Origin of the sequence: Leptospira ryugenii (assembly GCF_003114855.1) — a bacterium.
Classification (GTDB): domain Bacteria; phylum Spirochaetota; class Leptospiria; order Leptospirales; family Leptospiraceae; genus Leptospira_A; species Leptospira_A ryugenii.
Map to the genome: position 1 here is coordinate 1 of NZ_BFBB01000002.1, position 57,671 is coordinate 57,671.

Sequence of the window (57,671 nt, forward strand, 5' to 3'; positions counted from 1 at the left end):
GTCTGTCACGCTACGTTGTATTTTGTAAATGATGTCTTTTCCGAACCCTTCGATACGCTTCGCTACTCAGGGTTCGGGGAACGATCATAGAGAACCTCGCCAGTATTTGGTGGGGTTTTTTTGTTTTATCTGGTCTTTCTGGATAGGCCAATGTATCGATTTCAAATGGAATTGACTAATTTTAAAATTTCGAATCAATTATAATCCATCCGAGGTTATTTTATGGGTTTGGTTTATGCAAATATAAAGTTATCTAATCCTGTATTGCCCCTCCAGGCAAAAATCGAATGTTCGGCGTTAGTAGACAGTGGAGCTTTGCGCTTGTGCATTCCTGAACATTTAGCAATTCAATTGGATCTCAAAACCTTAGAAAACAGGGAAGTTACACTAGCGGATGGAAAACGGCATTTAGTTCCCTATGCGGGACCAGTCAGAATCGAATTTGAAAATCGCAATGCGTTTTTTGGAGCTATGATACTCGGTGATGAAGTTCTTCTTGGTGCGATACCAATGGGGGATATGGACGTAGTCATTCACCCAGCGACTCGGTCTCTTCGAGTGAACCCGGACAGTCCCAATATTGCAATGGCTAAGATTAAGTGATCACCAACCACTTAGGAACTTAATAAGAGTTTTTCCAATACCAAGTCTCCCTATCCAGAAAAGATTCCTGAAATTCGTGACAGATTCGCCATTATAGGAAGCCAGTCGGCTTAAAGGCGAATATATTTATTTCAAGAAACTGTTAAAATGGGAACAGATCATTCCATGCCAATTGCCTGCATCTTTAATTCTGAAGAATTGAAATCAAGGAAAGAGAATGAATTAAGAACAATCAGAAAAAACGTTGAGGAAGTAATAGAATTGAAGAATGGTTACTCCTTTTCCTTTATAAATCCCGAAATTCATTCAAATTTTCCAATCGTTTTTAATTTGAAATCTCTCTCGTGATCAATAAAGAGAGAGATAGGTTCAATAGTTATTTGTTTAAAACTTTTTCATTTGCATTCTAATCGAATTCAAAATAGCTAGAAATGCAACTCCTACATCTGCAAAAACAGCCTCCCACATTGTCGCCAATCCTCCTGCACCAAGTATCAGAACAATTGCCTTAACAAGAAATGCTAAACAAATATTCTGCCACACTATTCCTCTAGTAGTCCGACCAATTCTGATTGCCATAGGTATTTTACTCGGCTTATCGTCTTGTATTACTAGATCAGCAGTTTCAATTGTCGCATCACTTCCTAAACCACCCATTGCAATACCCACGTCACTTAACGCCACTACAGGTGCGTCATTAATACCATCTCCTACAAAAGCGACAGATTCATTTCTAGATTTAATCAATCTAACTTTTTCCACTTTTTCTTCTGGCAAAAGGTCTCCATAAAATTCATCTATTCCGATTCTGGTTGCAACAAAACCAACAACGGATGATTTATCACCGCTTAACATAAGCGTTTTTACATTCAGTTTGTGCAATTCCTGTATTGTAGCTGCTGAATCTTCTTTGATTTTGTCCGAAATAGAAATATAACCAACGAACTTTTGTTCTATAGCGATGGCAATAATTGTAGAATTAAAATTGGCAGTATCTACATCATAGTTAATTTTGTATTTATCTAATAATCTGAAGTTCCCAACTAGAATTTCTTTGTTATCAATGTTGGCATGCATACCAAAACCTGGAATTTCTTCTATATCCTTCAATCCAAGACTATCATTGATCTTACCTACAAAGTTACGAATTGCCATTGCTACGGGATGAGTGGATTTACTTTCTATAGCATTCACATAATTTAAAATTTTTTCTCTTTCAAAATTAGGTTCAATCTTCACTTCCTGAACTTCAAATACTCCTTCCGTCAAAGTTCCAGTTTTATCCATAACGACATTCTGGATGGAAGCCATAGCATCCAAATAATTTGATCCTTTTATTAAGATTCCGTTTTTCGATGCGGCACCAATTCCACCAAAATAACCTAATGGAATAGATATAACCAAAGCACATGGACAAGAAATAACCAAAAATATCAATGATCTATAAAACCATTGATTAAAAATATATTCTTCTACTAAAAAGTAAGGTATTATGCAAATAGCTACAGCAAGAAATACAACCACGGGAGTGTATATCTTTGCAAATTTACGAATGAATTTTTCAGTGGGAGCTTTTTTGTTTACAGCTTCTTCCACCAATTCTAAGATTTTTGAAAGTTTACTATCTTTGAAACTGGCTGTAACTTTAATATTCGATAGGTTTCCAAGATTAATCATCCCTGCGAACACTGCTTCGCCTTCTCTTTTCGTATCTGGCTTACTTTCCCCAGTCAAAGCAGAAGTATTAAAACTTGCTACCTCGGAAATCAGAATTCCATCTAGAGCCAATTTCTCACCAGCTTTGAGTTGAATTATTTCTCCGATAGAAACTTCAAAGGCTTTCTTTTCCGTAATATCAGAGCCGACAATTACATTTACGATATCTGGTCTTTGATCCAAAAGATGTTTGATATTCAATTTTGCTTTTTTAACGGCAAGTGTTTGAAATATCTCCCCAACGGAATAAAACAACATGACCGCTACCCCTTCAGGATATTCCGAAAGATAAAATGCCCCCATAGTGGCAATACTCATCAAAAAGAATTCGGTAAATAGATCGCCTTTTAAAACTGACTCTACGGCTTCTTTCAGAACAGGAAAGCCAACGGGAAGATAAGCAAGTATGTACCAAAGAAACCTAACCCAACCTGAGAACCATTTAGAAAAATGATAATCTAAGATGATTCCCACACCCAAAAAGAAAAGTGATCCGATCACTGGAAAAAACATTCGGTAATTTGAACTATCCGAAGAATCCTTTTCTTTATAAGAAGACTCACTACTTACGCAATCTGATTCATCAGAGCAACATGAGTTTTCTTTTTTTGTTTCAAAATCAGGCAACTTTTTCATTTTGATTAATCCTTTTTATAATATAATAACATCGACTGTCGAATCGAAAATAATCCAAACAAACTCATCATTCTTTTTCCAACCAATAGTAAAATACGGGTAAGATGATCAAGGTAAGAATCGTCGATGAAATGATTCCTCCGATGACAACTGTCGCTAAAGGTTTTTGAACTTCTGAACCAAGCCCCGATCCGATTGCCATAGGCAAAAAACCGAATGAGGCAACGAGTGCGGTCATAACAACAGGTCTGATTCGACTAGTTGCACCTTCCAAGGTTGCTTCTTTCACAGATATTTTTTTTTCATTACGAATCCTATGAATGGTGTCCAATTTAACGAGACCGTTTAATACAGCAATTCCCGACAAGGCAATAAAACCTACAAAAGCTGATACGCTTAAATCCATCCCTCTCAAGTAAAGTAGCCAAATTCCACCTGTTAACGCAAATGGAACACAGAAAAAAACAAGAAGTGCCTGCTTAAAAGATTGGAGTCCTATATATAATACAACAAAGATCATAAAAAGAGTTGATGGAATGATGATAGATAATTTTTCTTTTGCTCTTGATAAATTTTCGATCTGCCCTCCCCAAAAAACGGAATATCCTTCTGGAATTTTTAGAGAATTAACTTTCAGTTTTGCTTCTTCATAAAATCCTTCTAAATCCCTACCTCGAAGATTGACAGAGACTGCAACAAAACGCCTGGAACGATTTCTTGATATCGTCATTACCTTTTCATTTCTTTCTATGGAAGACATAAGCTTTATAGGTATCATTCCTCCGTCATCCGTTCCGATATTGATATTGGCAATCTCCGATTCTTTATTGCGAAATTCTTCAGAAAGCCACATTTTTATAGGAAATCTTACTTCCTCCTCATAATAACTTCCTACCTCAAAACCACTCATAGCAGCTTCAACTGTAGTATTAAAAGACGTTAGTGGAATATTATAGTAATTTAGTTTTGTTAAATCAGGCACCAAATCAATTACTTGGGCTTTTCTAAGGGCCATGATCGGATCAAGCTCAACCTCTTCTGCTCCATCTATTTTTTCCAGGGTATTCTTTAATGATTCCTGTAATTGAAACAAGGTATTCAAATCTTTACCCAAAATTCTTACGCTAATATCTGCTCTACTTCCTTCCAATAATTCATTAAATCTTGCTTCTAATGGTTGGCTAAGAGTAAGTTCCGAGTTAGGATATTTCTTTCGAACGGTAGAATGAATTTTATCTAAAAACTTTTCCCAATTTTCTGTTTTTAATAATTCAGGAAGAATCTCTTTCTTTAAAATGATAAATGTATCCGCATTGAATGGACCCATAGGATCATTCGCAACCGAGCTTGTTCCAATCCTTGAAAAAATACTTTCAATTTCAGGAAGTTCACCAAGCAGTCTCTCTACATCTTTTTGTTCAAAAATACTTTCCTCCAAACCTATATCACCTTCACGAACGATAACCAACATTAGATCACCTTCCGTAAGTTTTGGCAAAAAGACAGTTCCAAGTCGGAAATAAACGATACTCGTAAGAATAAAAAAAACTACGGAACTAATAATGAGTGTTTTAGGTCTTTCTATTATCTTAGGTAAAAAGCTCCGATACCACTCTATAACTTTACTTTCTTTTACTGAATGGTTGGCTTTAAGATTTTGTGTGATAAAAAAATACAATAGAGGGGGAAGAAAAAATATGGCTAAAAAAAGACTGAATACTAAAGCTAAAATCACAGTTTCCGCCATCGGTCGGAACATTTTTCCAGGTATTCCATCCATGCTTAAAATGGGAAGATACACTAGTATAATTACAATCACACCGAATGAAACTGGCTTTAAAACCTCTATGGAGGATTTTAAAATGACATTTCTTTTTTGCTCCTTGGAAGTATAAACTTCTTTTTCAAATCTAGATAAAACACTTTCGGTAATTACTATGGATGCATCCACCAAGAGACCAAAGTCGATTGCTCCCAAACTCATTAAGTTTGCAGAAATTCCAAAGTAATTCATACAAAGGGAAGCAAGTAACATTGATCCTGGAATTATAGATGCAACAATCAATGACGCTCTCCAATTCCAAAGAATAAAGAAGAGTGTAACGATAACAAGTATCGCCCCTTCAATTAGGTTTTTTAATACTGTATGGATCGTTGAATTGATCAAAAAGGATCGTTCTAAAAGAACTTTGACCACTACGTCTTCAGGTAGATCAAGTCTACTTATCGCTTGATTCAGTTCTTCGTTTACTTTATAACTATTTTCTCCCCTTAACATAAGAGCTGTTCCAAGAACTATTTCCTTTCCTCCCGAAGAAGCTCCTCCTAGTCGGAACGTTCCGTGTTCATTCACTTTTGAAATATCGGAGATAGTAATGGATTCACCAAAGGATGTTCTTCTGACTGGAATTTTGGATATTTCCGTTAAATTCTTTTTCAAACCGTAAGTTCTTACAATGGCAATCTTACCATTTTCTTCGATGACTCCTCCTCCGAAATTTTCACCTAACGTTGATAGTGTTTCAGTCAACTGATTAATCGTGATTCCCCTCTGATTCATTTTTGACGGAATCAAATCAATATGTATCTCCTTTTCATAACCTCCATTTGAATCCACTTCGACAATACCTGGAACTAAAGCTTTTAATTGAGGACGAACCGTATAATCCTGAACCGTCCGAAGGTATAACAATCTATCTTTATCTGCAAACTGTTCTAATTTAGAACCTGGCTTTGCTTCTACAGAGTAAAAGAAGATTTCACCAAGTCCCGTAGCATTCGGAGTAATTTCAGGAGAAAGTCCATTTGGTAACCGATCTTTCGCACTAGATATTCTTTCAGACACCATATTGCGAGCTAGATAAATATCAGTGCCTTCTTTAAAGATCAAAGAAATATTGGAAAGACCGAATTTTGAAACAGAACGAACATCAATCAAATTAGGCAGACCCAACAACTCGGTTTCAAGTGGAAAAGTAACAAGCTTTTCCACCTGCTCAGGATCAAGTGATCTAGTGTTGGTAGTTACTATAACTTGAACATTCGTAATATCAGGAACCGCATCGATAGAAATTTCTTTTAAACCAAAAAATGCATAAACAAAAAGAAATAAAATGATGCCTAAATATAAAAAGGCATTATTTAAAATTGTATTCAAAAGTCTGGTTAACATTCTTTAATACTCCTACGATATCTTTTTCATTCGTTATATATAAAAGATTTAAAAAAGCTTCTATATGAGTTAGTTGGGCATCTAAAATAGCATGATGCGTCTCATGAAGTTGATTTTCTAATTCCAAGTAGCTGATTAGCTGAACACGAGCTTTGGTAAACTCCAGATCAGCAAAATTCAAATCTCTTTCAATTTCATCCAATTTGGATAAATTAAATAATCTAAGATTTAATTTCGCTTGTTCATAATCAAGATATGCTTGGTTAAAAGTCATGCGAATCAAATCTTCCTGGTAGGAAAGTTTCTTGGCTTTAGCTTCCAAGTTAGTTTCCGCCGAACCGACCTTATTCTGATATTGATCCCACAGAGGGACTCTGAATTTCAATCCAAGATCAAAGAAACGGTTGGATACTCCCGAACGGTCTTCTCCTATTTGGCTGACTAGTGCATAATCTGGGTATTTTTCCAAATTTGCTATCCGAAGCTCTGTTTTTGCTTTTTCAATTTCCCCTTTTGCCGCAAGAATCATAGGATTTTGATTCATAGATTTTTTAAGAAGTTCAGCTTGATCAAACTTGATACCGTCGTTAAAAAATGGTAGAAATAGAATAGGAGCTGATTCCATTCGTAAAAAGAAATTCATTGATTCAAAATTTTTGGAAGCATCCAATTCCAAATCGTTAAAATGCTTTTTCAAACCTAATAGTCTTCTTTCTATTATGAATAAATCTGTCTTAGCTTGAGGGGTGATAAATGGTCTTGCCTTTATATAAGTTTCCATCTTGGAAAGTCTTCGAATTCTTTCTTTAACATGATTTCTTTTTTTATCTGCAATAAAATAACGATACGCAAACTTAATTGAATTCAAGCGAATAGAATTATTAGCTTCCTCAAATTGAACTTCCTTTATCTTTGCATCATTATCAACAAGCAACTGTTTGAGTTCCTTTCTGCCAGGATAATAGATCGGTTGTTCAAATTGAAAGGAGTATTCCGATCCAGATTCGTTTGCAGCTCTCCTTTGTCCATAGTCAATGGTAACGGAAGGATTCTGAGTCATACCTTCCTGTTTTTTTCGATAATACAATGATTCCAAATCAGAATTCATGGACATAAGCAAAGGTGAATTCTTCTCTGCCAAAATTAAAATTTCACTTAAACTTATCTCTTTTTTGTTCGATTCACCGTAGATCAAAGAGTAAGCGACGAGAAATACGAATGTTATCCGTATAGAAATGTTTTTTATAGAAAAAGAATTCCATCTAAGAAAATATGAGTACATACAAAAAACCTCCGAGTACCAAAAGAATTCACTCTAATAACGGAGGTTAAATGATGATACGGATGGAGTTGATACTTGTGATAGTATCCGAGGGGATATGGAAAAATACTTTAAAGCAAACGAACGCAGGGAAACCTTTTCTCTGGTTAATATCCTGTTTAATAAAAGATACAGTATAGTATTGAAGTAATGAGAAGAAGATTGAAAAATTTTTGAATTTATCTTTTTGAGTTAAATCCAGTGTGCCAGAATCCCATTCACAACTTTTTGAGTCATCAGCTCCTTCAGAGTTATGACATGGCTCTACATCTAATTGCAATGAAGTTGCAATCTTATCAAGATAATTCAACTCGCAAAATAAGTTGCAGCTAGATGCCAACATAGTAGCAGATATTAAAGAAAAAACCACTAGTATTTTGGCACTTACCGAACCCATATTTACATCTTCTTTCTGGCAAAAAATTGTAAAGTAAAAATTTAAATGATATCAAAAGCTCATGAAAAGGAAAGATGCAATTCAATTGTATTTATATAAATTATAGTAAAGGTTTTTTAATTATTGTCTTAATTACTTTTGAATTGCTTGATTTGAGTTTTTTCTCAGTGTATATATAAATAAACAATATTATTTTTTATTCAATTACATTCAGAAGGAAATCAAATGAGTCACGAACATTCACACGATCAGGATACGGCCGGAAAAAATATTGCAATCGGATTCGTCTTAAACTTGTTATTTGCAGGTATTGAACTTATTGGCGGACTATATACCAACAGTGTAGCAATTCTTTCTGATGCACTTCATGATTTTGGCGATGCTTTGTCTTTGGCGGTCTCATGGTATTTACAAAAGGTCTCAAAAAAACCTCGGGATATTAAATACTCATACGGTTACAAGAGATTCTCCCTTTTAGGGTCTTTGGTTATATCTATCGTCCTTACTATCGGTTCCATCATTATGATTACAGAATCGGTAAAAAGATTAATTGAACCTCAATCAACAAATGCGCAAGGCATGTTCTATCTTGCCATCTTGGGAATTACGATTAACGGTATCGCGGCGATGCGTATGAAGAGAGGCAATAGTTTAAACGAAAGAGCAGTATTCTTGCATTTCATGGAAGATGTGTTAGGTTGGGTTGCCGTTTTAATCGGCAGTATACTCATGCTATTTTTTCCAGTAGTGTGGTTTGACCCTTTGATTTCTATAGGGATTGCAATTTGGGTTCTGATTAACGTTTTTAAGAATCTAAACAAAGTTAGTCGTATTTTTTTACAAGAAACACCTGAAAATTTGGATATTAACAAATTGCAGGCTGAATTAGAAAAAGTAACAACGCTCTCCTCCTTACATGACTTGCATATCTGGAGTCTTGACGGACAGCATCATATTATGACGCTCCATGCAGTTGTTGCAAAAGAGTCAACGCCTGCAGAACGAATTAAAATTAAAAAATCTCTGCGAGCCGTGGCACAAAGTTACAATATCGAACATACCACTATAGAAATCGAAATTGAAAACGAAGTTTGTGATGTAGGAGGAGGAGATTATGAATAAATTATTGAAATCCGCATTTGATGCTGAAATGCAGATCGCGAAAAATCTGTTCAATACTGCCGATTTCAAAATGTGTTTCCACCACCTAGAACGAGCACATATACTTGGTCAGCGCAATGCGATCCCACACACAGTCAATCATTGGTGGATGCTAAAAGTTGGTCTCAAACTCCATGACTCACACGAAGTTCGGGGACAGCTTCTTCGGATTTTAGTTGCGGGCATTGGATCAATTTTTGGTCGTGTACCTATCGGAAATACTGGTGGAGCGAACATTGGTATCATGCAAACAATGCCGATTCCACCTGATTTGCAGGAAATTTTTATAAGGCTGAATCGGTAAGCTCATATGATAATAAATGTTGAATCGAAATTTAACTCGTCTTTTGCTAAGATAGTAAGCTATGTTAAACTTTCAAATACTCTAAAATTCATTGCCCACCCGCTTTTAATTTTTGAACCTATTGAACCCGAAAAATATCCAAAAGTTTGGCGCAATGGTGAGTATCTCGTAAAATTGCGAATTTTCGGGGTAATACCTTTCGGCACGCAATCCATACGCATTGAGCTCATTAAAGTCAACACTCCAGATGAATTCATTCTGCGTGATAATGGACAAGGACAGGTTGCAAAGATTTGGGATCACTGGATTATCATTCAGTCAACGCCAGATGCAAACTTAACAAGATTTATAGATCGGATTGAAATTAAAGCCGGCTGGATGACAATTCCTGTCTGTCTTTTTGCTGCAATATTCTATCGTTGGCGGCAATTTCGCTGGAAGAAATTAATTCGAAATAACTTTGGAGAGATTTCACTTCCTATTGAATCAAAGTCAATATCAAAAAAAAGGAGCACATGAAAATATTCGGCAAAGATACGCACGCCCATTTGCGCTGGCCTACAAAAAGTCAATTTTGGATTACCGGAATTGGACTTATAATCGCAAGTATAGCTCATTATATGAGTTTTCTATTTTTGGATATATTTTCTCAAGCAGTCACTTTGCGTCTATATTATGTTATTGTAATTTATGGTGCATCAACATCTGGGCTCGCCTTAGGTTTTATTTCTGGAGGGTTCGCAGCCCTATTGCACTATTTCATCATGCAATTTCCTGTAGGTCATGGCACTGAAGTAGCGATACATATTGAACATCATGTAGAAATTCCATTTTTATTTCTCTTGGGAATTATCACAGGCGCAATCCGGGATCATGAAATACATGAACGCGAACAAAAGAATGAAATTAATCAACATTTCGGCAGTTATGTTTCGACAGAGGTGCGCGATGATATTTTAAAAGGAAATTCGGGTTTGGGTGGGGATGAAGTTGAGGTCACAATCCTCTTCGCTGATATTAGAAATTTTACATCTCTTTCGGAGAAACACACTCCAACAGAAGTTGTCACAATGCTGAATCAATATTTCAGTGAAATGGTGCGATGTATAAATGAGCATGGAGGCACCGTGAATAAATTCATTGGTGATGGAATTATGGCGGTATTTGGAGCCCCTAGATCTCTCGAAAATCATGCTTTAAGTGCTGTGCTCGCTGCTCATAAGATGTTTACAAGACTTCAAGCCCATAACAACTTGAAAGTTGCTAACGGGGAACCGACCTTTGCAATAGGGATTGGATTACATAGTGGCCCAGTAATCATCGGAAATATTGGCAGTGATACTCGTAAAGAATATACTGTGATTGGTGATACAGTAAACATAGCATCTCGAGTTGAAGGTATGACCAAAGTATATTCGAAATCCCTAATTCTCACAGAAGGAGTTAAAAATTTATTACCAAGCAATCTAGAAGTGAGAGAAATAGATACCGTAACTTTAAAGGGTCGCTCAACTCCTTGTATTCTTTATGAGCCAATTATCTAAGCATAAGTTTGAAAAGAATTAAATCTTAAAAATTTACCGAATTGGAACATAGTAAGAGTCTTTCCAAGACACTGTTCTAAACAGATCTTCCAAACTTCGTGGCGCAAAGCCCGCGATCTAAAGATAGTCGGCCTAAAGGCGAATATCTTTGATAGGGAGGGATTTTCGCTTCCGATTCCTGGCGCGAGGAAAGATTAGATTTAAAAATTTTTATCTTTTTAAACATTCCCACCGATTCTCATCTAAACTAAGTTTGTCTATTTTTTGCCATGTATTTGTTTTTCCGATAAATGGTAACATACAAAGATTTCCTCGAAGTTCTAATTGTTTCCCTTCATTTGTAAGAGTCATTTTCCCACAGTATGTCTTTCCGTCCCGAGGATTATAAATAGTACCATTTCTAAAAATACCTCTACCTACAGACTCAAAATTTTCTATAAAAACAATCCCGAGTTTTTTACGAGAACGTAATGATGGATTTTCATTCTTTGAATCTAATAGCGGTGTTCCAGGTAGTCCATCTTCATTTTCTTTATAGAAATTATCTCTGATACAAATGGTTCTACCACAAATTTTTCCTTCACAAGGATAAAGCTCTATTACTCGATCTTTTTCAGGAGGAAAATAATTTCCAAATAATAAATTTCCATCCTGTGCGAATAACGAATTTGAATGAAGTATAAATATAATAACAATTGTTTTGATCATTTTAATTTTTAAATCCTTCTATTAATAAATAACAGTAGTTAAAATAAAACCGATGCTGAACAAAAACAATGTAACCAAGAAGCCGACATACATTGGTTTAGCTCCGACTTGAAATACTTTTTTTAGGTTTGTCTCTAATCCCAAAGCTGCCATAGAAACCAACATCAAATTCATGCTAATTTCACTTAATCTTCCATTTATGTTAGTTGGTATTTGGCAAAATGAATTTATCGAAGAGATCATAATAAAAAACAAAACAAACCATGGAAATTTAATTTGTTCTGTTTTGTTCAATTTAAATTCTGATTTTTTTGCTATATAAAAACTTAAAATAAATAAAAAGGGGGCCAGTAACATAACTCTTGCTAATTTTACTAGTATGGCCGTATTTCCTGAAATTGTCGAAACGGCAAATCCTGCTGATATCACTTGTCCTATTTCATGAATCGAAGCGCCCACAAAAATGCCCATGCTGATCTCATCAAATCCAGGTAGGAATCCAAATTGAAAGAGAAGTGGATAGGAAAACATAGACATTGTCCCAAAAATTGTCACGAGTGCCACTGCGATTGTATTATTATGATTCTGAGATTTTAAGATTGGAGCCGTGGCGAGAATGGCCGATGCGCCACATATAGAAGAACCCGCAGCAATCAAATAAGCCAATTCCCGATCTAATTTAAAAACTTTTAATGACAACCACATCGCGAAAAAAAAAGTAAGTATGACAATTAACAAATCAATGACGATTCCTGCTAGACCAATTTCGATAATTTCTTGAAAAGTGATCCTAAATCCCAATAATATTACCGCTAAACGAAGGATATTTCTCAGTGAAAAAAGTATCCCTGCTTGCATTATATTCGGAATCTTGAAAATATTTCCCAATATAATGCCTATTAATATTGAAATCGTCATCGTAGGTAAAACATTTCCTATTAATTGATAAAATGAACTCGCCACCCATGCGACGGAAGCGGTCAGAATGATACCAGGTATTAACAATTGTATGTTTTTGAATAGAATCATATTACAACTAAATTGATAATTTCACTTAAGGCCTGCTAAACCTGTACGACTAGTATCTGCATTGGCGAGTAATCCCAAAAGATCTTCTGGAATAGCCTTTCGTGCAAGGATTGGCATATTAGCACTTCCAGTATTCCCGATTGGGACACGATTCATAAGGCTCCCAAACCATCCGACTAACAGTCGCAATACTTGGCCTACAATCTCTTTTGTTTCCCAATTTTTCAGAGCATAAACTAACATACGAAAATGTATCCCTGTATGAGGAACTGGATGGTATTGACCAATGATATGCGCTCTTTCTAAATAAAGCCATGCATCCTCTTTCCGATTTTCATTCAGCGCAGTTTTATACTTATCTAGTTCTGCAAAGTAAGCCTTTTTGAAATTTGCTGGCATTTTAAAATTCATATGAATCTCCTTTTTCTTACTCATTTTTAAATTAATTATAATAGTATAACTGATTCTTTCATTTAGTCTTGAATGTTTGGGCTATATGTATCCATTTTCCAACAAGGATAGTATGAAACTTTTGTCCGAAGGTTTCCTTAAATTTGGTAATCACTTCATCGCTACTATCATGGCCACCAAGACCAATGGCTCCCAAATTTAATTCTTTCAATGAATTAATTTCAGAATCTATTTCTTCGGATGATATAGGTTTAAATGGATCTGACCCTGAAGCAAATAAAAGTTGGGCATTTAAACCAAGAATATTTAACCTTCCACTTGGTACAGGGTAATGTAAGTCCCCTATGATTCCATATATCGGTTCAGAAAAGGATTCTTTCACCCTTTGTAAAATTTTTGGCAGTGTTTGGTGACCACATCCTGAAATAATCACCAGACCTTTATTCTTTACATTGATGACTAACGCCTGCTCATCGATTCTACCAATAAATAGTTTTCTTGGAATAGGCCCTAGACTTGCGGCACCCTCAAATAGCCGGGAAGGTTCTTGAATTTCTTTCACGACAGCACCTGGGTATTGAAGTGCAGATGATGCAAAAATCAATTTATTACTTAAGTCTCTTTGATGATTGCCAAAAGAGAATGAGTTTTCTTTTTCCCATCTTCTGCCTCCCACGTGATCAAAATGTCCATGTGATATAAAAATTGAATCAATATCATTCTGATCTATTTTAAGTAATCTCATATTACGTTCAAGGGGGGAAGGATCCTCTTCCAATTTATTCTGACCTAAATCAAAGAGTATATTGTGATTATCTATTTTAATTAAGTAAGAAACTCCCAACTCCATTTTCAAATCAGAGTTAGAGCCATGCCAATTGATGAGAGGTAATATTGACAGAGTCTCTGTTGTTCCTATTTGTAAAGGAATTGGAATTTTTCGCAAATTCCACTCCTTCTCAACTAACTCTGATTTGTTTTTATGATCAAAATAAAAAACACCGAGTAATAAAAAGCAAATAATGAGGAATAGACCGAAACCTAAAAATATTTTTTTGAAAATTGTTTTAATACAAAATGGATTCTTGGATTTACTCATGACCCATCATAACAAAAATTTAAATACAGTTCTTGAAGGAAAAGGCTATTCTTTAAAAATTTTAATCGAAAAAGATTTATTTTTTTGGAACTCGCTCGGATTTAATCCGAAGGATCTGCGAAAAATTCGACTAAAATGTGCCTGATCAGAAAAACCTCCTTCGTATGCGGCTTCTATTAATTTTTGATTCTCAATGAGATATAAAATGGCCTTTCTCGTTTTTAACCAAAGTTGATACGCAGATAGAGGAATTCCTGTTTCCTCTTTAAAAAGATGACGGAATCGACTTGTGGATATATTTGCTTTTTTAGCAAGTTCGGTTAGCGTTAGTCGATCTAAAGAAACATAAAGCTTTTTTATACTCTCTACAATACGTTTATCAGTAGAAAAATTCTTCCCCATTCCTTTCTTGCCCAATAAATTGATCAACTTAGAACGAAAATTTTCTGGTTCACTCAGATAAATATTATAATATTCATTTATATCTGAAGATAAAATAAATTTAGATAAATCACAGGCAGGCTCACCATCTTTGAGAGATACCTCAGAAAATAAATGGAGACCGAATGTTAATGGATCAATAAGAAGAATTATAAATTTTGTATCAGAACTTATCGTTTCGTGACTTGTTCCCGAAGGAATATAAGCACTTTGATAGGTATACCATTTTTCATCTTTTCCTTTAAGCCGAAAAGGGCCATCAATGCCTAAACATATTTGATGAAAAAAATGACTATGACGGCGTGTAGAGAAAGATGAACCCGCATACGCTGCAAAGTCTTTCCAAATTAAAATTGAATTCAGATTGAATACCTATTTTTACAAATAATTATTTAAGGTAGCCTTTATGAATTGTAAATAAAATTTAGAAATAAAATAAATTTTACCACATAGGACTTTGGTGAGGGTTTTTCCAGTAACCAGTCCCCAAATCCAGAACAGCTGTTTCGTCTGCGCGACACAATGCCAATTATGGGAAGCCTGGTGGCTTAAAGGCGATTATATTTTCGCGAAAAAATCGAGGAAATGCGACATAATTTTCAATGAGATAAATAGAGACCAAGCCATCAGATTCTGGCTTTTTTTTGGGCTATAAAGGCTGAGGCGAAGAGATCGGACGGCTAGGTTCCTCTAGAATGCTTCTGGAGGATCTCGAGTTCGTTTTTGGTAAAAATATCCATCGATCAAAGCGTATTTCTTTTTCAGCTCCTTCTCTTTGTTTGATGCCTGGAAGGAATAGATGACTTTTGAAGTCATTGCATTCTTACAAACTGGACAGGCGAGTGGATCTTTTATCTCAAACGAAGATTTGATGGCTTCTGCCCAGGAAGATTTCTTAGCCAGAGATTCGAGTTTGATCTTCTTTGCCGGTCTCACGTAAATGCCATAGTAACGAACTGACTTTTCATGCTTGTTAGGGAGAAAGAAAAGCATGCGGGCGAGAAATTCATCGATAGGCATCGTTAGACTTTCGTAAGTTTTCTCTTTTGTGATGGATTCAACATTGCTTTTGTAACGAAATGTTAATGTTTGTTGATTGGAATCTACCTTTTGGATTTGACTATTGTGAAAGAGTCCGAACGCGATGTATTGGGCGATCCGATAAATCGAATCGCTTTCCTCTATGTTGATCTTCTCAAAGTAAACATGAAATCCCCTTGACCACATAGGAAATTGGTATGGGTTTTTCCAATAACCAGTCCCCAAATACAGAATGGTTGTTCCATATTCGTGACACAATGCCCAGTATGGGAATCCAGTCGGCTTAAAGACGACTATATTTACCACATAGGAAATTGGTATGGGTTTTTCCAATAACCAGTCCCCAAATACAGAATGGTTGTTCCATATTCGTGACACAATGCCCAGTATGGGAATCCAGTCGGCTTAAAGACGACTATATTTACTAGATAGGAAAGTCTTTCGCCTTTTGTTAACGTCCAGTCTCTGAAGAAAGAGAGAAAGACATAAATTCTAGAAAAAGCCTCATTACTTACTGTCAGATAGTTGAACTTGCCAACCGATTTAAAGTCTTTAACTTGAAATATTTATTGAAAAGATGAATTTAATTTTGTATTTGATTACGATCTCTGCGACCTAATCCAACTACAGATGCATACTCTCATTTGCCAATTGCACCGTTTGTATAGTAGAAGGTTAGATTTTTACAAACCTGTCATGCTCAAGTGATTTATTTTTTATCTGGTTCGCTTGAGGTACGAATAGTTAGCATTTTTGAGCAATAGTCAGTAGTAACTCTGCAGAGATCAGCTACTAAAGTGGAATCGCCCGAAGTTGGACCAGTCCAAGCCCTTTTCTACCTTTACCTTCTCAAATGGGTAAAAATCCTTATTCAATTTTCGATTTTGGATCGATACTAATAGGAGAGAGAAATTTCAAATTTCTTATGCAGAGATCCGTCCTACTACTCACTTTTATTTGTTTCAGTAACTGCCTACCAAACCTGAACAATAAATCTACGATGTATGGGGATTTGTTTTTTATATTAGGTTCTCTTTCTCTCCAATTGTCTTATTCAAACGATATCATCACGATGAATAAGGATCAAACTGTTCGAGTTGTACCCACCGTTTTAAACCGATCTTTTTTCTGTCGAACTGAGAGTGCATTTCCTCCTGGCTTGTCATTTGATGGAATTTCTTGTTCTATCTTTGGTGTTCCAACCAAGAAACAAAATAGTTCTCCAGTCACTATTACCGCGCAAAATTTTACCACGGCTGTCTCTTCCCAAGCCAATCTTGTCGTCTTTAGTACTGCCATTGGTGATAAAGAATGGACACGGCAATTGGGAGTGGCCGGCAGCTTCCAGACTTTCAGCCAAGGGATCCATGCCGATCGATTTGGAAATGTATATGTCGGTGGACACACCACAGGTGCCTTGGATGGTCAGGGAAAGGCAAATGACTCTGGAAACAATGATGCAGTTCTAGTAAAGTTCAATGCAGAGGGAACAAAACAATGGACTCGGCAGTTCGGGTCATCAGGAAATAATTTTACTTTAGCTCTGGGAGTAGTGACTGCTTCTCTAGGAAATACTTATTTAGTAGGTAGAACGACCGGTGCGCTTGAAAGTGAGACAAAAATTAGCAATGCGATGACCAATACTGATGGCTTTCTCACTAAGTATGATTCACTCGGAAATCGACTTTGGACGAGGTTATTCGGTGTGAGCGGAGCATTCAATACGGAGGCAAGAGGAGTCGCCACCGATAGTTTAGAAAATGCTTACGTAGTGGGATATACAAACGGATCTCTTAATGGGCAAACCAAAACAAGTTCAGCTGCGTCATTTGATGGTTTTTTTGTAAAATATGATAGCAATGGAAACTTGGTCTATACTAAACAAACGGGTGTAAGTGGATCAAATTCTACCTTTGCCATTGGAATTGCTGTGGATCTTTTGGGTAATGTTTATATTACAGGGAATACTGCCGGAAGTTTAGATGGGCAAACAAAAACGAGTGATATCGGTAAAACGGACGCCTTCCTCGCCAAATATGATAATAATGGAAATCGACTATGGACACGGCAATTTGGTTCTCTTGGTAACAATTCTACTGATGTTCGGATGGTGAGAACAGACTCTGATAATAACATTTATCTTGTAGGTTACACAGAAGGTACTTTAGATAGCCAAACTAAAATTAGTGGAGCTGGTTATTATGATGGGTTTCTCATGAAATTTGATAGCGATGGCAATCGAAAATGGACTCGCCAAGTAGGCGGGAATGGTTCTACGCATACCTATGGAAGAGGAGTATCGATTGATAGTGCGGGCAATGTATATGCATCTGGTGAAACCTATGGACAAATCGGCGATGATGCTAAAGTTTCCTCTCAGAATGATGCCTATTTGATTAAATATGATAAAAATGGAAGTCGCCTATGGGTGCGGCAATTGGGAACGGCTGGTGCTTTCTTTACATTGAGTATTGGTGTAATCGTTGATCCTTCAGGAAATGTGTATTCCTCCGGCTCAGCAACAGGTTCTTTAGATGGCCAAACAAAGGTAAGCAGTAGCACATTCAATGAGCTCTTTGTGACCAAGTACCAGTGACAATGTATGCAAAGCTCGGAACATAAATCTACTTCCTTCACAAGTTATTCACTTAAGTTCGAATTTGCTATTCTTAAATCCCTTTTGAATTGGAGTTTGCGCTTTAGAAGGAAAAATTCGATTCATAGGAATAACCTTCCTTTTTCATTTTCTACATACCTTCAAATATGCTATTGTTAACCTTTTTTCGAGAATAGGCATCTCCTCTTGTTGCAGTCACAGAGGTATTTTACATCACTAAGCCTATTCAAAGGTCAGATACTGAGACATATAACTTCATAAATTGTGATGGGTTTTGATTTTCCTTTTACAATGACGGTGTCAATCTCTCGGATCACAAAACCCTCACTTGCTGAAAATTTTCCGTTTACTTTTTCGTAGGTTGCTTCGGATATCAAAATGTTACATTGGTAGTGTTTAGTTAATCCTTCAATACGAGAAGCCAAATTCACGGTGTCACCTATGACTGTATAGTCGAGCCTTCTTTCAGATCCTATGTTACCAACAATTGCTTCTCCAGTATGGATTCCGATCCCAACTTGTAATCTCTCCTGGGGGAGATTTAGTTTTTGGTTCAGCAATTCCAAATCACGAATCATTGCAACAGCAGTTTTGACAGCTCGGAGGGCATCGTCCTCTCTTTTGAAAGGTGCACCAAAGATTGTCATGATCGCATCACCGATAAATTTATCGATAGTTCCATTGAATCTAAAGATAACTTCTGTCATTCGTGACAAATATTCATTAAGAAATAAAACGACATCTTCTGCAGACCTTTGTTCGGAAAATTTTGTAAAGGATCGGATATCTGAGAATAGAATGCTAACCTCTTTCCTTTCTCCACCTGGTTCTAGTTGTGCTTTGTTTTTATAAAACTCGCTGACTAGCTGAGAGGGGAGAAATCTCTCCATCATTTGTTTTGTATTTGCTTCCCTGACCATTTCTATATTAGAAACTGTTGTTACGTAACCTGTAGCAAGTATCACAGCCAAGCCAAATATCATTGGTAAAAAATCGACAGGGTAGCCTCCACCTAATTGCAGAGAAAGAAATATAAAAAAAATAAAAGCGAGTGATGCAGCATAGAGTGTCCCGATCCTGGAATGCCTAAGAAGGTTGAGTTGGTAGATAAAGATTGCCGCAAGAAGGGCCTGGAAATATATAAATCCATTTCCCTTTGGGATGGTTGGGTCCATATACATCATAAGTCCAATGATCAAGTAATCTAAACTAATGGTAAAAAATTTAAGATATGCTTGGTAGGGAAAATGATGGAGGACAAAGAGTACGATTCCAGCAAAACCCAAAAAAGTAAAATCCAAATATACAGTAACTACACTAGGAGCAATGTTGGTGTAGTCTATCCAACCCTGATAGGATAGACAATCTATGAATGAAGCTATTGAAAAAATCGCAAATCGTACGAGGGCGACCGTTTTTTCATTCTTCTTTTCTCTTGAAATGAGGATTTCATCTAGAAGGGATGTTTTCATCTTCTGTACCCGTAGTTCAAAGTGAAGAAAAAAATTGAGCCATGTGAGCTATCAAATAACATATTTTAAACAAAGTAGTTCTCAGAATGGATTCAAAATACCTAAATTTGATTTAAGAAAAGCCCAAAGTTCCCAAAGGTATAAGATAAAAAAGAGGAACTTCATTTTTTACGGACTTAGCAGGAAGTCCAGGATAGCTTCGCTTTGTCTTTAGGATACAAAGTTACCAGGCTTTGGAAAGAGAACAAAAAAGAAAAATGATCTCTGCTTGTGCATCTACTATGGGCTGTCTTTGCGCAAGGTAACCTAGAGGCTAGGCATCGGAGTATGAATCGGAAACGGATACAGATAATTGTTCCTAAATGCAGGTAATTTTATTTAGAATGATTGTTCGAAAAAAACTTTGCTTGACCCAGTTTTTGAAAGGTGGTTCTATTCTCCATCTATATGGGCCGTTTCTTCGATCGCATTTTTAAGTTCATATTCCGCAATGTATCCTATACATTCGCGATAGTTGCCTTTTCTTTACAAGGTGCCTTCTTTGGCGCTATTTATGCCTATTTTTTTGGCTCTGCCTTGATACCACATTTCAGCTATGAAAATCACAAAATCGTAGTTATTGTCTTTTTAATCGCAACAGCGATCTCCGCAGTTCTGCATAGTGTAGAGTACGGTTTGTTACAAAGAATAGGCTTTGCAGGCTACACGGGTGAAATCCGAAAGGTGAATCGTTGGATTAAACAAAGCCAAACCTTACGCCACTTGGACACACTCACCTTAGAAAATCTACTCAATTCTCTCATCCGATTGCCCCAAAGAAATATGGTTTCAGCTCTTCGTTATGCGACCTTCATTTTTATTTCGGTGTCTATCACTTATATTGTGGCAAAGTATCCTTTATTTGAATTAGGCATTGTATTTGTAGGTTGGCTTGCAGCCGCATTTGTCTATGGTGGATTTACATACATCATTTCTGATTATTTCACAGGTGGTAAGAGAGTAGAGATCAAAAAGATACTCGCCTTCCAAGATATAAGTATCCATAAAAATACAGGATTATTGAGTTTAAAAGGCAAGTTTGGCTTCTTGCTATTTTTGATTTTACTTTCTTTGAGCGTACTTGCCGTCTTTATCTCTTTCGGAAATGTCAATCTTTGGAAAATTGCATCCTTTATTTTTATGACCTTTCTTGAGGTTTCGATCTTAATTTTTATGTTCTTTCAATCTATCAATTTGACTCTGGAGCAGATCAATGAATCGGCAAATAGCCTGGCTTCAGGAGGCAGCGGATCCTTACCTATTCTATCTATTGACAAAGAATTTATACAATTTGCTGAAAATTTTGAAAGAGCAACTCGCGAAGTGGGAAGAATTCGGGAGAATTTACAGGAGTTAGTGGAAGCAAAGACGAGTGAGTTGAGATCAAGCTTACAAATTGTCGAAACTCTAAAAAAACAACAAGATGGTGATTATTTTTTAACATCTTTACTTATTAAACCATTAAGTTTGAATAGAACCTTCGGTAGAACAGTAAAGACAGATTTTCTCATAAAACAAAAGAAAACATTTACTTTTCATGGGAAAGAGAACGAAATTGGCGGAGATATTTGCATAGCCAGGACTATCCAATTAAGAGACAGAGATTTTACTTTCTTTTTGAATGCGGATGCCATGGGAAAATCTCTACAGGGAGCTGGTGGTGTTCTAGTATTGGGAGCTGCTGTTCAATCCATCCTAGAAAGAACCGCAGTGGTAGACTCCGTAAAACAATTGTATGCTGAGAGGTGGATGAAAAGTGCATATGAAGAGCTCCACCATATTTTCGAGAGTTTTGATTGTTCTATGCTTGTCTCTATGGTCATGGGATTAATAGATGACTCTACTGGATTGGTTTACTATGTCAATGCGGAACATCCCTGGTCTGTTTTGTATCGTGATGGAAAAGCAGAGTTTATTAAAAACAATTCAGAGTTAAGAAAATTGGGAACTCCTTTCAACGAGAGTGCGCTTGAGATTTCAACCCTTCAACTAATCCACGGTGACATTCTGATTTTAGGTTCTGATGGGCGAGATGATATTGAATTCGGAACTACCGAGAGCAAACGAAAGATCAACCATGATGAAGAGTTATTTTTACACCACGTAGAACGAGGAAATGGTGATCTAAAGTCGATTTATGACTCCATATTGGAATTGGGTGAACTTACAGATGACTTGAGCCTTATGCGATTGGGATTCAAAGAAGAGGAGAATACACCAACTCGTTCAATCCGAAAAGATGCATATGATAATATGCGAAAGGCGCGTAGCTATCTCAAACAAGGTGATCCAGAGTCTGCATTGCAAGCATTACTTGCGGCACATGAGAAACATCCTGAAAACCAGGAAATCCTTCGTGCCTATTTACGACTTTTGATTCGAACCAAACGTTGGAAAGAGGCATCTCCTATACTATCTGAATACATTGAAAACAATCCAGGAGATACAGATCTCATTTATTTAGGTTCTTATACATTCAAACAAACGGGAGAGTATGGGAAAGCAATTGATATGGGTGAGCGAATCCGATTGAGAAATCCAGGCCATTTGGCCAATCTTTTGCGTCTTTCTCAACTCTATCTATCAACGAACCAATTGGCAAAAGCAGAAAAAATCCTAAATCTTGCCTCTTTTTTAACACAAGATTCCAAACGTTTAGAAGCACTTCGAGGAGAAATAGAATCCAAAAAAAAAGGGAATGACCTAACATCTTAGAAGAGGACCTCAGATTTATCGTATGAAAAAATGATTTCCAAATAAATTCATTTATCCTCTTCCCATATCAATTTCTGTTGAAGGAAAGAAAGAATTTAACTGTTTGTTACACTCTGTATCATTTGTAGAAGAGTATCCTCGACGAACGGTTTTTTGGCGAGTTTTATATTAGATAATTTTTCTAGTTGGTCAAATGTTTCCTGGTCTGTTAAGGCACTCATAAAAATAACAGGAACTTGTGTAAAGGCTCTGATCATACGAACGATATCGATCCCGTTGATCTCGTCATCTAGCATAATATCCATCAAAATAAGGTCTGGAATCCTTGATTCAATGAAAGAAATAGCTTCAAGGCCTTTTGCAAATTTACCCACAACTTTGTAACCGTTGATTTCTAAAAACATTCTGAGGTGGATAGCAACGATCGCATTGTCTTCTACAATTAGAATATCTTTCATTCGATTTCAAACTCAATAATGTAAAATAATCCATTGGTAGTATCTATGGTAAGCCTTGCGTTCAGTTGATCAGAAAAAATTTGAATCAATTGTGTTCCATATGATTTAGATGCTTTCGAAAAATCTAATTTTCCTTTGCCCTTGTCCCCTATGGAAAAGGAACACCTGCTTCCATTTCGCAAACATTTGAAAAAAATGTCTCCATTCGGTTGGTTTGGATAGGCGTGTTTATAGATGTTGGAAATGATTTCATTTGTGATTAAACCAAGGTAGACAATTTTATCAGTTGATAACTCAAATCGCTCCACATCAAAGTGCAATTTATAATCTTTATTTGGTTCCTTATAGGAGGCCATAATGTTCTGTATCAAGGAGCTAAAATATTGGTTGATATCAAGTTTGTTGATACTTTTTAATTTTAAAAGTTGTTCGTGGAGTAAAGAAATCGAAAGAATTCTATTTTTTGTATCCTGGATAAAATTAATTAAATTTGGGTCTTTTGTATTTAATGATTTTATGTAGAGTAGGCTCAAAATCATTTGGAGATTGTTTTTAATCCTGTGATGAATTTCTTTGAAGAGGTTTTCTTTTTCCTCTAAAAGTTTTAATAGCTGATCGTTTTGTTCTTTTAACTCTTCCGTTGTGGCATTTAATTCTTCGATCGTAGCTGCTAGCTCTTCTTTCTTTTCTTGGATATTCATTTCGTATTGTTTTACATTAGAAATGTCTAAAACAATTGTAAATATACTGCTTTTGCCTTCGTGGAATACTAATTGCAAATGCACTTCTACAGGATAAAAAGACCCATCGGATCTTTTGTTGATAGTTTCAAATACAATCGTTTCAGTTTGTCTATCTAATACAGGTTTGATCCAGGATTTGAATGTTTCTTCTTTTATATTTGTTTTGATATCGAAGATGGTTTTTTGTTTTACTTCCTCAAAATTATATTTCAAGTTTTTAAGGCCAGCATCATTTACATATTCAATTTTAAAAGTCTCAGGGTCGAATATGTAAATTTCATTGATACTTTTTTGGATGACATTTTTAAGCTTTACGTGTTCTGCCTCTAATCTTTTAAATTCTGTAATGTCCTGCGAAGTTAAAATGAAAGCTTCTACTTTCCCTTCTGCGTTTACAATTGGTTTGTAGGCATTTAGGAAGTGGGAGTTTCGCGTGCTTACTTCATGGACTACTGACTCGCCAGATAAAACTTTTGGTAGGTTAGCTTTGATTGGTGTGTATACTTCAGGTTGTAAAACTTCAAAAATACTCTTTCGAAGGAAGCTCGAGGGATCGATTCCAAATTTTTTGAAACCACTTCCATTTGTATAAATAAAGTGTAGATTCTGGTCAATAAGGCTAATAGAACCATTTGGATAGTTTTCGCCAACCATCTGTAAAAGGAAATGTGAATCTGAAATGCCATCCATAATCTAGTAAACCTCCGATCCATAAATATAATAAATATATGAAATTTTAATTAAAATAATTCTAAAAAGCAAGAAAATATAGTTTATTAAGGGGAAAAATGTTAGGCGTTGCTTATCAGAATTTCATAATTTATTCAAATTAAAATGTGATTCTTGTGACTGAATTGCATTTAACAAGCGGTAGGATAATGTTTGAGGCTTTTGAGGGAAGGTGGAAATTTTGCTGAATTTGGAAGCATTTTTTGGAATCGCTTGTAAAGAATGAGAAATCAATGAAAACGTTTGGGCAAACCCAGAGAAGTCCGATGGTGCACTCCGAGAAACGCAAAGACTGAAAGACCAGAAATAAGTGATGTTTGTAAGGTGCTATTCTCCTTTGTAAAAAAGTGCAGGAAGCGAATAAGGAGGGAGAAGGATACTTTCATCCTCGTATCAGATTCTCGGTGGATTTTTTTTTAGATTCTAAATTGACTCAATACTTTATCTAGACCCCAGAGAAACTCCTCTTCTAAGATAGAGGCGATGGATCTCTTTTTTGTCTTTTCCAAAAAATCCGAAAAGAATCCAGTGAAATAAGGAAATCTTTCCTTTAACTCGTGGTTTGGGATCCCTTCAACGGGAAAAAGAGGTGAAGCATTTCCCTTTGGTAGTTGAGTAAAATTCCAATGGCTTTCTTGGATCACAAATCCATAGATATAACTTTCTAACGAAAGAAGGATACGGTAAGTCTCGGTGGGGCCTAGCCCAGTCTTTCGAAGAATCGAAAACTGTCGCTCTAAGAAATTGAGCCGTGTTAAACTAAATTGTGTTCTACTATCTAAGACGTTAAGTGCCCAAGGATGAGATTGGAATAGATTTCGTTTGCTAATGGAAAGTTGTCTAAGCTGTTCTTTGGGTTTAAGGCTCTCTTTAGGAAATTGGATTTTTTCCAAAATACGATCAGAAAGTCCGTCCAAAATGTCCTCTTTATTTTTTACATGTTTATACAGAGACATGGCTTCTACGCCCAATAATCTGGCGAGAGTTCTCATAGAGAGTCTTTCCCATCCAAAACGATCTGCATATGCAAACCCAGCATCAATGATTCTTTGCCGATTTAAAGGTTCTCTTTCTCTTTTCTGTTTCATCATTTTTCGACTTATTAGGCTTACGCTGTAATCTTTTTCTAGACAAGAAACAAGTAAATATTATTTTCAGTTGTAAATAGCTTACATTGTAAGCTAAGAGGAAATAATGAAAGTAATTTATTGCGAAACATATGGCCCCCCGGAAGTGTTAAGGCTTGTTGAGATCTCCAAACCTCAGCCCAAAAATAATGAAATATTAGTGAAAATTCAAGCAACAACAGTTAATTCTGGAGATGTCCGAGTGAGAGGTTTTGTAGTCTCTGGTTTAAAAAAATTGCTAATGCGTTTGGTTTTGGGTTGGTCTCGGCCCCGAAATCCTGTCTTAGGTTTGGTTTTTTCAGGCATTATAGAAGAGGTGGGGAGAGACGTAACTAAATTTCAAGTAGGTGACGAGATCTTTGGAATGACTGGCTTTCGAATGGGCACATATGCAGAATACATTTGCCTAAAGGAAAGTTCTGTTCAGGCCAAAAAACCAGCACAGTCTTCTTTTGGAGAGATAGCTGCTTTAGTGTTTGGTGGAACGACTGCTCTTTATTTCTTAAAAAAGGCGGGAATACATAAAGCAAAGAAATCTGTATTGGTTATCGGTGGAACAGGCTCTGTAGGTGTAGCAAGTATACAATATGCACTTTCTTGTGGAGCCGAGGTAAGTGCCGTTTGCGGTCCAAGTGGTATGGCTCTCGTAAAAAAACTGGGAGTAGAAAAGGTATATGATTATAGCAAAGGCAATTTAGATGCACAGTTGGATACGTACGATGTCATTTTTGATACTGTTGGTAAATATTCAAAAAAGGATTTTATAAAAAATCTATCCCCGAAGGGCATTTACCTTACTGTTGAGTCTTGGGATGTCGCAACCGAATCAATTGAGATGTTAGAAGAAATTGTGTCCCTCCTGAAAGCTGGTAAAATGCCCGCCGTGATCGATAGAACTTTCTCGCTCGAACAAATCGTCGACGCGCACCGCTATGTGGATTCAGGTAGAAAGAAAGGGAATGTCGTCATCCAAGTCGTTTGAGGAGTTCTTGAATCCTTAAAGGATACGATCTATTTCTTCCGCTAAGTTTCTGTCCTTATCTGTGACAGTATTGTTCGCTTCGTGCGTACTAAGCTTTATGTAGACTTTATTCCATACATTTCTCCAATCGGGGTGGTGGTCATTCTTCTCGGAAAGAATGGCTACCTTTGTCATAAAAGCGAATGCCTCAAGAAAATTTGCGAAGACAAACTCTCTTTCCAAAAAAGACTCAGTCTGGGATTCTTGGTAAAACCATTCTGACATAAAATACCTCAACCAATGGATTTTCTCTGATGCTATCACCATTACTAAGTATGGCAAGTGAATTTAATATGGACCTATTGTTTGCGTTTCTATGTTAACAAACATCAAGATAAAAACTTTCGATGGGAATTCCATATGTTAAGTATATCTTTGGTTATATCGATGTTAGTTTTACGGGCAAAAAAGGGAAAGTAAGGTGATCAAAGATTTAGAACCAGATGAATCTCTACTCAATCCCACATTCCAAGCATTAGCTGATCCTACACGCAGGAAAATCCTAAATATTTTGTCAAAAGGAAATGCAACTGTCATCGAGCTGGCTAAGCCATTTCAGATGACTTTACCAGCGATTTCAAAACATTTGCGTGTCTTGGAGAAGGCTGGTTTGATCGAGCGGCAGAAGTATGCTCAATTTCGTCCTTGTCAATTAAATGTAAAGTCTTTACAGATCGCGAATCTTTGGTTGGAGCTTAAACGAATGTTATGGGAAGAGAGATTGAATCGATTAGATTCTTACTTAATAAATTTAGAAAGTACGAATAAAAAGACTAGAAAAAAAGTTAAGAAAAATAGCTGATTACTTAACGAACAGTTGGTTCGGGAAATTAGGAGAGCAAAATGAGTGTCTCATTGTGGAAAGAATTAAAGGATGCACTTGCCGGTTCGGAGGCTGATTATACGGAAGTAAATTTAAAGAGAGCCTTGTTCTTGTTGTCTGTTCCAATGGTATTAGAACTAGTGCTTGAATCAGTATTTGCCGTCGCCGATATTTATTTTGTCGGTGCTTTAGGATCCTCCGCTGTGGCAACTGTCGGACTCACCGAGACCTATTTATTTTTGCTTTATTCTGTTGCTATGGGTCTTTCCTTTTCCGTGACAGCCATTGTGGCTCGGCGAATTGGAGAAAAAGAAAAAGAACAAGCCGCCTTGGCCGCTGTGCAATCTCTTTGGATTGGAATCTTTGCGTCTATACCATTTGCGATCGCTGGTATTTTCTATGCGAAAGATTTACTCCGATTTATGGGAGCGGATGATTGGGCGCTGACAGAAGGATACCACTATATGCAATGGCTATTAGGTGGCAATCTTGTCGTAATTCTATTATTTTTAATCAATGCCGTATTTCGTGGAGCAGGGGATGCGGCTATTTCCATGCGAGTTTTATGGATTGCAAATGGTCTGAACATCCTCTTGGACCCAATTTTTATTTTCGGATGGGGACCTATACCCGCACTAGGGATAACGGGGGCTGCCATTGCGACGAATGTAGGACGTGGCATCGGAGTTATTTACCAGATTTATCGCTTGTTTGGTGGGGGCAAGCATATCCAAATCAAACTGCCTGATCTACGCCTTGATTTTTCTTTAGTGATCCAAATCCTTAAAACATCCGTAGGTGGAATCGGGCAGATGATTGTAGGTATGACCTCTTGGATTTTTATTATGAGGATATTAGCTCAATTTGGGAGTGCTTCAGTAGCTGGTGCAACCATTGCCTTACGAACCATGATGTTTACCATGATGCCATCTTGGGGGATGTCAAATGCAGTCGCAACTCTTGTCGGGCAAAATTTAGGCGCGGGAAAACCAGACCGAGCAGAACAATCTGTATGGTTTACGGGCATTTGCAATATGGCTTACTTAATCATAGTTTCATTAGTATATTATTTTTATGCAGAGAACTTAATTGCCATATTTACGAGTGATGCCGAGGTAATTCAAGTGGGAGCCAGTTGGCTTAGAATCGTATCTTATTCTTATTTTATTTATGCGTGGTGGATGGCCGCAGGACAGGCCTTCAATGGAGCTGGTGATACTATGACACCTACAAAAATCAATTTTGTATTTTTTTGGATCATCCAGATTCCTTTAGCATATTATTTGGGGAAACAATTTGGAAGTACTGGTGTTTTTTGGGCCATTATGATTTCGGAATCATCTGTGGGTCTCTTTACTCTTTGGCTTTTCACTCGGGGAAACTGGAAGAAAGTCCAAGTGTAAAAATCGTATCACCTTGGAAGCAGAGTCGATCGAGACATCAAGTCGAGTAGAATCGAAGATGTGTTGAAGAACTCTATTTTGTCTCTAATTCTCCTTGGGGGCTTTGTTTCTTGTTCGAACCAAGCTCTGTCTGAACAAGCTTGCGATCCGAACGGTAAAACATTTCGTAATATTCTGAGCCTTCTCACGGTAACTGAAAACAGCCAATCGTATTGTGGTGTAAAAGCAGTTCTTCGTAAAGCCTGTGATTTGACCCCCTTTGAGTTGATTCAGCCGGAAAGATGGAAACTCGTACAAGAAGAACTCAAGCTGCAGATATCAAAAACAAAGGGAACTCCTAGTTTTACCATCTCGGAAGGTCCCGTGCCTGCTTCTGGTATGGTTACCGCACGCTGGTTAGGTGCCGTGTTGGCAACGAATGGCCAAGTCTATGGGATGCCCTTCAATCAACCAAACCTTTTGTCATACGATCCGAATTCATCCAATTTCGAACTCATCTCTGTTGGCGATAGTAGCTCATCTAAGTGGGAAGGAGGGGTACTGGGTCCTGATGGAAAGATCTACGGAATTCCCAGAAACGCAAATGCAGTAATCGTCTTTGACCCAATCTCAAAATCTCTTTCTTATCTAAATACTCCTATCACGGGATCAGGAAAGTGGCGGGGTGGAATTCTTGCACCCAATGGTACCATATATGCAATGCCCATATCGGTATCTTCGATACTTGCCATTGACACGAAAACACAATCCTTGCGTACAATTAGTACGAATTCAACTGAGACCAACCAATGGGAAGGTGCCGTCTTAGGAGCCGATGGAAAGATCTATGCGGTTCCCGTGGACGCCACAAAACTTTTGGTCTTGAATCCAACTACTGAAGAGGTGCGGCTATTGCCGATTGAAATTTCGGGGACTGGGAAATTTAGGCAAGGTGTTCTTCTGCCATCCGGAAAGATTTTATTGGTTCCCTCAACTTCGGATTCCATTCTAATTTTTGATCCGTCTACAGAAATGTTTTCAAGAATTGTTACATCCATTTCTGGAAATTCAAAATGGAGGGGAGCAGTCCTTGCTGCTGATGGAAATGTCTATTTCATACCTATGGAACAATCAAAGATACTCGTCTTAAATAGTACCGACTTTAGCCAAAGCATAATCGATACAAACGAATCAGCCCTGAACCAATGGGGGGATGGAGCCCTCTTACAATCAGGAGAGATTTTCTTTTTACCGCATACAAACAGTCGTTACTTAAGGCTGAATCCAAATGCTGAAGGGCGATTTTGTGATTCCATCCTCCTGAGCGGGTATTATAATAAATACTAGTAGGTATTAGACGCTAGGAAACTCTTCTCTTCCATCTGCATGTCGTGCAAAACGTCCCGCATTGGTTCCGTGTACAGGTTCATGAGATTTCCAGGGCCAACCACCAAAGCCTGTCTTTTGGAAATCTTGGAAGGCATCTTGGATCTCCTCTCTTGTATTCATCACAAAGGGACCGTATTGCACCACTGGTTCTTGGATAGGTTTGGATTCCAACAGCAAGATTTCAATCCGATTGTCGCTCAGATTTTCTAATTCGATATTTTCATCTGAGATCAATTGAACTTGGTGGTAGTCAGGTATCGTTTGCCCATCCAAGGTGAGTTGAGTCCCTCTGTAAAAGTACAACATCCTACCCAAGTTTTTGTTATGCGCTGGAATTTGCCATTTTGCTTTTGCTTCGAGTTGTATGATCCATACTTGTACGGAATGTTCAGGATTGCTTGCCCAAGAATCAGGGGGAGGGTTTTGGGCCTTCTCTCCGCCCAACTGTCCTGCAATCAATTCGACATGAGTCTTTCTTCCATTTTCATCTAGAAAGCTGAGTTTGGGGATAGATTCAGCCCATAACATCGTAAAGTGTGGCCTTACAAATTTGCTTTTTTTGGGAAGGTTAAGCCAGATTTGAAATAACTCCAAACGATTGTCTTTGTGTTGGTCTAAGAGTGGAAACATCTCTGAATGTTGGATACCAGCACCAGCCGTCATCCATTGCACGTCTCCTGCGGAATAACGCCCCACGGCCCCCATGCTATCGGAATGGTCTACAAATCCTGAACGAACAACAGTTATGGTTTCAAAACCTCTGTGTGGATGGCTTGGAAATCCAGGTATTGATTCGCCATGGTACATTCTCCATCCATCTTTTCCTGCAAAGTCTTGTCCAATCTCCCGACCAACAAGCGATGCATCAGGTCCAAAGTTCCCATTGCTTTTCGGATAAAAATCTTCATGGTGCACACAGAATAGGAATGGGTCGACGGTTTGCCACTGGAAACCCATCTTTGCCATTCCCAGGATTGTATTGGAAGATGTTGCCATGTTGGAAAGTTCTCCTTTTTTGTGTGAACGAAAGTACGAAAAGAAATGTTGGGAGACAAAGAGACCAAATCCCGTGAGCCCCAAAATCCCTAAAAATCTCTTTCTATCCATCCTAAATTAGACTGCCACTCAGACCAAATCGAATGCCAGAACTTTTACAGTTGAAGATTTTCCTCGGATGTTTAGGGCCTCTTCTGAAATTTTACGGATGGACTTGATATCCGTATAACTTGGATCAAATGTTGATTCCGTCATTAAAATCGGGCTACCAAACTCTTTTGTCGCCGACTCCAATCGACTTGCAAGATTTACAATATCACCGATCACAGTCATTTCCCGTCTATTTTCAGAGCCGATGTTGCCTCGAATTACAGGTCCAGATGCCATACCAATCCCAATCCGAATGGGAGGGAATCCTAGCTCCGCAATCTCCGCATTTGTAGTATCTAGCTCTTTTAAGATCTCAGCTGCGGCGCGCAAAGCACTGATTCTATGTGCTCCACTTGTAAGTTCTTCGTCAAAAACCGCCATGACAGCATCACCAATAAATTTATCCACAAATCCATTGTTTTTGCTTACGATCTCCACAATTCTTCCGAAATGAATATTTAATAGCCGGACAATCCGTTCGGGAGGAAAAGTTTCAGATAGACTTGTGAAGGAACGAATGTCCGAGAAAAGAATGACGGCTTCTATCCGATCACCATCCGTATTTACTTTTCCTCCCAAAATGAGGTCTCGAACAGCGGGAGATACATAGTGTCCAAAAACAGTTTTTATAATTTCTTTTTCTTCAAGTGCCTCACCCATATGGTTAACAGCAACTTCTAAGACGCCTAGAGCATCATCACTATGAACAGGTATCCTTTCCGTAAATCTTCCTTCTGCATAGTGGTCTAGAGCAGTATGCATGCTCTGTATCGGGATGAGAAAGGTTTTACTGTTTAAGATGGTCAGAAGGGCACCTAAAGACCAAAATATGCCACCAATGATCGTTGTGACAGTTAAGAGTCTTTCCAAAAGTCCGACTTCATTTTGTCCATAAACAGTAGACAGGTATAAGATTCCTATGATGGAAATGATGGGCAAAATCCCGCTAATCAAAAAACTATCACCAAACCTTAAGAAGAGGCTTGGAGCTTTGATTTTCCATCGAACTTTTATCTTCCCATCGGGAAACCAATGTGGGATCAATAAAAATCGGTTTAAAAATTCAGTAGAATAATAGATCAAAATGGCGGAGACAATTGTCGAAAGGGTCGCTACAAATACATAAGCAAACTTGTGTTCAAAATTGGGTTCCATGATTAAAAAAAAGCCATGTTGAAAAAATCCTAAAACCCAAACAGAAAGGATAAGAAAACCGGGAAAGTTGTAGATCCTTGTCTTGGCACGAAAGAGATCAGAAGTACTTGCCTTCATATCGAGAACCTTTCGTTTTAAGGTAGGCCAGAGAAATACCACACCCAAACTTAAGTAAGAGATTTCAATAGAACTTAGGATGAGTGCTTCATAATCTGCCTGTCCGAAATTGAGATCATCCTCACGAAAGAGATAATCTGCGATTAAAACCTTTCCAGAAAAGAAGGTAATCCCTGCGATCACCTCTGCAAGTAAACAGGGCAGCAAGATAAGAAAAAAAGGGTGGTATTTCAAAAAGAATGATTTCAAGGAAAAGACCTCATTACTTCAATTTCTATGCGATGGCATCCGATTTACGAGAAAAAAACACGCATGTGCGAAGTAGGTAAATGAAAAGTTTTCTTGCATTATGTGTTGATACTTTATAGTTTTCCTAGATGATTTTCCTTGAATCACAAACTTTATGAAAACAAAAGAAAAGATTTTAGAGAGTTCATTTGCCTTGTTCCGAGAAAAGGGTTTCCAGGCCACCGCTATCTCAGAAATATTAGAAAACGCAAATGCGTACAAAAAATCGCTATACGATCACTTTGATTCGAAAGAAGAGATAGGCTTTGCCTATTTAGAACATCTTTCCAGGCAACAAGGCATCGTAATGAGGAAGGTCTTAGAAAAATCCAAAGACATGGATGATTTTATAGATAAGTGGATCAACTTCATCATACGAGACCAAAGAAATACCACCCGAAAGGATTGTCCTATCGCACTATTCTCGGGAGAAATTTCACACCTGCCACAATTTGAGCCTTACAGAAATCAGGCGATTCAATATGTTTTACAGACTACGGAGTCCTGTATTGAACACTTTCGCAATGATCTACGAACAGACACCTTACACCAAATCGCCATCGAATTGTATATAGCATACCTAGGTGGTCTACGCCTCTATTCTCTGACAAAAGATAGAAAGGTCATAGAAAGAATGAAAGACCAAATGAAACACACTGCCCGAAAGAAAAACAAAGATTTTTTTTGATTCATCCTTTAGGCTAGTTCACAAATATGGAAGCGGAACCTCAAAAAAATCTCTCCTTTGAAAGTTTTGTCATAAATCTCTCCTATTCCTTTTCTCAGTTTATTGAAGGAAATTTTCAAATCTTTTTATCCAACCAATTGAACCTCTTAGCAAAGTTCTTACATGCGACGCGAGCTGAAATTCAATTTACCAACCAAAGATTTCCGAGCATCAGTGTTGGACAATTCATTGAAACTCCAAACTCACTCTTTCGCATAGTAGAAGAAATCAAGATAAAAGATAAGTTAGTGGGTGAGATCATCGTCTTTTTTCAAAAAGAAAAAGACAATTTCCAAGAAGAACACAGGGCGATGAGGGCTCTTGCAGAGATGACTTCCATCCAGATCGTCAGACGGGATATCAAACAAGAATTAAGAGACGAAAGAGATCTTCTGAATTCCATTATGGAATCAAGCCCCGCTGCCATCACTGTACTCGATCCAAGCGGAAATATAATTTATGCAAACAAAGCCTCAGAGTCAATACTAGGTATCTCAACTGATTTAATCACAAAACGCAAATATAATGCCCCACAATGGCGGCATACTGCTATTGATGGAGGACCATGGCCAGAGGAGAAACATCCATTTGTGATTGTTTCCAAGACAAAAGCACCAGTATCGGATATTCGGCATGCTATCATTGATGCAAAGGGAGTAGTTCGCTATTTATCTGTTAGTGGATCTCCAATTTTAGATGATAAAAAAGAAATCAAATACCTCGTTTTTATCGTAACAGAAATTTCAGAGAGTATCCGGCGAGATAAAGAACTAGCTGAAAGTGAATTCAAATACCGAACCATCGCCGAAAACACTCAATCCATCATCTACGATATCAGTCTAGTCACAGGAGAGGTACATTGGGAAGGCCCCATAGAAGAAGTGCTTGGGTACAGCCAAGGAGAGTATTCTGCCTTCAACTTAGATGCAGCTTATCAATTTGTCCATCCAGAGGATAGAGATAGGGTCGTTCATTATTATGAAAATGCCATCTATTCACAAAAACAAAGCCAATTGCAGATCGAGTACCGTTATCGCACAAAATCTGGCAATTATCTACATATGGAAGATAGCTCCATTATCATCTACAATATCAATGGAGAAGCGATACGAGCCATTGGTGCGATGGTCAATAGAACAGAAAAGATCCAACAAGAACAGAAGATTCTAGAAAGAGAACGAAACTTACGTTTGGCGATGGATGTTTCTCGCTTGGGGTTTTGGAAATGGGATGTACATAAAAACCATATCGAATGGAGCCCAAGGGTATATGAGATATATGATCTATCCGAAGAAGAGTTCCAGGGCAGTATAGATGTGATGCTTTCCCGAATCCATCCTGAAGATCGTGAATCTGCTTATGCACCTATTGAAGAGATGTTGAAATCTAAGACAAATAACAGGGATTATTTCTTTCAATACAGAATCTTTGACCGTCAAAATCGAATTCGATGGGTCGAGGGAATGGGACAATTTGAATTTGGACCGGACAATTCTCCCATCTCTTTATTAGGAATGGTGGGAGACATCACAGAAAGGAAACGATCTGAAGAGGCTTTGCTTGCATCCGAAAAAAGATTCCAATCCTTTTATCAGTTCACCAAAGAAGCTATTTTAATTTTTAGAGAGCGTGATTTGAAAGTTGTAGATGTAAACCAAGCCTTCTTACATCTATTTCAGTATGAAAAACAAGATATCTTTTCCATCCACTTCAGGCGATTGATATCTATTCGTTCTTTTTCAGAGATCCAATCTCTCGCTTTAGATGAAGAGGGTAAAAAGTCCCTAGAAGTAGTAGCTTTAAAAAAAGGTGGTAGCCCATTTTCTGCCCAAGTCACCGCAAAACGTTACCGAGACCAGGATGAGAACTTTATTGTATTTAATATCATTGATCTCTCTTTTTTACGAGAAGTTGAAGAACTTAAAAAAATCAATGAAGAGATTCTTTCCAGAAATCGGATCATTGAAAATCAAAAAATGGAGTTACAACACGCTTTCGATGATTTGAAAAAAACACAGTCACAGTTGATTCAATCTGAAAAGATGGCTTTGCTCGGACAACTTTTGGCGGGTATAGCTCATGAAATCAATAATCCGATAGGAGCAATAAAGGCTTCCAATTTAAATCTTAAAGAATGGAAATACAAATACCAAAAATGTTTTGAAGAGTTCCTGAAATTAAAACCTCAATTGACTGAAGAAGAATTGAATGTTTTTTCAAATTTAAGGGAAGAAGCAGTTCTCTTTGGTGATTTTTTTACAGGTTTACTAGATGCAAAACTTAAGAAACAAAATCTTGAGTACCTTTTATCGCAAGGCATCCCTCAAAATATGGCGAAGCGAATTTCATTTGATTTTGTGGAAATGGGACTAAGTGATGTATCTAAATTTCCTATCGATTTCTTCAAAAGCAAACATATAATAAGTCTCATGGATTTTATCATGTGGGAGGTAATTTACCAAAGAAACACCAAAACCATTAGTACGGCAATAGATCGAGTTTCAAAGATACTCTATGCACTCAAAAATTATTCTCATTTTGAAAAGTCGGAACGAAAGGAATTGATTTCCATACATGACAATTTGGAGATCGTTTTTACAATTTACCAAAACCATTTTAAAAAGGGAGTTGAACTAGTTAAAAATTACCAAGAAATACCTCCTATCTGGTGTTATCCGGATGATCTTTTGCACATTTGGTCAAATCTTATTTTTAACTCTTTTCAAGCGATGAAATTTTCTGGGAGTATTCAAGTCTCTACCTTTGTAAACAATGGCTATGTGTTTGTTTCTATCATAGACAATGGTCCAGGCATCCTGCCTGAACATCTACCAAAGATATTTGATCCTTTTTTTACCACTAAGAAGTTAGGTGAGGGGACTGGGCTTGGTTTAGACATTGTTCGCAAAGTTGTAGAAAAGCACAAGGGTCGTATCCAAGTTTTTTCTGAGCCTGGGAGAACCGAATTTCAGATTTCCCTACCCATTTCAGATCAAGTTTGATCTTTTTGGTCTATCGCACCTTTGATGATTTCAACAATTTGAAGTTCGTCCCAGGGTTTTTTTACAAAAGTAAAATGAGAGATCTCTTTTTCTAAATCTCGTACAGAGCTTTCTTCTGCTTGTCCACTTAGAATGATTTTTGGAATCTTTGGAAATTTTTGGTGCACTAACTTTAGAAACTCCCCTCCATTCATCCCAGGCATTGACCAATCTGAAACTACTCCAATGAGTTCTGTGTCCTTTTCTTCTTCCAGTTCATTTAGAATCTCGAGGGCTTCCCGTGGATTTTGGGCAGTTAAATAGCGAATCTCATCACCAAAGTAACGTTTGCATTGCATACTCATACTCAGTAGAATGAGAAGTTCATCATCTACAAAGAGAATCGCTTTTTCTAAGACTGCATTTACCGACATTTGTATCTTCCCATTCTAAGTTTGGTGCCAGGTAGTATGCAAGACTTTTCAGCAATTCCCTGAAAGAATAGACGAATGGAATCACCAAAAAAGACATTCGGATTTCAAAAATAGAAATTTCTGAACAAGGTAAGTTTTTATTGGGTATAGGATGCAAACAGACTCCCTTGCGAAGTGAGAATCTACTAGATCCCTCTTTTAAAGCCTAACAGAGATATTGCTGGAGATTCGTAGGCTTGAAGATTTTGCCACAATACCATCGTTTTCTACTCGTTATATTTAGATTCTTAGGAGGAGTACGAGTGTAACGGATTGGTGGGAGCGAGGAAGGCCTAAGAAGAGACATTCTTTTGTATCTGCACGCCAAAGGGAGGGATTCCATCCCACAAAGGAACATAAACCGAGCCAGGCTCTCCTTTCTGCTCAAGATTTTGGCCTCTAGAACAAAATGATACGCACAGTATGTACTGTTTTATTCGTACAAAGCACAAGCCAGGCAATGCCCGAATGAAAAGAAGCCTCTAAGCAATTTAAAAGTCGAAAGAGTGTGTTAAGTTGAAATTTATTGATACGATTCAGGTTCTCTCAGTGATTCTACGTCTACTCGAGGATGGTACAGCTTTTGGCATTGTAACACAAAGTTTCTTGTTTGAGATAGATTCCTCTTGACGATCCACCAAATGCGTATCAAATGATGGGGTGAGCTGGCGGACCTCTGAATTTTGGATGAACACTTCACCGAGGGAACTTTTGGATTTTTTCCAAAAACTCCACCAAGAGGAAGAAGTGCACCATTTGATGGAAAAGATGGAAGGAAATGATGCCTTTGCCGATTTAGTTTTCGAATACATTTGGCTCTGCAGATCGGATGCCCAAACGATCAATTTATTGAACTCTCCGCAGTTCACGCCCTCTCTTTTAGTGAAATTTATTTATTTTGGATTTGGAAAACAATTCTTGATAGGAAATTTTGATTCCTCGCGTTATTTTAACGAGATCAAATCTTTACTCAATTCTGAACAAAGTTTACGGGTTCTTTCGGAGGCCGAGTCGATGGAGAAAGACCCTACATTAAAGATCCACCTCTTGGCAAATTTAGATCCTAAAACTTGGGAAGCTTATTTTGATATCCTCGACCAAAACTCAATGACCTTAGATGCTCTTTTGGGAATCTTTTCCAATCTAAGAGACAATGAAATCAAAAAGATCCTCCTCCACAGCCCAACCCTATATTACTATTTACAAATGATGATTCTTTCGGAATCTGTGGAAGTATCGGGGATGGGGAAAGAACAAAAACATGATTTAAAGCAAATTTTAGATGCTGTTCACATCTGGGATCAATTTTGTAGCAAAATCAAAGAGAACTACCAACTAACTCTTGAAAGAGGCCTGTCTCCCAGAGAAAGAGATTCAAGTCGCATCTCCGCTATCTTACGGGAGATCATTTCTGTTCCAGAAGAAGAAAGAGAGGATATACTTGCCTATCTGAAAGGAAACGGAATCTTGTTGGATGAGGTAGAAGAGAGTACATTATCCTTTTTATTAAAGAATTATAAAGAGAAAGGCAGCTTTTTATAGTTTGGTAGAATTCTATTCAACGACCGGTTTTTTTACTTCCAATCATATTTATTCTTTGTATCGTATCTCGAAACTATGAGAGATCAGAGTATTGATATCCTACGTGGATTGTTTGTCTTTCTTATGATACTTGTTAACCTTCCTGGTTCCTGGGGGGCGATGTACACTCCACTCCAACATGCCGAAAAGACAGGAATCCACTTAGCAGATTTAGTATTTCCTGGATTTTTATATGTCCTCGGTTTTAGTTATTACCTGCAAATAGCAAATGAGAATTCCATTCGCTCCTGGAAAAAAGCTGTGTTTCGCGTTTTCCTTATCTTTCTATTAGGTATTTTTTTATCCTTATTCCCAAAATGGAATTGGGAAGAGTTTCGTTTGATGGGAGTTCTACAGAGGATTGCACTCGTTTATGCTATCATCTATTTACTTTTACCCAAGGCAAAGCTCGGACCTTCTTTTTGGCTAAGCTTTTTCTTTTTGTCCCTTCTAAGTCTTGGCAATGAATTTTGGAACCAGAGGCTAGGTGGGTTTCAGTGGGAAAGTTTTGAGACCAAAGAAAGTTTATCAGCGTATTTGGACCGCTTCCTTCTTGGTAAACATATCTGGAAACCTGACTATGATCCCGAAGGAGTATTAACAACTATCATTTCTGTACAAAGTGCACTTTTAGGTTTTTTATCCGCTTGGTTTCGACAAAACAAAAAAGATACCCTTATCCAATTGGCATTTGTATTTCTCTTGTTTGCTCTTGTCATCACAATCCCAAGACCGCCCAGTAAACTCTTCTGGAATCTATCCTTTGTTTTTTGGAATGCCTGTTTTTGTACTCTTTTCTTAGATTTGATCCAAAGAGGGCAAAGGGTTTCCATCGGCTTTCAGGTAGCGTATTGGATGTTTTCACCCTTCGGGAGGCATGCACTTCTCCTGTTCTTTTTGATGGGGTTTTTGGCTCGATTGGAAATCTACCGAACAAGTATAAAGATTGGATTTGGATTTTTGGCTAAGGTAAGTAAGGATCCCAAACTTTCGAGCCTACTAATTTCTTTTGCATTGTATTTGTGTTTTCTCTTCTTACTATTTCTTTATGATTCTCTAAGCAGACAACCAAGAAGAAACGAGAGCTCAATGCAATAAACTCTCGATCTTTCCTGTGACTGTTTTTCGGTGTTCCTCAAATTCCTTGAGATTGTCTACATTCCCCGTATCGATATAAGCAACTAAAGATTTACCCTGTTTGACGAGCGAACGATACGTACTCATAATCTCTGACAAAATTTTCTTATCTTCTTGGCTCAAGTTTCCATCCCGAAACAATTTTTCCAATTGTTGCAAGCTTGTTTCGGTGATGGAAATATAGGACTCCATTACTCCTTTCGTTGTTTCTGCATCATAACTTTGTGCAACAAATCCATCCGAAAGGCTGCCCATTGCCATATAGGTGAGGTAAAGGGACTGCATGGAAACTGTCCCCAAAACTTCCAAGACCAAACTAGAAGAAGGCTGTGTTGTTTGTTTTTTTCCCTTCTCTGCCTGGAGAGGGGAGGTGCAGCAAGTTTTGAAGAACACAAAAAACAAAAGAGCGGAACTTGTGAATAAAGAACGCATGGATGTGCATTGTATCCAATAAGACATAGTCTAGGTCAAACTCCTTTTTATACCCAAAGGTAGTCTTTAGCTCCTCGATTTGCCTCCCGGTTGGGAATGCTTACACTTTTTGTTCCTTTTTTAGGGATATGGTGAGGAAAAATCTTGACACTGGTTCAAAAATGAATAAAAATGCAACAAATAGCGTAAATGTGTTAAAAATGTTTCGTTCAGAGGACAAAATGAAAAAAATCGGAATATTCGGAGCTCTTCTGGCTCTTTGGCTCGCCTCTCCTTTGGCAGCCCAAAGCCAGACTGAGATGTTCAGTCGGGTGGGGGTCGTGGGCGACTCGCTAAGCCATGGTTTCTTTGGTGTAACAGTGGAAAAGAAAACGCAAGACTGGGCCTATCCCGTTTTAGTCTCCAAACAAGCAGGTGCTTCCGTATCTTATAACGTATTAAAAGGACCTTATGTCAATTTAGAGGACGTTCTCAAGTGGGATTGTGGAGTATTTTGCATCGCTGGTGCAATTATTGGTGGCAATCAAACGACGGTTAGTCTACCTAGCCATGCTGGGATTACTGGCGCCGAATATACAACACTTCTTAGAACTTCTGGAAAATGTGAAGATGTCACTGCCACCAAACAAGAGAAACAATGGTATTGGAGAACATGGTATCATTTTACATACAGATGGGTGACTGTTGCTGATTGCAAAGAGCCTGATAAATTCCACCAATTTGGCTTACGTAGTTCTGGAACCCAGACAGAAATTATGGAAAAAGTGAAGCCTACATTTCTATTCGGAACTGCTGGCGCCAACCATGTACTCTGTACTGCCTTGCATACCAGCTTGGACTGCTTAGATGAAGCCAGATTTAAACGAGATATCCGCGAATTTTTCCGCCGAATGTCTGCTATGGGCTCTTTGAAGGGCGGAGTATTATTTACAATCCCTAACGTAACCGCAATTGCTTTCTTAGAACGATACCAAGACCCTCAAGGCCGTGCTAATTATTCTGGATTGAAGGCTTTTTTCCGTAACTCTGTTTCTGACCCTAACCAAGTGTTAGATGCAACAGAAATCAACACAATCTCAAACTTTTTAACAATGTTGAACAATGAAATCAAAGCCCAAGGTGCAACTATGAGATTTGCTGTTGCTGACTTAAAGGTTATCTTTGATGACCTAAAAGAGAACGGTAGACCCATCCGAAGCTCCTCTGGATATTCTCCAGGAAATGCAAGAGCCAATTGGCCATTGCCAAACCAACCTGGTGTCTTTGGTCTAGATGGAGTGCACCCAAATATGTTTGGTCACGCAGTATTTGCAAATGAACTCATAAAGGCCATTAACACACGTTACGGATTTTCAATCCCTCAGGTGAGTGAATACACAGCCTGGTATTATGATTCTTTGAATCGAAATCCTGTGGACTTAAAAAAGTTCTTAACAGAAAATATATTCGGCCAAGCTATCTCTTGGGTCGTTTCTATCTTCGCATAAGGAATTTATATGAACGAACGAAACAAATGGATATGGGGAGGGCTAGCTGTTATAGCAGTTGGCCTATTCGCTTATTTACTCTTTGATGCAAATTCAGAAAAAAATGGGCAAAAATTTAGTTCTAAACAATGGGAGAAAGACTCTTCGGATTCCATTTCCGCAAATTCATTGTTTGATGAGCCAGAGTTTTCAGATGCTCCTAGACCAGATGATGATGAGCTAGGCCAAGCCGAAACTCTATGGCCTTTTGCTTTGGAGAAAAAACCAAATCGCAAAGAACAAGTTAAAGAGGAATGGAGAGAGTTTGCGGCAAAATACCCCAACAATTTCTATATCCCAAGAGAGATGAGACCCAGCCTAACCGCGGAGCAAGAAAAGGAAAACCAAGTTTTGTTAGAAGACTTCACCGCTGTCGATGCGAGCATCGCTGCTGAATTGTCACGAGGAAAATGGTCTGAGCCAGGTTCCAATCCGAGCGCGGAACCAAGTTCTCGGCCCACAGCTTCCAAACAAAAGGCCTACTTTGATTTCAAGATCCATGAATTGGAGTCCCGCATCCAAATGATCGAATATTGGATGGAGAAACAACCAAGTTTAGGAGCTGAAAAGGCAACTGCAGAAAGAGACCTAAAACTTTGGAGACAGGAACTATCTTCCCTACAAGAGGTGAGAAATTCCGTTCCAAAAACATAATGCCAAAGGGAAAGTGTAGGGGTTTTCTCCCTTACACTTTCTTTCGAAATCCTATTGATTATTTCTTTTGAATCTGTCTCAGTATTGACTACACATGAAAGCAAAGAAGATAGCCTTCGCCCTTGTATTTTGCACATCAATTTTATTTTGTAAACCCTCTATAAGCCAAGAGGCACAAACGATGGAAGAAACTGTCGAATCAGAAATTCCCAACGAAGTATTGTTAGAGGACTTAAAATCACCCGATATTTGGAAACGTTCCCAGGCAGTGGTTGCTTTAGGATCTAGAAAGGAAAAAAAAGCAATCCCAGCGTTTCTTCAATTCTTGAAGAGTCCCGAACCAGGCATCCGGGCAGGTTCAGCTATTGCTCTCGGAGAGATGCAAGTAAAAGAAGCACTTCCTGGCATTCTCAAGTTATTAGAATCAGATTCAGAAAATCCGAAAGATGTGTATCTAGACGCGATTGCAAGGATGGCAAGACCCGAGGCAGGACCTAAGGTTCTTCCTTTACTCAATTCGGATGACCACACTCTAAGATTACAAACTGTGGATACCTTGGTGCGCATACAAGCATTTCGGCAAGGTCCACAAATTTTGGAACTAGCCAAACAAAACAAGGATCGAGAAAAGGACAAAACGTACGCAATGGCACTAGGAAAATTGAAAGTAACCAGTGCGGAATCCTATTTAATCAAAGTGGCCAGCATTAAAGATAGTTCACCCACACTTGCGGCAGCCTATTTAGCATTGGGAAGGGTCCGGAGCAAAAAGGCAGTTCCACATTTGGTGCAAGCCATAGGTGAGGAATACTCAAAAGGGAAAGAAAATGCCTCTCTTGCCTTGATTGAAATCGGTGATACCCAAGCTATCTCCACATTGTTTCCTTATCTCAAGGCAAAAGAGGAAGAAACACGTTATTACGCAACCGAGGTTTTAGCTTTCATACCTTCCCAAGAGTCGGGTAAAAGAGCCTTAGAAATCTTATTCAGCCAAGATAGAGTGGCATGGGGATCAGCGGCAAAGATCATAGGTAGACAAAAGTATAAGGAAGGAAGGGAAACCATCGAACGACTTTTAGTAGACCCGGCTACACCTGACCGAGATTTATTTGCTGAAAGTTTAGGTTGGTTAGGCGATTTGAAATCACTACCAGTTTTAATCCAAGTACTCAATTCTAAAGGTAGTGAGGGTCGATACGGCGCTTGTTGGTCATTGGGTATTCTCGGCGATCGGTCTGCTTTACCCCATTTAGAAAAGGCTGTCCGTGATTCTGATGCAAAACTTGTCGTTCTAGCGATTGAAGCCATTGCCTCTATAGCGGATCCCAGTTCCTTACAAACCCTTAAACAAATGTTACAGGATAGACCCAAACTTGCGCCTCAGCTCCTTTTGGCAATAGGGCGTATACCTGGGGAAGAGGCAAAGGCCATTTTAAAAGATGCGATCAGTTCTCAAGATGAGGAAGTGTATCGCCCTGCATTCGAAGAAGTTGCCAAACGAAAGGATACTGACTTTATCCCTAGTTTGATGGTCTTTGTAAATGGAAACCAGGCAGAAAAAAGAAAATTGTCCTATTATGCTTTAACAGCCATTACGGGAAAACACTATCGAACAGCAAAGGAATGGAATGCATTGTTCCCATTAAAGCCGTGAGTGTGCATCTATCCGTAAGACAAATCTCTTTTTGCCTTTGATCTCAGGGGACTTATGTACTAGCCCATTGCCTGGGTCGGTTTCATTGTTAATCAAGTGGATCCGGTAGATGACTTGTGAGGAGATAGCTTCAAACAAATCCGCAAGGGTTTCCAATTCTTCAGAAAATGCTTGGACAGATTCGATATCCGTATCTTCGGGAAGCAGAGACCGCCATTCACTTCTATTTTGTGAATTTAGTTCTAAGCTGAAGGACTTTTTTTTTAATAAAAAATCAACATAGGAAAGAAGAAGCGGATTTTCGTCTCTCTGCCAAATGCAGAGATTAACACCTCTTTCTTGGATCAAATGCAAAACACCTGCTGAGGTAGATTCGACAAAATGCCCTGGGGTACTAAGTGTTTTCAATGGAATGACCTTTGGATTGCATCGAGAAATCGTTTGATATTTGGAATTCCATACTGTTGTCTCGGGATGTAGGACTTAATCAATTTCCCATCCAAAAAAGCGAAGAGCCCGTGAACGATGCGTTTGGAACCTTTCACTCCCACTCCCAAAGCCTGTTTAAATGTTTCAACATCGTCCTTTTCTGCTTCCTCCAGGATATATCCCTTTGCCTTTAGAAATGGATGTAGTGAAACAACCGCTTTCCAGTTTGATTTTTTATCTGAAGCTACATGAAAGATTTTTGCTTTGATTTTTCTGGCGTTCACTTCCTCTTCCAAAGACAAAACTTGCATAGAACATTCGTTAGACTTTATATTTGGTAAAGTAGATACGATCACCAAACCAGTCTGGATTGACTTTGGCCTTAGCCTGGACTTGGTGTTCCAAGCCCAAGGCAATGAAAATTGCACTTCTAATGAATCACCTGGTTTTGGAACTCGGCCATAGGTTGAAATTTTTTGGTCACCGAGGTAAACGTTCATGAATTCATTTGGTATTCTTCACTGGCTTCCGCAATGCTTGCATCCCAATCTGGGAACGGATCTTCAAAAGAAAGCCATTCCTCAGGTCCCAGACTCATTTCGCGATCTGTCAACAAACAGGCGTCTAACGATTTGCGAATGGATGCTTCGTCCATGTTTTTTCCAATAAATACTACTTCTTGTCTTCGATCTCCCCAAGGCTCTTCCCAATTTTCTTTTAGGTTTGCTTGGACATGTGGATCGTTTGGAATTTCATTTGGGTCGATGGCTGCCCACCAATAGCCTTCTGGTTTGTAAGAGCAAAGATTCCCCGCTTGGTTGTACATGAGTACCCAATCCATTTTGGTTGCAAGCCAGACAAAGCCCTTCGCTCTGACTAGGCCTTTTTTGCCAGTCTCCAACCATTTCCAAAACCGTTTGGGATGGAAGGGTTTTCGCATTTTATATACAAAACTCTTGATGCCATATTCTTCTGTCTCTGGTGTATGCTCTCCTCTTAACTCTTTCAGCCAAAGTGGTGACTCTTGTGCTTTCTCAAAGTTGAAGAGATTTGTATCCAATACATCATCCAAATTGACTTTTGAATAATCGGTAAGGATAATACGTGCATCTGTATTTAAACTTTTCAGGATAGACAATAACTCTTGTTTTTTTACTTCTGAAAGTAAGCTGATCTTGTTTACAATGATGACATTGGCAAACTCAATCTGGTCTACGAGAAGGCTAACGATATCGCGGTCATCCTCTTCTCCTGCTTCTAGATTTCTATCCTTCAATGAATCCAAACTTTTGAAGTCTTTTAAAAAATTCACAGCATCCACAACGGTTACCATTGTGTCTAACTTAGCGACTTCGGAAAGGCTCACGCCATTTTCATCCTCGAAGGTGAAGGTCTCCGCTACCGGAAGTGGTTCGGAAACACCTGTAGACTCTATCAAAATATGGTCGAAACGTCCCTCTTTCGCAAGTTTGGAAACTTCGATTAAAAGATCCTCTCTAAGGGTGCAACAGATACATCCATTGGACATTTCCACGAGTTTCTCTTCTGTTCGGGAGAGGTTGGCAGATCCTCGCGCAACGAGCTGAGAGTCGATGTTGACCTCACTCATGTCGTTTACGATCACAGCAACTCGTTTGCCTTCACGGTTGCCAAGAATGTGGTTGAGTAGAGTGGTTTTACCCGCTCCCAAAAAGCCAGAAAGGACAGTGACAGGGATTTTCTGTTTCATAGGGACCTGCTTCAGATGCAATTATGTTGCATTGAAAAAAGAGAGTCAGAATCTGTCAAATATTTTTGCAACATTGTTGCATTTATTTTTCACAAGAATGGAAATAAGTTTCTGCTTTCGCTTGTATTTTTCCTGAATCTATAGAAGCCTGTTTGCATGGATCAGTACCAATTGAACGCAGCGAAGACAATCAATACAATTCGCTCCATCCTGTTTGTTATTTATGTCTTAGGAATCACTTCCTCGTTAAGTACCATGAAAATGTATGAGACGGTTCTTATGTCGAGTACAACTTTCTTTTATGGTTTGGCTGCTCTTGTGGAAGGCTATTTGATCTATAAGAGAAAGAATCCTCATGCATTTCTCTTCATAATTTTTGATGTCTTGTTGACGGGGACAAGTATTCTGGGTCAGTCAATTTTTGATATCGATTTGGTCGCTACAAATCTTAAAACAGGGATCAACTATACGATAGGGATTTTTGTTATTGCTTACTCTGGTTTTTTGTTCTCCAACCGACAAACTTTATACGTCGGTATCCTCATCACCATCATCAATATTTCCCAGCTCCTTTTGGCTGCAAGGTTGGGAATTAAATTTTTGGATATTCCGGGCACACATACCATGCCTTATACTGTTTCTCTCACGACGGAAGTAGTGAAGATGATATTCTTGATGATGATCAGTTATGTGATGAGTCGGGTGGTTAAATTACTCGTTGCCATAAAGGATGAAGCCTTCATTGAAAAAGAAAAGTCCGATAAACATTCGAAAGTTGTTGAAGATCAAAGAAATAACATGCTTTCGGTAGCAGAAAAACTAAACTCTTCTGTTTTGTCTTTGGGTAAGTTTGCAGAGGAGTTGACCTCTCAGATACAGACCCAAGCCGCCTCGATTGAAGAGATTAGTGCATCTTTAACAGAGATTTCACAAACTACAGAAAACTCCGCTGAGTTTGTCCGAGACCAATACTTAAAGATAGAAAAGTTAAATGAGGAGAGTAACACCTTAGAAGCAATCGTGGTTGAAGTTAGAAACCAAGTGGACATCATCACAAATCAAATTAACCAATCTTCTAAATTTTCAAATGATGTGACACAATCCATGATCTCTCTTAACAATGCATTGAATGAAGTCCGTGGTAGTTTCCAAAAAGTGGAAGATGTAAACCAAATCATGAAAGAGATTGCAGATCAAACAAACTTACTCGCATTAAATGCATCGATTGAGGCGGCCAGGGCAGGGGAACATGGCCGAGGGTTTGCTGTTGTTGCTCAAGAAGTTGCAAAATTGGCTGAAAATTCTGCAAACAACGCAAGCATCATTTCCAAAACAATTTTAAAATCAAGGTCAGACCTAGAACTTGGAAACAAAAATGCCATGAGTGCGCAAGAGATGGCAAACAACCAACAAAAGGAACTGCAAACGATCGAAGAGAAAGTACGTTCTTTTAAAGAGAAGGTTGTTGAGATGCAAGACCTGAACACAAGGGTGGTAAGTTCTCAAAAAGAATTGAAGCAACTATCTTCGCAGTTAGAGACCATCGCAAAAGAACAAAGCCTTGGCAACCAAGAGGTGATGCGGGCTGCCCAAAGCATTGAAGATGCTGTCCAAGTCGTGGCAACCAACACAAAGACTTTGCAGGACCAGATCCAGCAGATTTCGGAGTACTCAGAAAAGATTAGATAACGAACTATTTTTCCTTTTTTTTTTGCTGGAGATATCTGGGCGTTCGGTTTCCATTGAGTAAAATGAATCGATCTCGGAGACAAAAATGATTTCAAACAATTATTTCAGCGATAATCAGGACTTAAAAGATCACTTTGATTCCATCACGAATTGGAAAGAGATCGTCGATGCCTATGAAGACAACTTTGAGGACTTTACTGCTTACCAAAAAACCGGTAAAGAAGAGCTCGCATACGCACCTGGCAATTATGAAGACGCTATCGAATACTACCGCCAGACCTTAGAAGCTGCCGGAGATATTTCAGGAACAGAAATTTCGCAAGTAGCAAAAGTTATGGATGAGGTGGGTTTAAAGTATTCCGACGGAAAGGTTACATTCCCGAAAGAAATGATCCAAGTCATAGACAAAATCAAGTCCGCAGGACTTCTTCCTTATGGCATTCACAGACATTACGGTGGATTAGGACTTCCTTCTGTCGTACAATCGATGTTATCTGAGGCTGTATCCAGAGCTGATGGTGCCTTAGCCATTACCTTGGGTTGTATGAATCTTGCAGAAACTGTAGAACGTTTTGGCACAGAAGAGATGATTCATGAATACGTTCCTAAAATGGCTGCTGGTGAACTTTGTGGTGCTATGGCTTTGACTGAGCCAAATTATGGTTCTGACCTTCCGAACTTGCAAACAAAAGCAATCAAAGATGCAAATGGAGTTTGGCGTATAACAGGTACAAAGCGATTCATTACCCATGCTTGTGGCTTTGATTCCATGCCTTCCATTATTTTAACACTTGCAAGAACAGGTAGCACAACCAGCGGAGCTAGAGGACTTTCTTTCTTTATTGTCCATTCGAAAGATGTTCATGTTGCCTCTATTGAAAAAAAGATGGGACTCCATTGTTCGCCCACCTGTGAGGTCGTCTTTGAAAATTCTCCTGGTATTCTCATCGGAGAAGAAGGCAAAGGACTCGTAAAATACTCTATGGCGATGATGAACCAAGCCAGGTTGAATATCGCTGCGCAAGCCATGGGGATTGCCTCTGCTGCTTATTTTGAAGGAAAAAAATATGCGGAAGAAAGAATCCAATTTGGCAAACCTATTGCAGAGATCCCAGCAGTGAAAAAGATGTTGGACCGCATGGAAAGGGAAGTGGCAGGTATGCGTTGCATTCTCTATGAAGCAAGTCGATCCGTAGATTTGTATCGATGGAAAGAGGAGAGAGGAAAGATGAAAGGCATCTCCGAAAAAGAAATCCGAAAAGATGAAGATTTCAAAAAATGGGAAAAACTCGCGTCACTTTTCACTCCACTATCAAAATACTACATTACTGAGCTTGCCAACACCGTAGCCTACGATGCATTGCAAATCCATGGTGGCTCTGGGTATACAGAGGATTATGATGTAGCAAGGATCTATCGGGATGTTCGCATTACGAACATCTATGAAGGAACTACACAACTCCAAACAGTTGCCTGCATTGGCGGAATTGTTTCTGGAATGTCTGAAACCGGCGCCTTCCGTGCCTACGTAAATGAAGAGATGAACGGCTTTAGCGCTTCTTCAGATCTGAAAGAACTTTGGAAAAAATTGGAATCAGTTGTAAGCGAATTCACCGAGATCGAAACTAGCAAACTTAGAGATGAGCTAGCCTTCGAAGTGGTGGAGTCGACAGCCCGTTTTCATGTCAGTTTGCTCTTGGAGCGTAGCATTGGACGTGTCAAGGTAGAACGCCGAGAGGCACGTAGAGCCCTCACAGAAGCCTATCTATTGGATAGCTTCGCGATCCTTGCTTCCAACCTTACCAAAATCCAAGGAAAGAAAAGAACACTCGTCGGAGTCTAGAGAATTTCTTTGCCTTACCAAAGCCATTTGGTAAGGCACGCTCTCCTAGTATGGATTCCAGATCCTAGGCGGGAAAAAGGAAACGACAATTTCTAAGCAAAAATTCTCCTAGTTCTAAGTAAAACGAAGTTGCATTTGCAACTGTGTTGCAATAACTTGGCAATAGGAGAATGAAACTATGAAAAAATACATTCCAATGCTGTTTGTCCTATTAGGACTCATCGTTAACTGCGCAGAGTTCCAAGGGAAAGACGAAGACAATAACGAGGAACTTCAAGCTATTCTTTTAGCTCTTTCTAATAACGCGGTTTGCCCAACCTCTGCCGTATCTGCCGCGCCGACCAACGGTACTAGATTTGATTTCACTCAGTGCAGTGGGCCTGCAAGTGCAGCTTTAAAATTAGCTGGTTTTACCGCTAACGAAGTTCAGCTCATCGGTGGCTTGGTTGGTTCAGGGAACAATTCTACCATCATAACAGATGCGTCTAGGCTCTCAGGTTCTGCGACAGAAAAAAAAGCAACGATTCAGATTACATATGTGATGAATGCATCTGATTCCACCATTGATGTAATTATGCCATCTAACACTAGCTTAAGTGGTGCAACATTTCAAATTACTACAACTGAATTGAAAAAGAAATTATTAAACGGAACTTCTGCTCTAGCGAAGCCTGGTCTTTGGGCAAGTTCTCAAGGAACAGAAAAAACTCTCTGCCTTGAGATTCACAATGAAAATGGCGCGCATATGTTCGGTTGGAATGGTCCATGTGCCTCTGTAAACCGTGGTACTTATGAATTTGATGAAGAGTCAGTTACAGGATTTGATTTTTCTGGTGACCGAATTGCATTGAGAATTAATAAAGCGACCGTTCGTTCTATCAATATATACAATGCAAATATTGGAACAGCAGGAAACATTCGTTAGTCTACGTTTTCTGGTAAAATTTTGAAGAAAAAATCCAATGCATTTAAATGGGCAAGTGTCATTCTGGCACTTGTCTTTCTTTCGCTTGTTGCTTATGCTCAAACTAGACCAAATGAGAATGAGCAAACAGTTTCTCAATTGAGTAACCTTAGTTCGGATAAAAAAAAGAAAGAAGAGTCGGATTGGGAGGCAGATTTAGAAAAAGAATTTGCTGAGCAAGAAGCAAAGGAAAAAAAATCTGAAGGAACACGAGGTACAACCTCGCCAGTGCAATCACAAAACCAAATCAATCGATCAGCACAGAATTTGATGATGGATGTTGCGGTAGCTATCGATATTGTAGGAGCCTGGGATAGAAATAAGCCCAGAGGAAATTCAGAACGGATCAACAACAAGTTAGATGTAAGAACGGCAGAATTTGGGTTTTCAGGAGCTGTGGACCAATGGCTACGTGGTTACTTTCTGGCAGCGGCTCATGGAGAGGATGGAAAATACTTTTATGAAGTACATGAGGCATGGGTTCAATTCCCTTTTTTACCTTTCAACACATCCTTAAAAGTTGGCCAAATGTTCTTGGATATTGGACGATTAAATAAAATCCACAGCCATGATCGAAATTTTACAATGGCACCCATTGTTCACGAAAAATTTATCGGTTGGGAGTCTGCAATGGATACTGGAACAGAATTCAGTATGCTTTTCCCATGGAAAAAAATTACCCAAGAACTTGTGATAGGTGCTACAAATGGAAAAAAGTGGGGACATGCACATACAGAAGGTGAACCGAAAAATAACCCGATGGCTTATTTTCATTTAAAACATTTTTATTATTTCGGAAACAATTGGGGGACACAATTTGGATTTACGGGACTTAGATTTGAGCCCACACGCAATCGAAGAAACGAACGATTTCTGTATGGCTTTGATTCCGTACTCCGTTGGAACCAATCCAATTTGAAAGAAATCCTGATCCAAAGCGAAGTTTGGTACCAAGAAGAAAAGTTCCCAGAGGCTACCGATCCTACTACCTTTGTGACGACAAAACCTCCAACACAACACAAGTGGGGGTATTATGTATTTGGGGAATATAAGTTTCACCAACTCTGGTCTGTAGGTGCGCGATATGATTATGTTACGGACAAAAGTTTGACTACAAAAGATGGTGATCCCGCCAAAAATGCCATAGAGGCACAATCACTGCAAATGACTTTTCATAGTTCTGAATTTGGTAAGATCCGAGGCTCTTTGGAAAGACGGTATATCCAAGATTTTTCAAAGGACGACTTCCAAGAAGTGCGAGAATACCGAGTTTATTTTCAGACAGTCGCAATTTTAGGATCGCATCCTGCACACAGTTATTAGAAAGGAGTAGATATGTTCAGTCGTTTTTTGGCAATTTTTTTCTTTGCGCTTCCATTCTTCTCCTTTGCTTTAGAAGCCAAGGTTAAATTGGTTGCAACAACGACAGATATAAAATACCTCGCCGAGCAGGTGGCAGGCGATAAAGCCGAAGTCTACGGGATGATTCGGGGTACGGACGACCCACACTTTGTAATGACACGTCCGGATTTTCTAGTGAAATTAAACGAAGCCGATATATTATGTGTTGTTGGCCTAGATTTAGAAGTTGGTTGGGTACCATATCTACAGCAGCAATCGAGAAATATTAAAATACAAAAAGGTCAGCCAGGATATTGTGACACATCATTTGGTGTAAAAATCTTAGGGGAGCCTGCGGTGACTTTAGATCGATCAATGGGGGATATGCATATTTATGGCAATCCTCATTATTGGAGCGATCCAATGAATGCGATACAAATGGCCTTAAATATTAAAAGTGCGCTTACGAGAGTTGATCCTGTTAATGCCGATTTTTATGAAGCAAACTTTAGTGATTTAAAGAAGAGGCTTTTTTTACTCACAAAAGAAGAACTAAAGAAGATGGAACCATACTTTGGATTGAAGGTTGCTGTTTTTCATGACCAGTTTATATATCTAGCGTCGAGATTCAAATTTCTAGCGAATCTTACTGTAGAAGAGAGACCAGGCGTACCACCATCAGTTCGTTATATGGACCAAGTCATATCGTATATGAATACAGAAAATATAAAAATTATTCTCTTAGGTCCATACCATAATCCAAAGTATGCAGAATACGTTTCATCGAAAGTTCCAGGAAGTGTTGTATTAGTAGTACCTGTGTCCGTTGGGGGAACATCGGAGGCAAATTCTTATGAAGAGGTGCTGAAGATTACCCTAAAGATGATCAGGGAAGCAAAAGATAATTTGAAATGAGCGCTGGAATTAACCTTCTTTTTGCTGAAAATCTCACTGTAGGATATCGACCTGGTTTTCCAATTGTATCTGAAGTAATGTTGAAAATTGAAGCTGGAGCCACCTATGCTCTGCTTGGTGGAAATGGAGTTGGTAAGTCTACCATTTTTAAGACATTGACAGGCCTTATACCTCCTCTTGATGGGAGGATTGTGAAAAGAGAGAGTTTGGCTATCTCCTATGTTCCTCAGTCAAAAAAAATGCGAATCGATTATCCCATTTCTGTAGAGGATGTTTTGCTTATGGGAAGAAACCTTGGTCTCAGTTTTTTCCCAAAGCGAAAATTTATGCCTTCTGAGATAGATTTGTTAGAACAGACTCAAGTAGCCCCGATATTAAAAAAACATATTGCGGAATGCAGTGGGGGACAGTTGCAAAAGGTCTTAATCTTGCGTAGTCTTTTCACCTCTGCTCATCTTCTTTTTCTAGATGAACCGATGGATTCATTGGATCATTCCTCAAGAGAATTATTCCAAAAAATACTTGCAGAAGATCGAATTCAGAATAAAAGAGCAATTTTTGTTATAACACATAACAAAGAAAACGATTGGAATTCGCCATTTGATGAAATATTAGAAATCGATGAGGGAAAGTTGTATCACGTCAGTCAAGGTGAACTACCCCCAAATTGTCATCACCATGAATGAAATCTTTCATATTATAAGTTTATTTTATCCCCAAATCATCATTGGATGTGTGTTAGGTGTATTTTTAAGTATACTTGGGATTCTACTCGTCTTAAGAAACTTGACTTTCTTTGGTCTTACGCTTTCCCAAGCTGTAAGTTTTTCGGTTGCACTTTCTCTCTTTCTCGATTGGCAGTCGGATTTTGCACCGATGGTTTTTTCATGCATCCTAATTCTTCCCATCATTTGGGCAAAAAACCTAACAAGTTTAAAAGAGGATGTTGTTTTAGGAATTTTGTTTGTATTGTTTTCTTCATTTTCTCAAATCCTCCTTTCCTTAGGTGGAAATGTTCAAAATCACCTTCTAGCCTCTTTTTTTGGTGACATCCTTACCTCGCAAGTAAAGTTATCTTCTTGGAATTTTTTAACTGTTTGTTTGGCATTTTTTCTTTATCTTTCATTTTTTAGGCGATTTCTCTTTATCAGTTTTGATCGAGATCATTATCAAATCCAAGTTGGAAATCCTTTGTCATATGATATTTTCTTTTATTTCATTCTAACACTTGCAATCACTGTAACCGTAAACCTACTAGGCTCCTTTTATTCTATCGCACACCTTTTGATCCCTATGTTTACTTTTTACGCATTCTCTCGGTCTTTAAAAGTTTTGGCATTGCTATCGGCAGGCTTTTCATTCTTATCTACCCTGATTGGGTTTTCATTAAGTTTAACGGGAATTCAGGTGAATGGTACGGAGGTTTACTTTCCGACATCCTCATTGATCATACTTTTTATGGGGACAACGAGTTTTCTTATCTTACTTTTTCGTCGAATATTTCTTCCTACCTAATTTTTCTACCTTGTCGATACTTTATGTATGGGAATAATTCCGTGCAACAATTGCCAACAGCTATCCTTTGCATTCATCCTACAAAAAGAAAGCCCTCTCGGCGAAATTTTTTCGGTAGTCCGATGTCACTCTTGCGGTCTCGTACAAGTAAACCCACAGCCAAGCCCACAAGAAGTCTTAAAATACTATAACGACAGTTATTTCACCCAAAGGACAGACCGCGGCTATGATAATTATTATTCGGATGAACTAAGAAAAGAAATCTCAAGGGTCTTTCGACTCAATTTACAAGACCTTGGTTTTTTCTCTTGGGAAACAGAGTATCGCAAACAAAACAAAGAATTGCGTTCTCTAGACATTGGATGTGCGGCAGGTTACTTTGTGGATTTTATGAAACAAAAAAGCTATACTGCCGAAGGGATCGAAGTTGCTGAAGGCCCCGTAAGATTTGCTAGGGAAACATTAGGGCTACACATTCACCAGGAAGATTTTTTGGACTGGGACCCAAGCTACCAACAAAAATATGACCTCATAACACTTTGGGCAACGATTGAGCACCTCCATAAACCAAAAGAAACCTTGCAAAAAATACATAAGCACCTCAATCCAGGGGGCCTCCTGATCGTATCTACCTGTCGCTATGGTATATTGGCAAAATCCAAAGGTATCGATTGGCGGTATTTGAATGTGCCAGAACATCTCTATTACTATTCAATGCGAGGGCTAAGCAATCAAATCCAAGAGATAGGATTTGAGCTGAAGAAATACATAAGCTATGGAAGTGGTATGACTACTAAAAAGGGAGCAGGTCTATGGTTTAAAACCAAAAAAGCAATACTGGATCGATTGGTTAAGTGGACAAACCAAGGTGATATGATGGCAATCTCAGCAATCAAGCCCTAATTGATTCCAATATTGTTGTTTCAACAATTTGAGTAAGCTCCTCCAAACTTAAGCTGCCATCAATAAAGATGGTGTTAGCTGGGAGAACATCCATATAATTTTTGTAGATCATATTTTGCTTTCGGTCTTCATCAAAATACTCACTTTCATGGCCTCGGCTCTTTCTCCTTTCCTTAGCATCTTCTGGGCTAAGGTCAAGAAAGATGACCAATTTTGGTTTTGGAAAACCATGTTTCTCATTGATTTGGATGATTTCGTTTGCTGATAAAGCTTCCGATGCTTGGTAGGCAGCAGTTGAATAATAGTACCTATCTTGTATTAAGATTTCATTTCTTTCTAATATGGGCAGAATCACGGATCGGACTGATTCCTCTCTGTCTTTTATAAAAAGATCCATTTGTTCTTGTACTTTCAATTGGATCTTTCCTGCTAAAAATTGTCTAATTTGTTTCCCAAATGTGCCGTCTGTTGGCTCCCTATGCCAATGTACCTTTAGCCCATGCAAGTCTTTCAAACGATCTGTGATTTGTTTGGAAAGGGTGGTCTTTCCTGAGCCATCAATTCCTTCGAATACAAAAAAGTTACCAGACACTCTCTCTTTAGCCTTCCAACGTGATTATGTAGCTTTTTTTCTGGACATTTTTATGCACAGCAAAAACGTATACCTTAGGAGCCTAAAATGAAAAAATTAGTTTTGATTTTTATCGTATCTATTTTTGCTTTTACGCTTGTTAATTGCGCGTCCAATGAAGTGAAACAAACTCCTCCTCCAGTGGAAGAACCAAAGCCTTCAAAAAAACCAAAATTGGATGAATCTTTAAAGCAAAGACAAAGCGACATCAAGTAGATCAAGTCATGAGTAGGGTAAGGAGTGGAACCGCTCCTTACTCTCTTCCTTCCTCCTCCGAATCCACACATCTTGTAGAAAATGTAAGCAACATGCCTAGAGTTCGATATTTTATCTGACTCTATCTTGGGCTTAAGCTTTGTTTCGCTCAAAAAGCAGTCAAATTGCGTACTGGTACTCTTTTTGCATAACGTATAGTAGATTATGATTTTAGAAGAACAAAGGCCAAGCCAGGTGGCGGAATGGGAAAGGTGGTTGGGGACGGGGACTTTAGTGCCTGTATTTCAGCCCATCCTATCCTCAGAGTCCACGGCCATTTTTGGCTATGAGGTCTTGGGTAGAATCGAAACTAACCGAGGCCTTGAAAGCCTGGGCTCCTTTTTCCTCGCAGTGGATGAATCCAGAGGAAGTAAACAAGACTTTGTGAGGACAAGTGAGCTCTTTCGCATCAAAAAGAAAATAGATCGAGAGATTCGGTACCAGGCTTTACTCAAATTTAAAGAAGAAGCACCGCCTGAGACCTGTTTGTTTATTAATATCTCCCCTCATTTGATGTATGATTTATTGCATAGTTTTCCCACAAAACTTCCCTTCACCATACAAAAGGTGCGAGAGTTAGGAATAGATCCGAGTCGGATTGTCATTGAAATCACAGAAGAAAGGTTTGAGCATAATCTAGAAATCCTAAAACCGATTTTAAACTTATATCGAAAGGAAGGATTTCGCATAGCAGTTGACGATGCTGGATCTGAGGCCTCGAATTTGGATAGGATTGGACTATTCCATCCTGAGATTATTAAAGTCGATTTACAAATGTTACGCCGATCTACCTTCTCAAGGAATTTTAAAGAAATATTACTCAACTTATCAAAGTTAGGTGAATCACTCGGTAGTAGTCTTTTATTTGAAGGGATTGAAACAAAAGATGAACTTTACAATTCTTTAAATTATGGTGCTAGGTACATCCAAGGATATCATTTTTCAAAACCAGAGAGAGAGTTTTCCAAACGGTTTCAATATCGACAAGAGATGAGCCATGCATTGGAATACTTTCATAAACGAAAGAACGAAGAAATGGAAACCCAAATCCAATGGGAAATGAAATGGAAAGAAAAATTATCCCAAGTATCCTTGGGGTTTACCTGTATCGATGGTGTTTGGGAGTGTGATTTATCAAACCAGGAAGCGATATCAAAGGACTCCGATTTCTTCCGTATGTACATCACCAATCCTTTTGGTTTTCAGGTCTCACCCAATTACATTCATGACCACAAAAAAGGGCTTATTGCCGATTATTCTTATTTGGGTAAAAACTGGTCCTGGCGGCCCTATTTTTTTGAACACATACATAAATCGCGCACGAGTAAGGATGCCTGGGCTATATCGCCAATTTACCATGATATATCAGAAAATGTGATGTTACGGACATTTTCTAGAGATTTTGGAGAAAATTTGATCCTCTTCATAGATATCATTCTATCTCGTGAGGGAAAGTTTTTGCCATCCTAGAAAATTTTCTTTTCATGG

At 38.4% G+C, this 57,671-nt stretch carries 51 protein-coding genes; 28 read left to right on the top strand and 23 right to left on the bottom strand.

Annotated elements, in window-relative coordinates; genetic code table 11:
• The first annotated feature begins 222 nt into the window (after nucleotides 1-222).
• Entirely contained in the window at nucleotides 223-603 is a 381-nt protein-coding gene (locus tag DI060_RS00720; protein ID WP_108972679.1) for a clan AA aspartic protease, read from the top strand.
• Between the two features lie 384 nt (nucleotides 604-987).
• Here the strand turns inward: DI060_RS00720 and DI060_RS00730 are convergent, their stop codons facing one another.
• The 4 genes from DI060_RS00730 to DI060_RS00745 all read right to left on the bottom strand — a co-directional run bounded on the left by DI060_RS00730 (nucleotide 988) and on the right by DI060_RS00745 (nucleotide 7,845).
• The gene (locus tag DI060_RS00730; protein WP_108972683.1) at nucleotides 988-2,955 is read right to left on the bottom strand and encodes a heavy metal translocating P-type ATPase; all 1,968 of its coding nucleotides are present in this window, start codon (nucleotides 2,953-2,955) and stop codon (nucleotides 988-990) included.
• A 67-nt stretch (nucleotides 2,956-3,022) separates the two neighbouring features.
• Nucleotides 3,023-6,127, bottom strand: coding sequence for an efflux RND transporter permease subunit (locus tag DI060_RS00735; RefSeq protein WP_108972685.1), 3,105 nt, complete (start codon nucleotides 6,125-6,127; stop codon nucleotides 3,023-3,025).
• On the bottom strand, nucleotides 6,093-7,409 hold the full coding sequence (locus DI060_RS00740; protein WP_108972687.1) for a TolC family protein: 1,317 nt from the start codon (nucleotides 7,407-7,409) through the stop codon (nucleotides 6,093-6,095). The genes DI060_RS00735 and DI060_RS00740 overlap by 35 nt, the downstream gene beginning before the upstream one ends.
• 46 nt (nucleotides 7,410-7,455) lie before the next feature.
• Nucleotides 7,456-7,845, bottom strand: a complete 390-nt coding sequence (locus DI060_RS00745) for a hypothetical protein (protein WP_108972689.1) — start codon at nucleotides 7,843-7,845, stop codon at nucleotides 7,456-7,458.
• A gap of 225 nt (nucleotides 7,846-8,070) precedes the next feature.
• Between DI060_RS00745 and DI060_RS00750 the strand changes: the two genes are divergently transcribed.
• From DI060_RS00750 to DI060_RS00765, 4 genes are read left to right on the top strand one after another with little or no spacing between them, the layout of a single operon-like run.
• Nucleotides 8,071-8,967, top strand: a complete 897-nt coding sequence (locus tag DI060_RS00750; RefSeq protein WP_108972691.1) for a cation diffusion facilitator family transporter — start codon at nucleotides 8,071-8,073, stop codon at nucleotides 8,965-8,967.
• Nucleotides 8,960-9,310 carry a DUF3703 domain-containing protein gene (locus DI060_RS00755; protein WP_108972693.1) on the top strand — a complete coding sequence of 117 codons (351 nt, stop codon included), beginning with the start codon at nucleotides 8,960-8,962 and terminating at the stop codon, nucleotides 9,308-9,310. The genes DI060_RS00750 and DI060_RS00755 overlap by 8 nt, the downstream gene beginning before the upstream one ends.
• Nucleotides 9,311-9,316: 6 nt before the next feature.
• A complete protein-coding gene (locus DI060_RS00760; RefSeq protein ID WP_108972695.1) occupies nucleotides 9,317-9,829 on the top strand; it encodes a hypothetical protein in 513 nt (170 codons plus the stop codon).
• Nucleotides 9,826-10,854, top strand: a complete 1,029-nt coding sequence (locus DI060_RS00765) for an adenylate/guanylate cyclase domain-containing protein (protein WP_108972697.1) — start codon at nucleotides 9,826-9,828, stop codon at nucleotides 10,852-10,854. The genes DI060_RS00760 and DI060_RS00765 overlap by 4 nt, the downstream gene beginning before the upstream one ends.
• Before the next feature lie 210 nt (nucleotides 10,855-11,064).
• On the opposite strand, the gene DI060_RS00770 is transcribed toward DI060_RS00765, so the two are convergent.
• The 6 genes from DI060_RS00770 to DI060_RS00795 form a co-directional block, all read right to left on the bottom strand.
• On the bottom strand, nucleotides 11,065-11,562 hold the full coding sequence (locus DI060_RS00770; RefSeq protein ID WP_108972699.1) for a DUF2147 domain-containing protein: 498 nt from the start codon (nucleotides 11,560-11,562) through the stop codon (nucleotides 11,065-11,067).
• Between the two features lie 21 nt (nucleotides 11,563-11,583).
• Nucleotides 11,584-12,591 carry a YeiH family protein gene (locus DI060_RS00775; protein ID WP_108972701.1) on the bottom strand — a complete coding sequence of 336 codons (1,008 nt, stop codon included), beginning with the start codon at nucleotides 12,589-12,591 and terminating at the stop codon, nucleotides 11,584-11,586.
• Between the two features lie 21 nt (nucleotides 12,592-12,612).
• Nucleotides 12,613-13,002 (bottom strand): DUF3703 domain-containing protein, encoded by a 390-nt coding sequence (locus DI060_RS00780; protein WP_108972703.1) that lies wholly within the window; start codon nucleotides 13,000-13,002, stop codon nucleotides 12,613-12,615.
• 58 nt (nucleotides 13,003-13,060) lie between these two features.
• A complete protein-coding gene (locus tag DI060_RS00785; RefSeq protein ID WP_108972705.1) occupies nucleotides 13,061-14,101 on the bottom strand; it encodes an MBL fold metallo-hydrolase in 1,041 nt (346 codons plus the stop codon).
• 45 nt (nucleotides 14,102-14,146) lie between these two features.
• Nucleotides 14,147-14,503, bottom strand: coding sequence for a helix-turn-helix domain-containing protein (locus DI060_RS19285; RefSeq protein WP_108972707.1), 357 nt, complete (start codon nucleotides 14,501-14,503; stop codon nucleotides 14,147-14,149).
• A gap of 729 nt (nucleotides 14,504-15,232) precedes the next feature.
• Nucleotides 15,233-15,916: a transposase gene (locus tag DI060_RS00795; protein WP_244594238.1), complete on the bottom strand. Its 684-nt coding sequence runs from the start codon at nucleotides 15,914-15,916 to the stop codon at nucleotides 15,233-15,235.
• A gap of 592 nt (nucleotides 15,917-16,508) precedes the next feature.
• Between DI060_RS00795 and DI060_RS00800 the strand changes: the two genes are divergently transcribed.
• The gene (locus DI060_RS00800) at nucleotides 16,509-18,179 is read left to right on the top strand and encodes an SBBP repeat-containing protein (protein ID WP_167836868.1); all 1,671 of its coding nucleotides are present in this window, start codon (nucleotides 16,509-16,511) and stop codon (nucleotides 18,177-18,179) included.
• Nucleotides 18,180-18,433: 254 nt separating this feature from the next.
• On the opposite strand, the gene DI060_RS00805 is transcribed toward DI060_RS00800, so the two are convergent.
• On the bottom strand, nucleotides 18,434-19,672 hold the full coding sequence (locus tag DI060_RS00805) for an adenylate/guanylate cyclase domain-containing protein (protein WP_108972712.1): 1,239 nt from the start codon (nucleotides 19,670-19,672) through the stop codon (nucleotides 18,434-18,436).
• A 447-nt stretch (nucleotides 19,673-20,119) separates the two neighbouring features.
• Here DI060_RS00805 and DI060_RS00810 point away from each other — a divergent pair, with 447 nt between their 5' ends.
• Nucleotides 20,120-22,426 (top strand): PP2C family protein-serine/threonine phosphatase, encoded by a 2,307-nt coding sequence (locus DI060_RS00810; protein ID WP_108972714.1) that lies wholly within the window; start codon nucleotides 20,120-20,122, stop codon nucleotides 22,424-22,426.
• A gap of 95 nt (nucleotides 22,427-22,521) precedes the next feature.
• Here the strand turns inward: DI060_RS00810 and DI060_RS00815 are convergent, their stop codons facing one another.
• From DI060_RS00815 to DI060_RS00825, 3 genes are all read right to left on the bottom strand, one after another.
• On the bottom strand, nucleotides 22,522-22,884 hold the full coding sequence (locus DI060_RS00815; RefSeq protein ID WP_108972716.1) for a response regulator: 363 nt from the start codon (nucleotides 22,882-22,884) through the stop codon (nucleotides 22,522-22,524).
• On the bottom strand, nucleotides 22,881-24,317 hold the full coding sequence (locus DI060_RS00820) for a PAS domain-containing sensor histidine kinase (RefSeq protein WP_108972718.1): 1,437 nt from the start codon (nucleotides 24,315-24,317) through the stop codon (nucleotides 22,881-22,883). The genes DI060_RS00815 and DI060_RS00820 overlap by 4 nt, the downstream gene beginning before the upstream one ends.
• A 455-nt stretch (nucleotides 24,318-24,772) precedes the next feature.
• Entirely contained in the window at nucleotides 24,773-25,447 is a 675-nt protein-coding gene (locus DI060_RS00825; RefSeq protein ID WP_108972721.1) for a TetR/AcrR family transcriptional regulator, read from the bottom strand.
• Between the two features lie 103 nt (nucleotides 25,448-25,550).
• Here DI060_RS00825 and DI060_RS00830 point away from each other — a divergent pair, with 103 nt between their 5' ends.
• Complete coding sequence (locus DI060_RS00830; RefSeq protein WP_108972723.1) at nucleotides 25,551-26,465, top strand: NAD(P)-dependent alcohol dehydrogenase; 915 nt, start codon at nucleotides 25,551-25,553, stop codon at nucleotides 26,463-26,465.
• 15 nt (nucleotides 26,466-26,480) lie between these two features.
• On the opposite strand, the gene DI060_RS00835 is transcribed toward DI060_RS00830, so the two are convergent.
• On the bottom strand, nucleotides 26,481-26,729 hold the full coding sequence (locus tag DI060_RS00835) for a 4a-hydroxytetrahydrobiopterin dehydratase (protein WP_108972725.1): 249 nt from the start codon (nucleotides 26,727-26,729) through the stop codon (nucleotides 26,481-26,483).
• 199 nt (nucleotides 26,730-26,928) lie between these two features.
• Here DI060_RS00835 and DI060_RS00840 point away from each other — a divergent pair, with 199 nt between their 5' ends.
• From DI060_RS00840 to DI060_RS00850, 3 genes are all read left to right on the top strand, one after another.
• Nucleotides 26,929-27,306, top strand: a complete 378-nt coding sequence (locus DI060_RS00840) for a metalloregulator ArsR/SmtB family transcription factor (protein WP_439956881.1) — start codon at nucleotides 26,929-26,931, stop codon at nucleotides 27,304-27,306.
• Nucleotides 27,307-27,347: 41 nt separating this feature from the next.
• The gene (locus DI060_RS00845; RefSeq protein ID WP_108972729.1) at nucleotides 27,348-28,730 is read left to right on the top strand and encodes an MATE family efflux transporter; all 1,383 of its coding nucleotides are present in this window, start codon (nucleotides 27,348-27,350) and stop codon (nucleotides 28,728-28,730) included.
• A 78-nt stretch (nucleotides 28,731-28,808) separates the two neighbouring features.
• The gene (locus DI060_RS00850) at nucleotides 28,809-30,056 is read left to right on the top strand and encodes a Vgb family protein (RefSeq protein ID WP_108972731.1); all 1,248 of its coding nucleotides are present in this window, start codon (nucleotides 28,809-28,811) and stop codon (nucleotides 30,054-30,056) included.
• Nucleotides 30,057-30,062: 6 nt separating this feature from the next.
• Here the strand turns inward: DI060_RS00850 and DI060_RS00855 are convergent, their stop codons facing one another.
• Nucleotides 30,063-31,094, bottom strand: a complete 1,032-nt coding sequence (locus tag DI060_RS00855) for a pirin family protein (RefSeq protein WP_108973948.1) — start codon at nucleotides 31,092-31,094, stop codon at nucleotides 30,063-30,065.
• 129 nt (nucleotides 31,095-31,223) lie between these two features.
• Nucleotides 31,224-32,765 (bottom strand): adenylate/guanylate cyclase domain-containing protein, encoded by a 1,542-nt coding sequence (locus DI060_RS00860; RefSeq protein WP_108972733.1) that lies wholly within the window; start codon nucleotides 32,763-32,765, stop codon nucleotides 31,224-31,226.
• Between the two features lie 154 nt (nucleotides 32,766-32,919).
• On the opposite strand from DI060_RS00860, the gene DI060_RS00865 reads away from it, so the two are divergent.
• A complete protein-coding gene (locus DI060_RS00865) occupies nucleotides 32,920-33,492 on the top strand; it encodes a TetR/AcrR family transcriptional regulator (protein WP_108972736.1) in 573 nt (190 codons plus the stop codon).
• Nucleotides 33,493-33,518: 26 nt separating this feature from the next.
• On the top strand, nucleotides 33,519-36,533 hold the full coding sequence (locus tag DI060_RS00870; protein ID WP_108972738.1) for a PAS domain S-box protein: 3,015 nt from the start codon (nucleotides 33,519-33,521) through the stop codon (nucleotides 36,531-36,533).
• On the opposite strand, the gene DI060_RS00875 is transcribed toward DI060_RS00870, so the two are convergent.
• A complete protein-coding gene (locus DI060_RS00875) occupies nucleotides 36,524-36,946 on the bottom strand; it encodes a response regulator (RefSeq protein WP_108972740.1) in 423 nt (140 codons plus the stop codon). The genes DI060_RS00870 and DI060_RS00875 overlap by 10 nt on opposite strands.
• Before the next feature lie 699 nt (nucleotides 36,947-37,645).
• Between DI060_RS00875 and DI060_RS00880 the strand changes: the two genes are divergently transcribed.
• Both DI060_RS00880 and DI060_RS00885 read left to right on the top strand, forming a co-directional pair.
• A complete protein-coding gene (locus DI060_RS00880; protein WP_108972743.1) occupies nucleotides 37,646-38,527 on the top strand; it encodes an LBF_1199 family protein in 882 nt (293 codons plus the stop codon).
• Between the two features lie 75 nt (nucleotides 38,528-38,602).
• Nucleotides 38,603-39,664 (top strand): heparan-alpha-glucosaminide N-acetyltransferase domain-containing protein, encoded by a 1,062-nt coding sequence (locus DI060_RS00885; RefSeq protein WP_108972745.1) that lies wholly within the window; start codon nucleotides 38,603-38,605, stop codon nucleotides 39,662-39,664.
• On the opposite strand, the gene DI060_RS00890 is transcribed toward DI060_RS00885, so the two are convergent.
• Nucleotides 39,653-40,162, bottom strand: a complete 510-nt coding sequence (locus DI060_RS00890; protein ID WP_135354965.1) for a hypothetical protein — start codon at nucleotides 40,160-40,162, stop codon at nucleotides 39,653-39,655. The two genes, DI060_RS00885 and DI060_RS00890, sit on opposite strands and share 12 nt — an antisense overlap.
• Nucleotides 40,163-40,335: 173 nt before the next feature.
• On the opposite strand from DI060_RS00890, the gene DI060_RS00895 reads away from it, so the two are divergent.
• From DI060_RS00895 to DI060_RS00905, 3 genes are all read left to right on the top strand, one after another.
• Nucleotides 40,336-41,622: a hypothetical protein gene (locus tag DI060_RS00895; protein WP_167836906.1), complete on the top strand. Its 1,287-nt coding sequence runs from the start codon at nucleotides 40,336-40,338 to the stop codon at nucleotides 41,620-41,622.
• Between the two features lie 9 nt (nucleotides 41,623-41,631).
• Entirely contained in the window at nucleotides 41,632-42,315 is a 684-nt protein-coding gene (locus DI060_RS00900) for a hypothetical protein (protein WP_108972749.1), read from the top strand.
• 181 nt (nucleotides 42,316-42,496) lie between these two features.
• The gene (locus DI060_RS00905) at nucleotides 42,497-43,969 is read left to right on the top strand and encodes a HEAT repeat domain-containing protein (protein ID WP_167836869.1); all 1,473 of its coding nucleotides are present in this window, start codon (nucleotides 42,497-42,499) and stop codon (nucleotides 43,967-43,969) included.
• Here DI060_RS00905 and DI060_RS00910 read toward each other — a convergent pair.
• The 3 genes from DI060_RS00910 to zigA are packed head-to-tail and all read right to left on the bottom strand — an operon-like array spanning nucleotide 43,958 to nucleotide 46,127.
• Entirely contained in the window at nucleotides 43,958-44,377 is a 420-nt protein-coding gene (locus tag DI060_RS00910) for a DUF1826 domain-containing protein (RefSeq protein ID WP_167836870.1), read from the bottom strand. The two genes, DI060_RS00905 and DI060_RS00910, sit on opposite strands and share 12 nt — an antisense overlap.
• Nucleotides 44,374-44,898: a hypothetical protein gene (locus DI060_RS00915; RefSeq protein WP_108972755.1), complete on the bottom strand. Its 525-nt coding sequence runs from the start codon at nucleotides 44,896-44,898 to the stop codon at nucleotides 44,374-44,376. The genes DI060_RS00910 and DI060_RS00915 overlap by 4 nt, the downstream gene beginning before the upstream one ends.
• Nucleotides 44,895-46,127 carry a zinc metallochaperone GTPase ZigA gene (gene zigA / locus DI060_RS00920; RefSeq protein WP_108972757.1) on the bottom strand — a complete coding sequence of 411 codons (1,233 nt, stop codon included), beginning with the start codon at nucleotides 46,125-46,127 and terminating at the stop codon, nucleotides 44,895-44,897. Before zigA ends, DI060_RS00915 begins: the two co-directional genes overlap by 4 nt.
• 156 nt (nucleotides 46,128-46,283) lie before the next feature.
• Between zigA and DI060_RS00925 the strand changes: the two genes are divergently transcribed.
• The 8 genes from DI060_RS00925 to DI060_RS00960 all read left to right on the top strand — a co-directional run bounded on the left by DI060_RS00925 (nucleotide 46,284) and on the right by DI060_RS00960 (nucleotide 55,297).
• On the top strand, nucleotides 46,284-47,816 hold the full coding sequence (locus tag DI060_RS00925) for a methyl-accepting chemotaxis protein (RefSeq protein ID WP_108972759.1): 1,533 nt from the start codon (nucleotides 46,284-46,286) through the stop codon (nucleotides 47,814-47,816).
• Between the two features lie 85 nt (nucleotides 47,817-47,901).
• Nucleotides 47,902-49,659, top strand: a complete 1,758-nt coding sequence (locus DI060_RS00930) for an acyl-CoA dehydrogenase family protein (protein WP_108972761.1) — start codon at nucleotides 47,902-47,904, stop codon at nucleotides 49,657-49,659.
• Nucleotides 49,660-49,837: 178 nt separating this feature from the next.
• Nucleotides 49,838-50,584: a hypothetical protein gene (locus DI060_RS00935; RefSeq protein ID WP_108972763.1), complete on the top strand. Its 747-nt coding sequence runs from the start codon at nucleotides 49,838-49,840 to the stop codon at nucleotides 50,582-50,584.
• Nucleotides 50,585-50,605: 21 nt separating this feature from the next.
• Nucleotides 50,606-51,946, top strand: coding sequence for a TonB-dependent receptor (locus tag DI060_RS00940; RefSeq protein ID WP_244594240.1), 1,341 nt, complete (start codon nucleotides 50,606-50,608; stop codon nucleotides 51,944-51,946).
• 12 nt (nucleotides 51,947-51,958) lie between these two features.
• Nucleotides 51,959-52,879, top strand: coding sequence for a metal ABC transporter substrate-binding protein (locus DI060_RS00945; RefSeq protein ID WP_108972767.1), 921 nt, complete (start codon nucleotides 51,959-51,961; stop codon nucleotides 52,877-52,879).
• Entirely contained in the window at nucleotides 52,876-53,565 is a 690-nt protein-coding gene (locus DI060_RS00950; RefSeq protein ID WP_108972769.1) for a metal ABC transporter ATP-binding protein, read from the top strand. Before DI060_RS00945 ends, DI060_RS00950 begins: the two co-directional genes overlap by 4 nt.
• Complete coding sequence (locus DI060_RS00955; protein WP_369689607.1) at nucleotides 53,531-54,394, top strand: metal ABC transporter permease; 864 nt, start codon at nucleotides 53,531-53,533, stop codon at nucleotides 54,392-54,394. Before DI060_RS00950 ends, DI060_RS00955 begins: the two co-directional genes overlap by 35 nt.
• A gap of 27 nt (nucleotides 54,395-54,421) precedes the next feature.
• On the top strand, nucleotides 54,422-55,297 hold the full coding sequence (locus DI060_RS00960) for a class I SAM-dependent methyltransferase (RefSeq protein ID WP_108972773.1): 876 nt from the start codon (nucleotides 54,422-54,424) through the stop codon (nucleotides 55,295-55,297).
• Here DI060_RS00960 and tmk read toward each other — a convergent pair.
• Nucleotides 55,287-55,889, bottom strand: coding sequence for a dTMP kinase (gene tmk / locus DI060_RS00965; protein WP_108972776.1), 603 nt, complete (start codon nucleotides 55,887-55,889; stop codon nucleotides 55,287-55,289). The two genes, DI060_RS00960 and tmk, sit on opposite strands and share 11 nt — an antisense overlap.
• A gap of 87 nt (nucleotides 55,890-55,976) precedes the next feature.
• Here tmk and DI060_RS18875 point away from each other — a divergent pair, with 87 nt between their 5' ends.
• Together DI060_RS18875 and DI060_RS00970 are read left to right on the top strand one after the other, a co-directional pair.
• The gene (locus DI060_RS18875; RefSeq protein WP_167836871.1) at nucleotides 55,977-56,144 is read left to right on the top strand and encodes a hypothetical protein; all 168 of its coding nucleotides are present in this window, start codon (nucleotides 55,977-55,979) and stop codon (nucleotides 56,142-56,144) included.
• A gap of 204 nt (nucleotides 56,145-56,348) precedes the next feature.
• Nucleotides 56,349-57,653, top strand: coding sequence for an EAL domain-containing protein (locus DI060_RS00970; RefSeq protein ID WP_108972778.1), 1,305 nt, complete (start codon nucleotides 56,349-56,351; stop codon nucleotides 57,651-57,653).
• The last annotated feature ends 18 nt before the right edge of the window (nucleotides 57,654-57,671 follow it).

Coding starts and splice junctions, on each gene's coding strand:
- DI060_RS00720 (WP_108972679.1), top strand. CDS start 223: ATGGGTTTGGTTTATGCAAATATAAAGTTATCTAATCCTGTATTGCCC.
- DI060_RS00730 (WP_108972683.1), bottom strand. CDS start 2,955: ATGAAAAAGTTGCCTGATTTTGAAACAAAAAAAGAAAACTCATGTTGC.
- DI060_RS00735 (WP_108972685.1), bottom strand. CDS start 6,127: ATGTTAACCAGACTTTTGAATACAATTTTAAATAATGCCTTTTTATAT.
- DI060_RS00740 (WP_108972687.1), bottom strand. CDS start 7,409: ATGTACTCATATTTTCTTAGATGGAATTCTTTTTCTATAAAAAACATT.
- DI060_RS00745 (WP_108972689.1), bottom strand. CDS start 7,845: ATGGGTTCGGTAAGTGCCAAAATACTAGTGGTTTTTTCTTTAATATCT.
- DI060_RS00750 (WP_108972691.1), top strand. CDS start 8,071: ATGAGTCACGAACATTCACACGATCAGGATACGGCCGGAAAAAATATT.
- DI060_RS00755 (WP_108972693.1), top strand. CDS start 8,960: ATGAATAAATTATTGAAATCCGCATTTGATGCTGAAATGCAGATCGCG.
- DI060_RS00760 (WP_108972695.1), top strand. CDS start 9,317: ATGATAATAAATGTTGAATCGAAATTTAACTCGTCTTTTGCTAAGATA.
- DI060_RS00765 (WP_108972697.1), top strand. CDS start 9,826: ATGAAAATATTCGGCAAAGATACGCACGCCCATTTGCGCTGGCCTACA.
- DI060_RS00770 (WP_108972699.1), bottom strand. CDS start 11,562: ATGATCAAAACAATTGTTATTATATTTATACTTCATTCAAATTCGTTA.
- DI060_RS00775 (WP_108972701.1), bottom strand. CDS start 12,591: ATGATTCTATTCAAAAACATACAATTGTTAATACCTGGTATCATTCTG.
- DI060_RS00780 (WP_108972703.1), bottom strand. CDS start 13,002: ATGAATTTTAAAATGCCAGCAAATTTCAAAAAGGCTTACTTTGCAGAA.
- DI060_RS00785 (WP_108972705.1), bottom strand. CDS start 14,101: ATGAGTAAATCCAAGAATCCATTTTGTATTAAAACAATTTTCAAAAAA.
- DI060_RS19285 (WP_108972707.1), bottom strand. CDS start 14,503: ATGGGGAAGAATTTTTCTACTGATAAACGTATTGTAGAGAGTATAAAA.
- DI060_RS00800 (WP_167836868.1), top strand. CDS start 16,509: ATGCAGAGATCCGTCCTACTACTCACTTTTATTTGTTTCAGTAACTGC.
- DI060_RS00805 (WP_108972712.1), bottom strand. CDS start 19,672: ATGAAAACATCCCTTCTAGATGAAATCCTCATTTCAAGAGAAAAGAAG.
- DI060_RS00810 (WP_108972714.1), top strand. CDS start 20,120: ATGGGCCGTTTCTTCGATCGCATTTTTAAGTTCATATTCCGCAATGTA.
- DI060_RS00815 (WP_108972716.1), bottom strand. CDS start 22,884: ATGAAAGATATTCTAATTGTAGAAGACAATGCGATCGTTGCTATCCAC.
- DI060_RS00820 (WP_108972718.1), bottom strand. CDS start 24,317: ATGGATGGCATTTCAGATTCACATTTCCTTTTACAGATGGTTGGCGAA.
- DI060_RS00825 (WP_108972721.1), bottom strand. CDS start 25,447: ATGATGAAACAGAAAAGAGAAAGAGAACCTTTAAATCGGCAAAGAATC.
- DI060_RS00830 (WP_108972723.1), top strand. CDS start 25,551: ATGAAAGTAATTTATTGCGAAACATATGGCCCCCCGGAAGTGTTAAGG.
- DI060_RS00835 (WP_108972725.1), bottom strand. CDS start 26,729: ATGTCAGAATGGTTTTACCAAGAATCCCAGACTGAGTCTTTTTTGGAA.
- DI060_RS00845 (WP_108972729.1), top strand. CDS start 27,348: ATGAGTGTCTCATTGTGGAAAGAATTAAAGGATGCACTTGCCGGTTCG.
- DI060_RS00855 (WP_108973948.1), bottom strand. CDS start 31,094: ATGGCAACATCTTCCAATACAATCCTGGGAATGGCAAAGATGGGTTTC.
- DI060_RS00865 (WP_108972736.1), top strand. CDS start 32,920: ATGAAAACAAAAGAAAAGATTTTAGAGAGTTCATTTGCCTTGTTCCGA.
- DI060_RS00870 (WP_108972738.1), top strand. CDS start 33,519: ATGGAAGCGGAACCTCAAAAAAATCTCTCCTTTGAAAGTTTTGTCATA.
- DI060_RS00875 (WP_108972740.1), bottom strand. CDS start 36,946: ATGTCGGTAAATGCAGTCTTAGAAAAAGCGATTCTCTTTGTAGATGAT.
- DI060_RS00885 (WP_108972745.1), top strand. CDS start 38,603: ATGAGAGATCAGAGTATTGATATCCTACGTGGATTGTTTGTCTTTCTT.
- DI060_RS00890 (WP_135354965.1), bottom strand. CDS start 40,162: ATGTCTTATTGGATACAATGCACATCCATGCGTTCTTTATTCACAAGT.
- DI060_RS00895 (WP_167836906.1), top strand. CDS start 40,336: ATGTTTCGTTCAGAGGACAAAATGAAAAAAATCGGAATATTCGGAGCT.
- DI060_RS00900 (WP_108972749.1), top strand. CDS start 41,632: ATGAACGAACGAAACAAATGGATATGGGGAGGGCTAGCTGTTATAGCA.
- DI060_RS00905 (WP_167836869.1), top strand. CDS start 42,497: ATGGAAGAAACTGTCGAATCAGAAATTCCCAACGAAGTATTGTTAGAG.
- DI060_RS00915 (WP_108972755.1), bottom strand. CDS start 44,898: ATGAACGTTTACCTCGGTGACCAAAAAATTTCAACCTATGGCCGAGTT.
- zigA (WP_108972757.1), bottom strand. CDS start 46,127: ATGAAACAGAAAATCCCTGTCACTGTCCTTTCTGGCTTTTTGGGAGCG.
- DI060_RS00925 (WP_108972759.1), top strand. CDS start 46,284: ATGGATCAGTACCAATTGAACGCAGCGAAGACAATCAATACAATTCGC.
- DI060_RS00930 (WP_108972761.1), top strand. CDS start 47,902: ATGATTTCAAACAATTATTTCAGCGATAATCAGGACTTAAAAGATCAC.
- DI060_RS00935 (WP_108972763.1), top strand. CDS start 49,838: ATGAAAAAATACATTCCAATGCTGTTTGTCCTATTAGGACTCATCGTT.
- DI060_RS00945 (WP_108972767.1), top strand. CDS start 51,959: ATGTTCAGTCGTTTTTTGGCAATTTTTTTCTTTGCGCTTCCATTCTTC.
- DI060_RS00950 (WP_108972769.1), top strand. CDS start 52,876: ATGAGCGCTGGAATTAACCTTCTTTTTGCTGAAAATCTCACTGTAGGA.
- DI060_RS00960 (WP_108972773.1), top strand. CDS start 54,422: ATGGGAATAATTCCGTGCAACAATTGCCAACAGCTATCCTTTGCATTC.
- DI060_RS18875 (WP_167836871.1), top strand. CDS start 55,977: ATGAAAAAATTAGTTTTGATTTTTATCGTATCTATTTTTGCTTTTACG.
- DI060_RS00970 (WP_108972778.1), top strand. CDS start 56,349: ATGATTTTAGAAGAACAAAGGCCAAGCCAGGTGGCGGAATGGGAAAGG.